The following is a 57671-nucleotide window of genomic DNA, read 5'->3' as shown; positions in this document are numbered from 1 at the left end:
CCGGTCATCCGCAGCACCTCACCGGAAAGCGGTGCTCCGACCGCTATCGCATCGGCGTCGAGCGCAAGTGCGAGATCGAAACCCGGATAGAGCGTGCTTGAGCGCACGAACCTAAGGGCGCCGCATTGCCCGGCAGAGACGGTTTTGGCCTCGACCGGCAACGGTGCACCGATATCGCGCGCCAGAGCTTCGAGAAAGGCTCCGGCCGCTGCACGAGTACCTGCGAAAGCCGTCAGAGCGACAATGCCGTCTCCCGGACGTTCCGGCAGCACGGCAAAGCAGTCGCCGCCATCATAGCCGGCAAGATAATCGTCGAGCGCGTCGAGCCCGGCGACGGCCTCGATGTCCGGAGACAGGGGAGTGAGCGTGACACCACTGGCGCTGAGCGCCGCCGTCACCGCCACCTGGGCTGCGCCCGTCGGAGCAATGCTTCCGTTCCCTATCGCCTGCGTGCTGAGAATTGGAACAGGTTGGACGCCCCCATCGGCTGGGCTCCCAACTCCTGCCGGCACAGCCGCCGCCACCGCGGCCGGGAGCCTCGGGGCCTGCGCACCAACCACCGGCGCGATTGCCGGTGCGATCGACACCGTTGGCGCGATCCCGGCCACATTTGCCGTGACCGTCGCCGTCGCGGTCTCCGTTACGACGAGAGGGCCGGCCGCGCTCGTTATCGGCAGGGCGGTACCGGTGACTGGTTGCGGGCTTCCGGCCTGCGCTTCTGTCCTCGCGGTCGCGCCCATCGGGGCGATTGCTGAAGCGATCGGAACGGTAGCCGAGGTCCCGGTCGCGCCTGCCACCGCGGCGGTTACAGGCGCGGTCATCGTTACCCCTGAGGCGACCTCTGCCACATCTGCCGTAACCGTCGCCGTCAGAGTCTGCGCTGCGATGAGGGGGCCGGTGGCGCTGGCGGTCGGCAAGGCGGCACTGGCGGCCGGTTGGGGGTGGCCGGCCTGCGCCTCTGCCCTCGCCGTCGCACTCATCGAGGCGAGTGACGCGGTCGTAACGATTGCCGAGTTGTCCGTCGCGCCCGCAGCCGCCGTGGTTGTGACCGGAAGGGGAGCGCCGGCGGCCGGCTCGAGTCTGCCCGCTTGCTCTTGCGGTTCGGTGATAGCGGCTTGGCCGGTAACTGCGACCGTGGCAGCCGTCGAAACCGTGGCGGGCGTTGCCGGCAACGCTTGCACCTGAGGGATCGATGCCGCGGCGGCCTCGACGCGCGTCGCCTGCAACCTGTCGGGCGCTATCGCCTGCGCGCCGGCGATGGCCGGTTCGGTGGCCATGGCGACGGCAGGTGCCACCGCGTTCGCCGTCAGGGCTTCGACCTCGACCTGCGCGGGCGCCTCCAGCGAAGCGAGGACGAACTGTGTAGGGGCGGACGGCGTCTCGATCGGCGGCAGGACGGCGATGAGGACGGCGACGGCGCCTACGTGAACGCCCGCCGAAACGAGGGCGGAAAACAGCCACGCACCGGCCTGCCGCGCATCGCTCATGGGGCACCACCGGCGGCGGCGGATCGCTCGTCGAGCGAAACGATCCTGACGCCTATGCCTGCGGCGCCGAGCTCGGCGGCAACGTCCAGAAGCGTATCGGCGGCCATGGACCGCGGCGCCAGGATATTGACGGTTTGGGAGCCCGGTGCGCCGTTCAAACCGGTTTGAATACCGGCGGCGAGATTGCCGCGCTCGAGTGGCCGCCCGTCAATGAGGACGGTCTGCGTATCGACGATCACCAGCAGTGGACGGGGCAGCCGCTCGGGCGGATAGCTTTGCGTCAGCGGCGGCACGATCGCCAGCTCGTCGCGCTGGGTGATGGTGCCGGCGACGAGGAAGTAGAGCATCATCAGGAAAATGACATTGATCATTGGTAGAGCGAAGTCGGGCCCGTCGCGGCGGCGGCGCGGCAGCGAGACGCTGACGGATCGCCTGCTCATGGTGCCACCCCCGCTTCCCGCACCAGCCGCGTACGGGCGAACCGGGCACTCTCGAAGGCTTCAAGCACCGAGACCACATCCTGGACGCTCGCTGCCGTGGTCGTCAGCAGCACGGCGTGCTCGTATCCTGCCGACCTCAGGGCCGAAAGCGCTCCAGGCAGGGCATTGGTTGCGATCGATCGTCCGCCGATGCGGACCGCGCCCGGCCCGATCGTAACCACCAACTCTGCCCCCGCCGGATCGGCAACCGCCGGAACCGCCGCGGCCGCATCTGTCTCGGCCCGTGCGGGCGGGACGATGGACAACAGACCGTAGCGGCCGGTCTGCGAGGACAGCATGAAGAAGATCAGCACCAGGAACATCACGTCGACGAGCGGCGTCAGCATGAAGGTGCGCCGCTTGCGCACCGGCACCCGCGTCATCGGCGCGAGGAGACCTCCGGACCCAGCCGGCGGCCTATGCGGGGCGGACGCGGGCAAGGGTCACCTCGCTGATCGCCAGTTCGAGAGCCGTTCGCTCGGCATCGAGGCGACCTTCGAGCCAGACGGAGATGAAATAGAAGGGAATGGCGACGATCAGCCCCAGTGCCGTCGTCGTCAGGGCCACCCAGATGCCGCCGGCAAGTGCCGAGGGATCGGCCGCTCCGCCGCCGGCGGCAACGTTGGCGAAGGCATCGATCATGCCGATGACGGTGCCCAAGAGCCCCAGCATCGGGGCGGCCTGGACAATGGACTCGATGGCGCGCAGGTACCGCGAAAGGGTGGCAAGGAACCGCTGCGCCTCCTGGGCGGCGACCTGCTCGGCATGCGCCACGTCCCCCGGGTTGCTGATGAGTGCGGTCATCCCCGCCGCGATCACCCTGCTGATCGCGGCTCGATCGGCACCGGCGATGTCGAGAGCGCCGCGCGCGTCGCCCGTTGTCCACGCCGCCAGGGCGCGACGCGAGCCGCCGTGGCGGCCGACGCCGAGCCTGGCGAATTGCAGGGCCTTGTAGATCGCGGCAGTGAGCCCAAGGAGCGACATGGCAATCAGCAGGACGAGGATCGGCCCGCCGAGCGAGAAGAGCTGGCCAATGATGACCTCGAGCATCGGTACCTCCCGCCCGGCCTGGAATTCGGGCCGGCTCTAGATTCCGCAGTCCTCGCGTTTGCGCCAGACCAGGACAGTTGCGTTGGCCAACGTCGAACGCGCTAGAGTCTCATCAGAGCGCCGGCACTGGTTCTTAGTTGTCGCAACGCTTCTTGCGAAAAGCCGGCATTCACCTTTTCGCACGTTGCTCTAGAAATCCACCTCGAGGTCCCAAGGAAACGCAACGTCTACCCTCGAGGACTGGCGCAAATCCGCAGCGCAGAGCTCCGATTTTCCCGCCGGTGTTTCGCACGTCACCACTTCATTGACGAGCAGTCCGGAGAGCGCTTCGCAGCTCTGACCGGCCAGCGCAAACTGCTGCACCTTCGTATCACCCGCCGGCAGCGGCAGGAACTCGAAGGTGATGAGGGTCGAAACCTGTCCGTCCACATCGATGATCGCCATGTTATAGGCGCTGCGGGTGATGGTCTCGCCCGTCTGGTTGCGCATCACGAAGGTCAGCTGGCAATCGGCACCGACCGTCTGGACATTGTTGAGCTGAACGTAAAGGGCGCCGGCCGGAGACTCCGCATCCTGCGCCCTCGCCGGCACCCCAAGGCACGCCAGTAATGCTCCAGCGGCTGCCAACGCTCGGATCGTCCGCATGCCCTTGCCTCCCTTGCTGCCCTTCGGCAAGCAGAGCATTCTAGGGGCCGAGACTTCAAGAGGGAAAGTGCAGCCGATGGCCCGCCGCCTTCACAACCCTGTTGACGACCGGCTGTTGCTGGGAATTGCCCTTGCCGCAGGCTTCTGGTCATTCGCGCTGCCGGCCCGCGCCGAGTTCGATGTCTGCAATCAGACGCTCGATGTGGTCAACGTCGCTATTGGCCAGAGCGCAGGTGAGGCGTTCCGCACCGAGGGGTGGTGGACGATCGGCTCCAACCAGTGCGCCACCGTGATCCGCGACGAGCTCGTTAACCGCTACATCTATGTCTATGCCATCGACGTCTTCGGCCAGCCGATCCTCGATGGCAATGTCGACATGTGCATCGGTACGCGCCGCTTTGCCATTTTGGGGATCGACTCCTGCTGGCAACGCGGCCACAGTCAGGGCAAATTTCTCGAGGTGGACACCCAGGCGGTCGAGCGTTGGACGCTGTTCCTGACCGACGCGCTTGCCGCCGCGCCCGGTCAGGGACAATGAGCGCGCCGGCCGCCAGAGCTTTTCACGTTCCGATTGCATCGGAACGTGAGCTCTAAATCTTGAAGTGACGCGTTTTCGGACCGCAAAAGTGGTGTCCACTTTTGCTGAAAACGCTCTAGGTCGGGAGGAGCCCGTGATGGCCGAAGTCGTCGATGCCGCCCCTTTCGCCTACGACGCCATCCAATATCCGAGCGGGGTCAACGCGCTGCAAACCCCGGACCGCATCCGCGCGGCCGGGCTGCTGCACGGCTGGCGCGGGCCGGACCCGGCAACCGCTTCCATCCTCGAGATCGGCTGCGGGGACGGCTACAACCTCATGGGCATTGCCGCGGTCAGTCCGCAAGCATGCTGCGTCGGCTTCGACCTCTCGCGCGCCGCCATCGCGCGCGGCCGCGATGTGCTCGCTCTGTCGGGCCTCGCCAATGTCGAGCTGGCGGTCGGCGATGTTGCCACCTACCCGCTCGCCGGCGAGGGTTTCGATTACATCATCTGCCACGGGGTCTACACTTGGATCCCCTATTTCGTACGCCAGCCGCTCCTCGATCTCATCGGCGCGCGGCTGAAGCCAGGCGGCGTTGCCTATATCAGCTTTGACGCACTGCCCGCCGCCGCGCCCAAGGCGGCGATCAACCGCTTCCTCGTCAAGCGCGTTGCCGATATTGCCGGGCTCGAAGCCCGTGTCGATGCTGCCGTGCGGCTGCTGGCGATCCTTGCACGCAACCAGCACTCCCAGTCCCGCCTCAAGGTCCAGCTCGACCAATTAATGAACGACCTGCCCCGTTACATGCAGGGCTATTTCGTCCACGACTGGCTGGCTGAGCACTACGCGCCCATCACCCTTGCTGACTTTCGCGCCGCAGCGGGTACCGCGGGATTGCGCTGCGCCGGGGACGCGAGCCTTTTCGACCTCTATACCGGTGACCTCGATGACGAGGCCAAAGCGCTGTTGGCGCAAGCGAGCGACGATCCGGCCGAGCGCAGCAACATCATGGAGATATTGCGCGGTGCCCACCAGTTCCGTCGCGAGCTCCTCGTGCGTGTCGATGCGCCCCCGCCCCCGGCGCCGAACGGTCTCGATGAGCTCTCGTTCGGCTACATGGGCGAGCGGATCGAAAGCCGGGATGAGGAGGGCGAGGCGATCATCGCCTATACGGACGGGGCCGCTCACGTGGTGGCGCGCACGCCACTTGTTTGCGCGGTGATGGACGAACTGCTCACTGTGTCTCCAAACGAACTGACGCTTGCCGATCTCGCCGAGCGCATCGGGGGCGACCGCGTGATCCTCGCCGGCGAAGTTCGGCGCTTGGCGATCCGCACCCTCGTGACCGCGCACGGCACCCCGCAAAACTTCACCACGAGCCCCGGCGAGCGCCCGCGCACCCCGGGGCTCGTACGGGCAATGATGAGCCTCGGGCCCGACACGATCACCCTGAGGCACAGCAAGCTCTCCCTGGAGCATAATGCCGACCAGGAGCTGACGCGGACATTCCTCACCCTATGCGACGGCAGCCGCAGCCGCGCCGACATCGCCCAAGCGCTCACGGCTCAATCCGGCCAAGAGATCACGCCCCAAAAGGTCGATGACGCGGTGACCCGCTTTGCCGCAGCGCGGCTCTTCGAGCCCTAGAGCTTTTTTTGAACCGGATCGGGAGATCCAAATCATTGAATTATCGCGTTTTCGAGCCGCAAAAACGTCAGCGAGCGCCGCACGCCTGGAGGCAGGCCTGCATATGGCCGCGCGCCTCGGCGGCGATCACGGCGCATTGCTCGACCGAATGGTCCTTGGCACCGATCACCTCGAGATCGAGCGGCCCGGTATAGCCGGCCTCGTGGAGTGTGCGGATATAGCCGACGAGGTCGATGTCGCCGCGCCCGTTCGCCTGTTCTTCCGGCTTGCCCGGTCCGGTCAGGCCCTTGAGGCAGTCGCGGATGTGGACGTGCTTGACGCGGGAAACGACCGCGGCGATCGCCTCGACCGGGTTCTCGCCTGAGCGGAAGATGTGCGAGGGATCCATGTCAATGCCGAAAGCCGGGGATGAAATCGCCTCCATGACCTTGAGCGTCGTCGGGGTGTCGTGCACCGAATGGCCGATATGGGCCTTGACGCAAAGGGTCACGCCATAGCGCTCGGCCATCTGCGCAAGCTTGCCCAGGGCATCGATCGATTCTGTAAGGCTCGCCTCGTCGCCTGTCTTGCCGCCCGGCCCGCAATTGATGATGGGGATGCCGATCTCGACGGCGGCTTGCATCGCCTCCTCCATCACCTGCGGGTCGCGCGAAGGTTGCTCCATGGCGAGGAGCTCGAGATCATAGTCGGCCGCCAGGCGCTTCACCTGCGGCGCGATCTCGCGCCAGCGCTCGATGACGAGGTGCTCGCTCATGCCATTGATGGCTGAGACCTCGACCCCGTCATACCCGGCCATGGCCAGATACTTGAAGGCCGTCTCCATGTCGTGTCCGCCAAAGAGGACGGTGTTGGCGCCGAGCTTCATTGCTCTCTCCCAGTTTTACCTTCCGGTTCCCGACCGCTCAGGCGGCCGGCTCGATCGCGACGTGACTTGACTGAGTCAAGCCACGCGCTTCTCTACTTCTTGTTGTAGCGGGATTGTCGCGAAAAACCGGTTCCCACTTTTTCGCATCCCGCTTCAGATATCGTAGCGATAGGCTTTGAGGGCCGGCTCGAAGAAGTCGAACGACACGTCTTTCCCGGGCCTGCTCCGCCAGCGCCCGACCGCGTCCGGCCGCACGATGATGCGCGCCAGGTCGTAGCCGAGGAATCTCTCGAGCCGTTCGAGCGTCGCTTCCTGGTCGTCCACGAAGTCTTCGAAGCGCACTTCCAGCCAGTGCGCAGGTTTCGGGGTCGCCTGCACCAGGTCGTACTGATATTTCCAGGAGATCGCCCGCCGGCGCAGGACGTCGTCGGACCTTGGATAGTCGATACCGAAATCGGCCATATCGTCGGTCTTGTGGGTCGCCAGGATTGAATCGCGCGGATCGCGAATCCAGAAGACATACCGGGCCTCGGGGAACATGCGCTGGATCCAGGGATAGACCAGCGTCGTTTCCGGGATCTTCCAGCCGCGGTGCTCGGCTTTGCTGGTGAGTACTGCGGCGAGATACTTTTCGATCAGCTGCCTGAACTCGGCAGGGATCTCGGCGCTCAGGGCGCGGCTGAAGTCCCATTCGAGGCCGCCGGTCCAATCGACGTAGCGCGCGAAGATCCGGCAGGCCTCGTACATCGCTTCGGGCGGCACCAGGTCGCCGGAGGCGTTGAGGGTCTGGCCCATATAGACGCCGCTCGCATAGAGCGTGTGGGAGATGGCGCGCGTGCCGCCGTGGCCGCGGCCGATGATGGTGACGAGCGACATCTAGAGCGTGACCACCGTATCGGTTTCCCAGGACTTGATCGCCGCCTCGATGATGCGCTGCACCTTGAGCCCGTCCTCGCCGGAGGCGTCGATCGCCTCGGGCGCGGCACCCTCCAGGTTCTGCTCGATCCAGCGCGTGATGCGGCTCTTGAAGGTCTCCGGGAACTTTTGCATGCCGCCGAGACACGAATAGCGTTCGATCTCGGGCGAGCGTCGCGGATAGAACTCCAGTTCCTCGCAGGCGTCGCGCAGTACCGCACGCGCGTTGGAGCCCATCAGGTCGAGCGTTTCGAGCCCATAGCCGGGACCGGCGTCGTAGGAGCCGGTGAGGCTGCCGATGAGGCCGCTCTCGAACATGAGGTTGACCTGGACGTTCGACCAGATCTGACGGCCCTCGCCCTTCTTGAAGAAGGCCTGCACCTTGGCAACGTCCCCGCAGAAGTAGCGCATGACGTCGAGCGAATGCGGGTGGAGCGCGCGCATGTGGAAATAGGGGGCGCTCTCGTTGGGATTGTTGATCCACATGGTCATGCGCGCGATGTTCAGCGGGCCGAGCCGTCCGCTATCGATCCACTCCTTCAGGCGCAGGGCCGCCGGCGTGAAGCGATGATTGAGGTTGATGCCGTAGCGCAGGCCCTTGGACTTGGCGAGCGCCACCATCTTCTCGGCTTCGTCGATCCTGTTGGAGATGGGCTTCTCACCGAGCACGGGGATACCGGCTTCCAGCAGCGCCATGGTCGGCTCGTAGTGGTGCCCGCCATTCTCCTCGCCGGCCGTCGCAACGCTGGCAATGTCTATATCGAGCCCCGCTTCGACCATGTCCTTGACCGAGGTGAAGGCGCGGCACTTGTAGCGCTCGCCTCCCTCCTTGGCCTTCTCCTCGATGGCGTCGCAGACCGCGACGATGGTCGTTTGCGGGTGCTCGTCGTAGACGCGGGCGTGGGTGTTGCCGATATTGCCGAGACCGACGATCGCAACGTTAAGGGACATGAGTCCTGCCTCTTGGGGATGGTCGTAGGGGTGGGATGCGGGGCCGGGGACCGGCCCCACCGACTTTATTTGCGGGACTCGGCCTGCAGGCGTGCGGCCTGCTTCGGATCGCCGATGTGGAGGGTGTCGTAGGCCTGCTGGGAGGTCTTGAACGCCCCCACCCCGGCCTGGCCGTGCCAGTCGCCCTGCTCGTAGATCGGGTTGGGCATGCTTGTTTCCTTCTCGCGCTTTTCGATCCAGGCCTGCATGCGGGCCTTGAGATCGGCGACGACCTCCGGGCGCTCGCCAGCGAGGTTGTTGTTTTCTTGCGGGTCGTCCTTGAGGTTGTAGAGCTCGACCTCCGGCTTGAAATGGAAGTCGGGCTCGAGCGCCACGATCAGCTTCCACTCGGGCGTACGCCAGCCGTGCTTGTGCATCCAGGTGCACTCGGTGATGTAGAATTCCTGATCGTAGTGCTCGACCTCGCCGGCAATCATCGGCATGAGGCTGCGGCCCTCGTGCGGGTCCTCGAAAGGGATTTCCGCCAGTTCGAGGATCGTCGGCATCAGGTCCTTGTGCTGATTGAAACCGGCAAGGCGCTTGCCGGCCGGAATCCTCTGGGGATAGCGGATGACAAGCGGCACGTGCAGGACGTTGTCGTAGGTGCCGTGGTGATCGAACCAGCACTCGTGCTCGTAGAGGGTCTCGCCATGGTCGCCGTTGATGACGACGATGGTGTCGTCGAGCACGCCGCGGGCTTCGAGGGCAGTGAAGATGGTGGCGAGCGCCGTGTCCATATAGGCGATGGCTCCGTCGTATTGGGCAACCACATAGTCCTTGTCCGAGATGCCGGGCGGCATCCAGGCGCGGAAGAAATCGGCGAACGGCTTGAAGGCCATCACCGGCTCCATCGATCTGTTGGCGGGATCCGTCTCGTTGCCGTGGTAGAACATGCGCTCGAAGGGTTCAGGCGGCAGGTAAGGCGCGTGCGGATCCATGTGGCGCAGGAACAGGAAAAACGGCTTGTCGTCCTCAACCAGCCGGTCGAGCTCGGGCATGGTGACCGCGTTGAGGTTCTGCGCCTTGGGGCTGCGCCCCTCGTTCCAGCTGCCCCAGCCGGCATAATCGAGGTACTTCTCGAAGCCCCTGGAGCTCGGGTTGCCGGTAAAACCGACGCAGGTGGTGTTGTAGCCCTCGGCGCCCAGGACCTCGGCGAGCGTGCGGATGTCGGGGCGCAGGCCCCCCTTGTGGCGGAGCGCCACGACCTGTGTGCCGAAGCAGTCCCGGCCGGTCAGCATCGAGGCATAGGCGCTGGTCGTCGGGATGTGCGGGCTGAACGTGTTCTCGAAGACCACGCCGCCCTTGGCGAACTCGGCGATATGGGGCGTCGTCAGACGTGGATAGCCATAAAGGCTCATGTGATCGGCCCGCAGCGAGTCGATGCCGATCAGCAGGATGTTTGGCTTCTTCTGCCCGTTCATTGGACCGACCTTCGGGCTGATCCCGGACCACCGGTTCCGTAAACCGTTGCACGTTGCGCCCTCGACAGGGCGCAATCGCGCGCGGACCATTTGATCCCTGCAGACACTCGCTCCTCCTTCGCCAGCTGCCCGGCAGCCGGCTTAGCCCTACGTTTTCTCTCGTGATTTTCGCCCTCTCCTCCCAGAGAGTAGCGAGAACATGAACGACCCGCGCGAAATCTTGGCGGCACCCTCCCAGGCAGGGACAATCTTGCACCGTCTCCTGGCGCTGTCAATCACAAGCGATCAACTTCGAGCACAGAACCTACTGAACTGGTCATGCCCTCCAATCTGGTTGGTCGAATTGATTGATTTTGATTGACACTGGCAGAAGCCGAGTGCTTACTTCGATGGGTTTCACTGCGGCGCAGGCCGATGGACTGCGCAGCGGCGGCCCTCGGTCGCGAACATTCGGCAGGCGTGCGAGGGACGCACGGACAGCCGGAATGAACGCTGCGGACACGGCAAGTTGCACCAGCGCGAGCCGTGACTGGTGCTATAAAAAGAGGAGGCCGAGGACCGGCAACAGGACGGCGGTGAACGAAGCGGAACGGAGGCCGCTCACCTGCCTGTCATAGTCCGACTACAGAAACCGCCGGAGGGGCGGTGCTCAGCTTCAGGGAGGAGAGCGACTATGTTTTCACGCCTAGTCTTAGCAGGACTTTTGACCGCGGCCATTGGCCTGCCGGTCGGCGGCGCCATGGCGCAGCCGTCAGGGTTGCCGGTCGATGTCCCACGCGAGCAACTGTTCGTTTCCGATCAGATCCTGCGCTACAACGTGGTGGGCAACTACAACTTCTGGGTCCTCGGGCCGCAGAACCCCACCCGGCACGCCATGTTCCTCGAGACGCTCTGGATCCGCGACCAGGAAACGGGCGCACTGGTGAATGATGCGGCGAGCGCTCCGCCGCAATACAACGACGACTACACGCAGATGAGCGTCGAGTTGCGCGACAACATCTTCTGGAGCGACGGCGTCCAATTCACCGCCGACGACCTCGTTTATACCATCGAGACGCTCAAGAGCACGCCCGAGCTCGGTGCCAATGGCTGGCACGCCCAGCTCAACCAATTCGTCGAAAGCGTGGAGAAGACCGGCGACCACTCGGTCACCTTCACGCTCACCGAACCGAACGCCCGGTTCCACTCGCTGTTCGAAGCGCGCTGGAACGGCATCTACATGATGCCCAAGCACGTGTTCGAGGAGGTCGAAGACCTCGCCACCTTCACCAACAACCCGCCGGTGGTGCTCGGCACCTACATTCCGGTGCAGGCTGACCCGAACGGGTTCTGGGAGCTCTACGAGCGCCGCGAGGACTGGGAGCGGTCGCCGGCGGGTGTCGAGACGAACAATCCAGGGCCGGAGAATATCCTTTCCATCTTCTACGGCGACAGCACCCGCAAGGCCATCGCCATGTCGCGCGGCGAGCTCGATGTCTATTTCGACGCCGATTTCGAGGCGTTCCAGGAGACGCTCGACACCACGCCGACCGCCCGCTCCTGGTACCAGGAGTTCCCCTGGGCCTACCCCAACGAAGTCAGCTCGCGCCAGTTCGTCTTCAACCAGGAGAACGATCCCGTCTTCGCTAACAAGGACGTGCGCTGGGCTCTGGCGCTCGCCCTAGACATCGTCGAGCTGCAGACCGAATATATAGGGGGCGTGGTCAAGGTGACGCCGATCCCGGTGCCGCCGACCGGCGAGCTCGTCTCGCTCTACCACGAGCCGCTCGAAGAATGGCTCATCGACCTCGAGATCGATCTCGGCAATGGCGAGATGTACAAGCCCTACGATCCGACCGTGCCCGATCGCATCGCCGAATGGGCCGAGGGTCAGGGATATGACGTGCCCGGTACGCCGCGCGAGGTGTTCGGGAGCGGCTGGTGGAAGTTCGACCCCGAGGCGGCCGAAGCGCTCCTCGTCAAGAACGGCTTCAGCCGCGACGGCTCGGGCCAGTGGCTGAAGCCCGATGGAGAGCCCTGGGTGCTGAGCCTCCAATCCCCTCCGGACGAGAACGACGCCTTCCGCATGGCCAATGCCGCGTCCGACATGTGGACCGATTTCGGCATCCAGGTCGACCTGCAGGGGCCGGAGCGCAGCGTCTGGGATCAGAACCACATCGAGGGCCAGTTCCAGGTCTCGACCCCGTGGTACAGCTTCGCGCTCGCCTCGGGGGACGCCTGGCCCGAGATCCGCGGCTGGCATCCTGATTTCTATGTGCCGGTCGGCGAGGACTACCGGTCCCTCGGCGGCAACAACTTCCAGCGCATCAACGATCCCCGGGTCGGCGAATTGATTGATGCGATGGCTGCCGTCGAGCCAGGGAGCGAAGAGAACCACGAACTGGTGACAGACTTCCTCAAGCACTGGACCGAGGAGATGTATTTCATCACCACGATCAGCTTCAAGAAGTTCGTCACCTGGGATGAGCGCTACTGGACCGGGTTCCCGACCGCCGAGAATCCGGAACGCATGCCGCTCTACTGGTTCCAGGGAGGCAAGTACACCTTCCAGAGTCTGCGGCCGGTCGCCGAATAGCAAGCCGGCAGGTGGGAAGGGCGGCAACCGCCCTTCCCCGCTCCGAGACCCCTATTCAGACCGCATTCGGGACGCCGCCATTCATGACGCTCTTAAAGGAATACATCGTCCCACGGCTCATCCAGTGGGCCATCGTCATCTTCATCGGCGTATCCCTGACATTCCTCATCCCGCGCATGTCGCCGATCAATCCGATCGATCAGGCGATGGGGCGCCTTACCGCCTTCCAGACGCTTTCGCCCGAAGCAACGCTTGCGCTGCGCCAGTCGCTGATGGATCTCTATGGCCTGGAAGGGAACCTTCTCACCCAGTACCTCAACTTCTGGGGGCGGGTGCTGCGCGGTGATCTCGGCCCGTCCTTCAGCGCCTTTCCGACGACCGTCGCCGATATGATCGGCTCGGGCATCTGGTGGACGATCGGGCTCCTGGGACTCTCGACGATCATAGCCTGGACGCTAGGGCTCGTGCTTGGCGGACTTGCCGGCTATTTCCCCGACCGGTGGTGGTCGAAGGCGGTCGAGAACACACTCGTCTCGATCTATCCGATCCCCTACTACATCGTCGCCTTCATCCTGTTGATGCTCTTTACCTATTACCTGCCGATCTTCCCGCTGGTGGGCGGCAGCCGCGGCACGGCGAGCTTCAGCTGGAGCTATATCGGCTCGCTCGTCTATTATGGGTTCCTGCCGGCGCTCTCGCTGGTGATCGGGGCGACGGCGTTCCGCTTCATCATGTCGAAGGCCCTGGCCAGCACCGAGCGCTCCTCGGACTATGTGCGCTTTGCCGAGATCGCGGCGCTCCCCAAGCGCAGGATCGTCTTCCGCTACGTCATCCGCAACACCATGCTGCCGCAGGTCACCGACCTTGCGCTGTCGCTGGCGGCGATCTTCGAGGGCGCGCTGATCACCGAGGTCGTCTTCGGTTATCCCGGTCTCGGCTATCTGCTGCTCAATGCCATCAATGCGAGCGACTACAACATGATCATGGGCATCACGCTGCTCTCGATCGTTGGCATCGCCACCGCTTCCCTGCTGGTCGATCTCTGCTACCCGCTGATCGACCCGCGCGTGCGCTACCGGTGAGGGCGGAACCATGCTGACCACGATCAGGGACCTCTTCCGCTACAATTCCGCCTTCCGCTACGGGTCGCTCATTCTGGTGGTGGTCTTCATCCTGGCGGGTCTCTCGTTTTTCTCGCCCTATGCGCCCGAGGCACGGCGGGTAGTCCCCCGCGCCGCTCCGCCCTCGCTCGAGCACTGGTTCGGCACCACCTCGCAGGGCCAGGACGTCTTCTGGATGCTGACCTTTGCGGTGCGCAACACCCTCATCGTTGCCGGTCTTGCCGTCATCATCGGCCGGGGCATCGGGGTGATGATCGGCATGATCTCCGGGTATCTGGGCGGCCGCTGGGACCGGTTCCTGTCGGGGCTCGTCGATTCCTTCATTGTCATTCCGCGCCTGCCGCTGCTCATCCTCATCGCCGCCATGCTGCGCGGCCACATGACGCTCGTCGCGCTCGGCGTGATGATCGGGCTTCTGGACTGGGCCATCCCCTCCAAGCGCTACCGGTCGCAAGTCCTGAGCCTGCGTGAACGCGAGTTCACCAACACCGCCGTCTTTTCGGGGATGCGCTCGGTCAAGGTGGTGGTGCGGGAGCACCTGCCGTTCCTCATCCCCTTTCTTCTGGCCGATGTCGTCAGCGGGTTCCTGTTTGCCATCGGCCTCGAGGTGACGCTCTCGGTGCTGGGGCTCGGCGACATGAATGCCCAGAGCCTGGGCACCATGATCTACTGGGGCAACTACTACCAGTCGCTGCTCGCCAACCGCGTCTGGGTGCTGGCGGCGCCGATTGCCGCGGCGGTGCTGATCGTCGTCGGCTTCTATCTCGCCTCGGTAGGGCTCACCGCTTATCTCGATCCGCGCACCCGGTTGGCGCGCCTGCAAGCGAAAGGTTAGCCTCTTGGCCCAGCCACCAATTCTCGAAGCACGGGACCTCAAGGCCTATTACATCACCGAGGCGTTCGGAGTGAGACGTACGGTCAAGGCGGTGGATGGGGTTTCGCTCTCCATCCAGCCCGGCGAGATCTACGGCATTGCCGGCGAATCCGGCTGCGGCAAGTCCACGCTCCTCAAGATGCTGCTCGGGGAGTTCGAGCCGCCGCTGACGCCGGTCGAGGGTACAGTCGCCTACGACTTCGGCGAAGGTCCGTCCGATGCGCTCGGCATGGACGAGGCGGAAGTCGCCTCCATTCGCTGGTCCAGGGTCTCCTACGTGCCGCAGGGCTCGATGCATGTGCTCAACCCCGTGCGCCGGATCGGCGACACCTTCCACGATTTCATCTCGACGCACCGGCCGATGCCGCGGCGCCAGACCAACGAGATGGTCAAGGCGTACCTTGCCGAATTCGGGCTGCGTGAAGGGGTTCTCCAATCCTTCCCCCACCAGCTCTCGGGCGGCATGCGCCAGCGCGTCACCATCGCGCTTGCCACCATCCTCTCACCCAAGCTGATCTTTGCCGACGAGCCGACCACCGCGCTCGACGTCGTCGTGCAGCGCAGCGTCATCCAGCTGTTGAAGCGCATCCAGCGCGACCATGGCAGCACCCTGGTGCTCATCACCCACGACATGGGCGTGCAGGCAAACCTGGCCGATCGCATTGCTGTGCTCTATGCCGGCAAGCTGGTCGAGGAGGCCGATACACGCACCATCTTCAAGGCGCCGCGTCACCCCTATACGCAGCACCTCATCGGGTCGCTGCCGACGCTCGAGGACAAAGTGGCGCGCCAGAGCCTTCCCGGCCGCCCACCGGCACTCGACGACCCGCCCACGGGCTGCCGTTTCCATCCGCGGTGCCCCTACGCCATGGACATCTGCAAGAGCGTCGAGCCCCCGCTCGTTACCCTCGAAGACGGCCACCGGGCCGCATGTCACCTGATTACCGACGAGGCCGATCATGCAGCACACTCTCGACCAGCCCTTGCTTGAGATCGACCACCTGACGCGGGTCTTTCTCAGCCGGCAGGGCCTGTCGGTGACGCGGCTCGAGGCGGTTGACGACGCGTCTCTGACCCTCACTGCCGGAAAGCCGGAGATCTACGCGCTCGCCGGCGAGAGCGGCAGCGGCAAGACAACGCTGGCGCGGATGGTCCTCGGGCTCGAGCGGCCGAGCGAGGGCACGCTCAACTACAAGGGCCGATCTGTCGGCGAGCTGTCGGCGCGCGACAAACGGACCTGGTTCTATAAGGAGGTGCAGCCGGTCTTCCAGGACCCGTTCGCGACCTTCAGCCCGATGAAGCGTATCGACAGCTATCTCTATGAGACGGCGCGGAACTACCAGGTGGCCAAGGGTGCCGACGTCGACAAGCGCATCGACGAGGCGCTGCGGGTCGTCGGTCTGACTCTGGCCGAGGTGCGGGGGCGCTATCCCAACGAGCTCTCGGGCGGTCAGGCGCAACGCGTCTCGATCGCACGGGCGCTGATCACCCGGCCCTCGCTGCTGGTTGCCGACGAGCCGGTCTCCATGCTCGATGCATCGCTGCGGATGTCGATCCTCAACCTGTTCAAGGACCTGCGCGACAAGGAAGGCGTGGCCGTCCTCTATATCACGCACGACCTCGCCACCGCTTATTATACAGCCGACAGGATCGGCGTGATGCTGCGGGGCTGGATCGTCGAGACGGGGCCGGTCGAGCGGGTGCTCGGCAGCCCGCTCCACCCCTATACCCAGCTCCTCAAGAGCTCGGTGCCGCAGGCGGATCCCGACAAGGCCTGGTCGGCCGAGCCGACGCTCGCACCGCGCCCAGTCACATTTCCCGTCAGCGGCGGCTGCAAGTTCGCCGCCCGCTGCCCAAAGGTCATGGACCGCTGCCGCGTCGAAATCCCCGCCTCCTACGAGGCTGAAGGACGCAGCGTGAAGTGTTTTCTTTATGCGTGACTGGCGCGCTTTTGGCCGCCTGTAACGGGGCTGAAGAAAGTCCTGCGGGAAGGCCCCCTCACCCGCCGCTTTGCGGCGACCTCTCCCCCCGGGGAGAGGTGAAGAGGGGCACTGTGCTTGCCACCGCGACACCTCTCCTTTGGGGGAGAGGTCGACGGCGAAGCCGGCGGGTGAGGGGGCCTTCCTCATTTTCGCAAACCCTGAACACATTGGCAGGTATGCGGAGGAACCCTACCCACCTGAACTTTGCCGCAAGACGAGTTCGCCGCGGACGGAGATGGTGCGATCACCGGAGGGTGTGCCGGCAGCAAGGTACTGGATGGCGCGCTCAGCCATCTCGACATGCGGCAAGGTCACACTGGTGAGGGTCGGCTCGAGGCTCTTGGCAAACTCGCGGTCATCATAGCCGATAACGGCAACGTCCGCCGGCACCGAGCGGCCATGCGCGCGCAAGGCTGCGAGTGCACCGCGCGCCATGATGTCGTTCTGACAGAAAATCGCATCGGGCGGATCAGGCAACTCGAGCAATTGTTTGGTCGCGGCAAAGCCGCTCTCGTGGCCCCAATCCCCAATCGCTTCGAACGCTCCATCGCGTGGCAGGCCAGCGCGAGCAAGGGCGCGATGATAGCCTTCCAGCCGCTCCTTGGCCGCGAGTTGCCAGGGGTCGCCGGTAATCGTTGCGATGCGCTTTCGCCCGCGCCCGATGAGATGGTCGGTCGCGAGCGTTCCGCCGCTGCGTTCGGCCGGCAGCACCGCAACCCCCACACCGTCAGCGCGCCGGCAATTGAGAAAAACGTGGCGAAAGGCATCGAGCCTGGCAGGCGGTTCGACGATCGCGGTGAAGGTCCTGGCATAGATCACGCCGTCGACGCCGAAGCGCGCGAAGTTCTCGAGCGCGGCCGCTTCATGGTCCAGAATGCCGCCGGTTACCTGGATGACGATCTGCACCCCCTGGGCGTCCGCCCAGATCTGCATGCCCTCGATCAGGTTGATCGGGTATGCCGCCGATATCTCGTTGATCAGAACACCGTAGAGGCGCTTGCGATCGGGATCGATCTGGTGAAGGGCCGGACCCGGCTCGTAGCCGAGCTCGCGCGCCACGCGCAGCACGCGCTGGCGCGTGTCTTCCGCGATGCGCACGCCAGGTATCTGATTGAGAACCAGGGAAACGGTCGTTTTCGACACGTGCGCGGCGCGCGCGACATCGACCATCTTGACCCGTCTCTTCATTGCGGTCCCTCCTTCAGCGGTAACCTGCTTGACAAGCGCGGGCAGGTCAATCAAGGTGCTAAACAAATTTAGCATACCGGTCGAAAGAGAACCGGTATCGATGTGAACCCCTTCCAGGCGGGCTATTCAACGCCGCGAGCCACAGGCTTGGCGGTGGGTGGATACGTGTGCCGATCGGGGTGGAGGAGAGACTTGATGACGACTTCCGCGCGCGATGCGGCGGCCATGCTCGCCCCCAATCCGCAGTTCCGGCGTGAGCGCTGGTACGATCTGTGCGGTGCCTGGGGTTTTGCCCATGACGATGCCGATAGAGGGGCCGGCGAAAACTGGGCGGAAAAGCCGGATGTCTTCACCCGAACGATCAACGTGCCTTTCCCACCCGAGTCCACGGCCTCGGGCATAGCCGCGTCTGGATACCATCCGGTCGTCTGGTACCGACGCAGTTTTGAGGCGCCGGTGATCGCGGCCGGCGAACGGCTGCAGCTTCATTTCGGCGCCGTCGACTATGCGGCGACGGTCTGGGTCAACGGGCAGTGCGTTGCAAGCCACGAGGGCGGGCATGTCCCCTTCCATGCCGACATCACGCACGCACTCGTCGAGGGCGACGAGCAAATCGTCGTAGTGCGGGCCGAAGACCAGCCGCTCGACGTACGTTTTCCGCGCGGCAAGCAGGACTGGCTCGAGAGCCCGCACAATATCTGGTATCACCGCACGACCGGCATCTGGCAGCCGGTGTGGCTCGCCGTCGTGCCCGATCTCCACGTCACGGACCTCCACTTCGTCCCCGACATCACGCAGTCGCGGGTGCGCTGCGAGGTGCGGCTCAACACGGTTCCGTCCCGGCCGGTGTTGCTGTCGCTGCGGCTTTCGGCAGAAGGCAAGACGCTCGCGGAACAGGCCATCAAGATAAGCGACAGCGAGATCGCCTTCGATATCTCGATTGCCGCCCTCCAGCACGGAACCTACCGCGACCATCTGACGTGGACGCCCGAGCGACCCAATCTCATCGATGCCGAACTGGTGCTCGATGGCGAGACGCCCGACCGGATCGAAAGTTATCTCGGACTTCGTAGCGTCGAGGTGGGTGAGGGGCACTTCCTCCTCAACGGGTTGCCCTACTATCTTCGCCTCGTCCTTGGTCAGAACTACTGGCCGGAGACGCATCTGGCGGCGCCCAGCCCCGAGGCGTTGCGCAAGGAAGCCGAGCACATCAAGGCGATGGGCTTCAATGGCGTTCGCATCCACCAGAAGATCGAGGACCCGCGCTTCCTCTATTGGTGCGACGTGCTTGGGCTCCTCGTCTGGGAGGAAATGCCGAGCGCCTATGCCTTTTCGAATTCCGCCGTCGAGCGTCTGTCGCGCGAATGGATGGAGGCGATCCGGCGCGACAAGAGCCACCCTTCGATCGTCGCCTGGGTGCCGCTCAATGAAAGCTGGGGCGTGCACCAGATCGCCGCGCGTGCCGACCAGGCTCACTATGCGAGCGCGCTCTACCATTTGACCAAGGCGCTCGACCCGAGCCGCCCCGTCATCTCCAACGACGGCTGGGAACTCGTCGAGAGCGACATCTGGTCGATCCACGACTATGCCCCGGACGGAGCGGGCCTGCGCACCCGCTTCCACAGCGCTCAGGACCTCGAGGCCATGCTCCAGGGCATGGGCCCCGCACGGCGCCGGATCATGCTCGGCGGGCGCGAGCGCGCCGGCCAGCCGGTGATGCTGACCGAATTCGGGGGCTTGAGCTTTACGCCCAGGCTTGGCGAAGCCTGGCACGGCTATTCGACGGTGGCGGATGCCGAGGAATTCGAGGCACGCCTGCGCGACATCTTCGGCACGATCGCCGAGAGCCCGTTCCTTGCCGGTTATTGCTACACCCAGCTCACCGATACCGAGCAGGAAACCAACGGCCTGTTGACAGCATCGCGCGAACCCAAGCTCCCGGTCGAGGTCATCCGCGAGATCATCACCCTGCCCGCCGCCTCGGTGCCGCATGAGCGCATCGACAGGGCAAGGCAGGTCGGGCGCAAGGCCGCCGGGGCCTGATCCTATTCCGGCCGAGGCGAAGCAATGGCGCAAGACACGGTTGAGGCAGTGATCACGGGAAAGCAGGCGACAAGAGACGCGACCGCCGCCTCCCGGCGCGGAGAAGCGTGGGCGGCACTCGTCTTTTTGACGCCCTGGATCCTGGGAATCGTGCTGCTGACGGCGTTGCCGATGATCGGCTCGTTCGTCCTCTCGTTCAGCAATTACGATCTGCTCTCGGCGCCGCGTTGGGTCGGCACCGCAAATTACGAGCGTCTCCTCTTCAGCGATCCGCGCTACCTCAAGTCCCTCGAAGTCACGACCGTCTATGTGCTCGTCTCGGTGCCGCTGGCAGTTGCGGTGGCGTTGATCATCGCGGTCACCCTGTCGGAAGCGACACGCTCGGCCAATTTCTTCCGCGGCGTCTATTATCTGCCGTCCCTGCTCGGCGGAAGCGTCGCCATCGGCGTACTCTGGCGCCAGATCTTCGGCAGCTCGGGCCTCGTCAACATCAGCCTGTCGGGCCTGGGCTTCCAGACGACGAGCTGGATCGGCGATCCGCGCTACGCGCTTTGGACGCTGATCATCCTCAACGTCTGGCAGTTCGGCGCACCGATGGTGATCTTCCTGGCGGGCGTCCGACAGATTCCCAAGGAAGTGGTCGAAGCAACGATCATGGACGGGGCCAATCCGGTCCAGCGCTTCTTTCGCATCACCCTACCCCTCCTCAGCCCGCTCATCCTCTTCAACCTGGTGATGCAGACGATCACCGCATTCCAGGCGTTCGTGCCGGCCTATGTGGTCAGCGACGGGTCGGGCGGACCGATCGATTCGACGCTCTTTTATACCCTCTACCTCTACCTCGAAGGATTCCGAAACTTCCGCATGGGCTACGCCATGTCCATGGCATGGGTGCTGCTCGTCATCATCGCGGTGTTCACAGCGCTCTCCTTCTACGCCTCCCGCTTCTGGGTCCATTACGAGAGCTGACCGGAATGAGCGAGGCCCCCACCCAAGCAACGAACCCCGCCCGTCGCGCCGGTCGCATGCTGCTGCTCATCGCTGTCGCCGTCTTGATGAGCTATCCGCTGCTCTGGCTGATCGCCAGCTCCTTCAAGCCGGAGTCGCTGATCTTTTCCGACCCGGGCCTGATCCCGGCGCAGTTCACCCTGGCCAACTATCTCGAAGGCTGGAACCGGCTGGGCGTGCCCTTCGGCATCTTCATGCTCAATTCCGCGGTGATCTGCGTGCTGGCGATCGTCGGGAACCTGTTCTCTTGTTCGGTTGCCGCCTATGCGTTTGCGCGGTTGGAATTCCCGTTCTCCAAGCTGGCGTTCGGGCTGATGCTCCTCACGCTGATGCTGCCGTTCCACGTGACGGTGCTGCCCCAATACATCGTCTTCCAGAACCTTGGGGCAGTGAACACCATCATCCCCCTGGTCCTGCCCAAATTCTTCGCGGTCGATGCCTTCTTCATCTTCCTTCTGGTCCAGTTCATCCGCGGCATTCCGCGCGATCTCGACCAGGCGGCGGAGATGGACGGGTGCAACAAGTACCAGATCTTCTGGCACATCATCTTTCCCATCTGCCGACCGGCGCTGGTCCTGGTGGCGATCTTTACGTTCCTTTGGACCTGGAGCGACTTCTTCTCGCAGCTGATCTATCTCAACCAGGTCGAGAAATACACCGCGCCCCTCGCCCTCAACCTCTTCATCGACGCCACCAGCGGGGAATCGGCCTGGGGCATGCTGTTTGCGATGTCGGTCATCACCCTTCTGCCGCTCTTTATCCTGTTCGTCCTGTTCCAGCGCCAGATCGCCGAGGGCATCGCCACTACCGGGCTCAAGGGATAGCCCAATGAAAAAACTTTCAGGAGGAGAAAGACCATGACGACATTTCCGAGGGGTCCGCGTCTCGACCGGCGCGGCGCACTCAAGCTCAGCATCGGCGGGGCGGCCGCGCTCTGGCTCGGGTCGGCCACGCAGGGCTTCGCCCAGGCCACCCAGATCAAGGCGAGCTGGTATGGCGGCCAGGATACCCATGACCGCATGCAGCAGGCCTTGGCACTCTTTAGCGAGAAGAACCCGGACATCCAGGTCGGCGTCGAGTTCGCACCCTTTGCCGACTTCTACGATCGCCTGCCGGTACAGTATTCGGGTGGTGGGGCTCCGGACGTGCACCGACACTCGATGACCTATCTCTTCGACTATATCGAGCGCGGGCTGCTCGCCGACCTCACCCAGCATATCGGTTCAACCATCGACATTTCGGGGCTTTATCCGGGGGTCGTCGAGATCGGGACGGCGGGTGAACAGACTCAGGCGATCGGAAACAACCAGATCGCGGTCGCGCTCTTCTACAACCAGGAAAAGCTCGATGCAGCCGGAGTCACCGGCGCCCTCGACAATCTGACATGGGACGCCTTCCGCGATATGGCCATCGAACTCGGCCAGGCCGGCGGCGACCAGCACTACGGCACCAACGACGCGGGCGGCTTCATTGCCCTTTTCGAGTTGTTCGTCACCCAGCGCGGCAAGGGGCTCTATTCGGACGGCGCACTCGGCTTCGACCGTCAGGACCTCGCCGACTGGTTCACATTCTGGCACTCGATGCGGGCCGAACGCGGCGCGCCGCCGCCTTCGGTGACAGCGGAAAGCGCGGGATTCCAGAACTCTCCCATGGTGCGCAACCTCGCGGCCATGCAGACAGGCTGGTGCCAGCAGCTCGTCTTCTTTCAGGCATTGATGACGCAGGAGCTCGGCATTCATGCCTGCCCGAGCCCGGAGGGCGCCTCCGACAACGGCCACCTCATCCGCGCCCTCGACTTCTGGGTCGCACCGGCCCGCTCGGCCCATGTCGAGCAGTCGGCCCGGCTCATCGATTTCCTGCTCAATGACGAAGAGGCAATCCAAACCCTCGGGCTGACTCTCGGCGGCCCGGCCTCGGACAAGGCCTCTGCGATACTTGCCGAAACCGCCGACGCGCCGAGTGCCAAGATCCTCAATTATCTCGAGGAGCTTCGGCCCCTCGCCTCGCCCCAGACGCCGCACTGGATCAGCGGCCATGGCGAACTGGAATCGCTCCTCAACCGGCTCAATGCCTCGGTCGGCTTCGAGCAGACGACGCCGGAAGCGGCTGCCGAGAACTTCTTCTCGGAAGCGGACCGCATCCTCGGCTGATCTTTCCGGGGCGGCGGCATCCGCCGCCCGGACACTTTCCCAGAGCTTTTCCCGTCGGAACGGGAGCTCTAAGTCTTTGAATTGGCGCGTTTTTGAACCGTAAAAGTGGTGTCCACTTTTGCTGAAAACGCTCTAGAGGGAGCCAGGGCTTGAACACGGACAATCCCAATATCGTCCTGATCATGACCGATCAGCAGCGGGCGGACTTCTTCGCCTCAGAGGGCTTTCCGGTCGATACCATGCCCACGGTCGAGCGCTTGGGCGCAACCGGCACGCGCTTCAAACGCGCTTACACGCCGATGCCGACCTGCACACCTGCGCGCACGAGCCTGATGACGGGGCGCTTTCCCAAGGCCACGCGGGTCAAGCAGAACTGGTCGCCGGAAAAGAGTGTGACGTTCTCAGAGGACTTGCCGCAGGTGCTGCGCGCCCGCGGCTATACGGTCAACCTCGCCGGCAAGAACCACAGCTATCTCGGGCGAGACGCCTTCGATTTCTATGGCGCGCCTTATAGCCATACGCACGGGCCTGCCGATCGCGCCAACGACATGGAACGCCAGGCGGACGAGTGGCTTTTGGAGCTCAACCACCACGTGGCCGCCGAGCCGACGCCATTTCCGCTCGAGACCCAGCTCTGCGCCCGTATCGTCGACGATGCAATCACCTGCGTCGACCAGAACAAGGAAAACCCGTTCTTCCTCTGGCTTTCGCTTCCCGAGCCCCACAATCCCTACCAGGCGCCCGAGCCCTATTTTTCGCTGTTCAGCCCCGAGGACATGCCGGAGCGGGTCGGCACGCCTGAGGACACCAGAAAGCGGGGCGGGCATTGGCAGTGGCTCGCCGAGCTCTTCGAGGAGAAGCGCCCGGGCTACGATGCCGACTGGCGGCGCTACCGGGCGGTCTATGCGGGCATGCTGCGGATGATCGACGACCAGGTCGCGCGGTTCCTTGCCCATCTCGACCAGAGCGGGCTGCGCGACAACACCATTCTCATTTTTCTCTCCGACCATGGGGATTATGTCGGCGACCACGGATTACAGCGCAAAGGCGCCGGGCTTCCCGAATGCCTGGTACGCGTGCCGCTGATCTTTGCCGGCCCCTCGATCGTGCCGGCGCTCAACGGGGAGGATTTCGTTTCGCTCGTCGATATCTTCCCGACGATCTGCGAGGCGATCGGCGCCGAGATTCCGGCCGGCGTCCAGGGCCGCAGCCTCTGGCCGATGCTGACCGGGAGGGCCTATCCCAAGCGCGAGTTCGACAGCATCTATGCCGAATTAGGCATAGGCGAACTTCCCTACGAGCCCGGGGAGCGGCCAGAGCTGCATTTTCCATACGAGGGGCGAGTCATCGACGAGCTCAATTCCGTCACCCAGAGCGGCAACCTCAAGATGGTGCGCAAGGGAGACTTCAAGCTGCTCTTCGACGTCCTGGGGCGCGCGGCGTTGTTCGATCTCTCCAATGATCCGGGCGAGCTCGACAACCTCTATGTCGATCCTGCCCACGCGCATACGCGCACCCAAATGCTGGAGACGCTGCTCGCCTGGTCGATCCGCACCGAGGACAGCCTGCCGCGCGCAAAATACCTGCCCAAGGTCGCCCCACACGGCTGGTACCGGACATGACCTTATCCACTGGAGTTTCGAAATGACGGCGATCAGCCTGCGGGACGTTCGCAAATCCTATGGAGGACTGGAAGTGATCAGCGATGTCGATCTCGATATCGAGACCGGCGAGTTCGTGGTGTTCGTCGGTCCTTCCGGATGCGGAAAATCGACGCTGCTGCGCATGATCGCGGGCCTCGAGGGCATCAATGCAGGCGAACTGCTGATCGACGGCAAGTTCGCCAACGACGTGCCACCGGCCAGGCGCGGCATCGCCATGGTGTTCCAGTCCTATGCGCTTTATCCGCACATGAACGTCTTCGAGAACCTCGCCTTCAGCCTCAAGATCGCCCATGTCGGCAAACCCGAGATCGAGCGGCGCGTGCAGGCGGCCGCCGACATGCTGCAGCTGACGCCCTATCTCAAGCGCCGTCCGCGCCAGCTCTCGGGCGGCCAGCGCCAGCGCGTCGCCATCGGCCGGGCGATCGTGCGCGAAGCCAAGGTGTTCCTGTTCGACGAGCCGCTTTCCAACCTCGATGCGGCGCTCCGCGTTGCGACCCGCATCGAGATCGCGCGCCTCAAGGAGCGGCTCGCGGACACGACCATGGTTTATGTAACGCACGACCAGGTTGAGGCGATGACGCTGGCCGACCGCATCGTCGTGCTCAATGCCGGCCGCATCGAGCAGGTCGGCCGCCCCGTCGATCTCTACGACAATCCACGCAACCTCTTCGTTGCCGGATTCATCGGCTCACCTGCAATGAATTTCCTCCCCGCGACCCTCACCTTCGAGAACGGTTCGACCCGGATCGAGCGAAACGGCAAGCCCCTCGTTACCACCGGATTCACGAGCGGTGGGCGCGCGGGCGTGCAGAACGGCACGCTCGGCGTCAGGCCCGAGCATCTCGATCTGGCCTCGCCGGAAGCGGCGCTTTTCTCGGGCACCGTCGATCTCGTCGAGCATCTGGGGGAAGTCACGATCGCCTATATGCGGCTCGATGACGGCACCCCGATGCTTGCCAAGTTCGACCGAACCCGGGAACTCGAGAAGGGGGAAATCTTGCATCTCAAGGCCGAGCCGTCGGACCTGCACTGCTTCGACGCCGACGGCATGGCCCTGCCGCGCCGGTAGCTAAAAAACCCGCCGCGCCTCGCTTAATCTGACGTCGAGCCTGGCGCAGATTTCGTTGTAGATCTCGTAATCCAGCGCATTCAGTTTGGCGAATATCTCCACGTCTTCCGGATCAGGACATACGGGGCGTTCCGTTGCGTTCTCGTGTGGGATCTCCGGCAAGGGCTTGCCGAGGGTGTCTGCCACATAGGCAAGGGACTCCTCGAGCCGCTCCATGGTGCCGATGAACCAGTATCGGTCGATGGTCTTTCGCCAGGTCTTCTCGCTGCAGCCGAAGTGCAGACAGAACGCCGACTGTCCTTTTCTGCGCAAGTGACGAGACAGCGTCGTCGGCTTGAAGGTCGGATCGTCGGCGCGGCGCTTGTGGGCGAAGAAATAGTTCGACAGCGCCAGTTCCAAAGGATCGCGGACAATTGAGAACAAGCGCCACTCGGGGCCCGACCAGATTTCCGGATAGCGCCGCCTGAGGCGGAGCTGAGGCAGCTCGAAGTGGCCCATTATGAGATCGTCCGGCCCTACGTCGGAAAGGTCCAACCGATCGGGCAATGGACCAGCAATCCAGCCCTTGCGATAGTCATTGTGAACCCATCTGAACCAAGCCTGGAACACCTGGCGGGTGCTGGTTCCCGCTGTCTTTGGCATGTGATGAAACAGGTAGCGGTAGGTGATGGGTTTGGTAGGATCGTCACAGATCGGCTCACCACCGTCCACGGCGATTAGGGCGTCACCGAACCGCTTGCCGGCGGCGGCTAGGTCGTGGTGAGGCTTGGCTGCCCTTGAGATAGCCTCGCGGTTGTCGAGCCGCAGCGCTGCATCCCTACCCAATCGTATAGCGCGGCGCTCGTAGTCCGGAACGGAGCGGGCGATAGTCTTACCCAGCCCCAATGCTCGAAGCCAGCCTGCACCTTGCCTGCCGCGCTGATGCGACCCTTCAAAGGTGACGACCGGCAGACCGACATCAAGGGCTTCGGTGACAGTTGTGGCGCCGGCATAGGGAAAGCTGTCGAGATAGACATCGCATGCAGAGAGAAGCCGCGCCACCTCGGCCTGGCTTAAATTGGTGCGAATGATAAGTCGGGACGGCGAAACGCCCTGCTGTTCCAGGATCTGTTCGGCCCATTCGCGGAACGCGACCGGAGCGTAGTCGATCTGCCAGTTCGGTGCGAATGGGTAGAGCACTAGGATCGAACCCGGCACGCGGGCCAGGCATCTGGCCCAGGTCGACATGAGCTCAGTACCGATCTTGTGCATCATCGCTCCGCTGACGAACGCGACGGTGTCGAGCGGCAAATCCAATCGCCTGCGCACCAGACTGACGGGTTCTTCGGGCAAATCCGGAATCGGGCGGTCGAACGCCTGGATTTGGCCGGCGGCCAAGCGGAGTGGCTCAGCGTAGTCCGCGCTGTCGGGTTGATCAACAAGGGGAGACGAGATGATTGCATCGAAGCTTGAGAGGCCTGTGGTCACCGGAGAAATGGCGGTCGTTGCCACCTGAACCGGCGCCAATTTGTGGGCAACAATTGCTGATAGGTGATCAAGACCGACGACGAACGAACCCAAAACCAGAACGTCGAACTCGGCATTGCGGATCAGGGTTACGCACGCATCGATCGTGCGATCACCGAGAAAGATGGTCCTGCAGCCAAACGCCATCCTGTCATGCCCGGGCTCCTGTTCCAGCACGATCAGAACCGGCTCGAACTGGTTTGGGTCCAATCCCTTGATCATCGCCGAGGCGATAATGGCTTCCGGACCAGTCCTATCATTCCGCAAGAACAGACCTACACGGCGCCGTCGCTTTCCGGTTCTCTCTGGGAAGCGGCGAGCCAGGGTTCGGCCTGACTGCACTAGGTACCGTTCCATTGTCCGTCCAAGCTGTTTCAGCACCTCCCGGCAGGTACCTGATCCAAAGAGCAGGTAATTCGGCCGAAGCGCTTTGAGCACTGACTCGGCGAGGCCGCGGTAAGGATGGTTCGGCGGCTGACAAAGACCAGCGTCGATGCTGGCAATCAGGGTCCTGATGAAGGTCTCGTAACCGGAGCTATCGATAGTAGTATCGACCAGCAAGGCCGGATCCTCGCCGAGATACGCCGCGATCGCATCGGGATTCCAGAGGAGCGGCGCAGGCATTGCGGCAAGATCAGCCAGCGCCGGCACGGCCGAGGCCGGCAGGGTCAACAGCGCCAACAGGACCAGTTGCAAGGATCCTTCGCGGTCACCGGGAAGGGTGGAGGTGGCGGAAAGACGTGCCGCGACGACGCTAGCTTTGTTGTCTCCGCGCGGCGGCCCGATACTGCGGCCGATACGCGCAAGTGTCGGGATCGTGTCCTCGTCCCCGAGGAGGGAAAGCATCGCACGAAGGTCAGCTCCGCTAATCGCAGTGACGAGGTCAGCCCGCACGGTTTCAAGGCGTGCCGTGTCCATATTGCCGTCGACGGCAAACGCCTTGCGCGCGATCTGAAGCAACCGATCCATGCTACCGCTGGCGGGCTCCGGCAAGACTGGATTGGGCACAACGGGCCGTTGCCCGTCGATAGTGATGGCGCTGAGGATGAGCGGCGCCGGTCGAAGGAAGGCGTTATCGGAGGGCCGCGCGAGTTCGGCGTGGCTCAGATAGACCGACAACAGTTCGAGCTCGATGAGATCCGTTTCGATTATCGACGGGTCAAGGGGAACCGACAACTGGGTAGTGCCGGTGAGCCCAACCTGCGCCAGGATCTGCCCCTTTGAGATCACCGTCACCAACTGTACGAGGTCAGAGGGCGGTGGAAAGGCCTGTTCGATATCGAGACCGACCGAGACGTCCGTCGTGCCGTCGGCGATCCGCAGAGAGATCTTTCCCCTCGCCGTCAATGTTGCCCACCCACCTTCATCCACCACGAAATCCGGGCCGAGCGCCCGTACGCCGTCACCATTGCCGAAGAAAGTTAGCTGTTGGCCGGCATTAACGATCGGTTCGGGTCCACGGTTGTGGGGGTAACGGACCGGATTGGCATTTTCCAGGCGGAACGCGATGCCTTCGAACCGTGGGCCTGTCGATTCGAGCGGGTCGTTGGCGGCGAAACGAAACTGCAGGGCAGTTTGCCAATAGCGCTCGTCATCGTTGAACGGCACCGTCAGCGTCAGGCTGCCGGGCTTTCCCCATTTGCCTTCATAGAGCGGGAGTTCCCCAGCCAGAATTCGCATCCAGCCCGCCGGCTGTGTCGGTGCGGGAAACAGGACGACGGTCCGCCGGCGGCCTTGGTCAGCGCCAGTGAACCCGAACTCGGCAGCCGTGCCAGCCATCTCGATGGAGCCGTCGTCGTGCCGGTACCAATCTGCGGCGCCTGCGGGAACGAAGTCAGCGGCGTGCAGTGACCGATCCGGGAGGAACGCCGGGGGATCGGCCACAAAGTCCGCCGGTTTCACGCAGACGGATTCGACAGCGAGGCGTGGCGGGACCTCGAGCCAGAACCTCGGGTGCCAGAAGGGCCAGGCGGATTGTGTCTTGCCTATTGCGAGGTCAACACAAATGGGACCACCCCAGGCAACGGCGGCTCGTGGAAGGGAAACTTGGATTGTACGATGACGAGAAACGATTGCTCGCTCGATGAGATCCTCACCGATGGAAGCCTCGACTGCGATGCCGATAGCTTCACCCTCGGTAGGTGCAACGCCGATTTCGATCGTCAGGGCGTGGGGGGTCGGAGCAAGTTCGAGCTCGATCGATCCTCCCGGTTCGAACAAATGAGGGTGGCCGTCATAGTGTGGCCTACGCAGCCTTCTTCCCATCGCCTCGTCGGCCGCCGCGTCGACGTCTGTCCGCAACGTCTCACTCATCGGCGTTGCGCCACGCCAACGAGGTCGCCTGTCCGGCCGATCGCCGCTCCAAATGCTATCGTGCCCGGCAAGATCAACCAAAGCGCTAACCCATCTAGGTCGATCGCGTCTTCGCTGCAACCACAGGGCGATGCTGCGGTTTCGCCAGAGGCTCAGGCTGGCGAGGAATAGCGTGATGCTCGTAAGGAGGCGCGACCGTAGCGACGCTGGACGGGAAACCACCATGCGAGCCAGGCGGCGCAGATCCCGCCCCAGATCTGCGGAGCGGTCGCCCATCCCATAAAGACCGGCGCAAAAGCGAAGCGCTGCCGTCTGGAGGGCGAATTGCTCTGCGCTACTCAGTCCGATCCGCCCGGCGATGGCCTTGTCGCCCGCGAGATAGCGGGCGAGGTCGACAATGTCGCGAACCGCGCGGCGGTTGGTCCAGAGCTTGGACGCACCGACGCGATAGTAGTTGTTCGCTTCGTGCACGCGATACTGCGCCAGCACCTGCGAGAGCGGCATCATGCGGCCAGTAAGGGCGGCAATGCGCAACAGGTAGGCATCGGCGCTGATTTTCCAGCGCGTTTCGGGAAAGGGGCAGGCGGCCTCTATGACGCGGCGGGCGAAGGCGTTACCACTCGTCGGCATGAAAGTAAAGGTCCCGAGTTCGGTCTGCAGCGGCCGGTGGTCGACGTCCCGCAGTTCTATCGGGAGCAGCCCGCAGGGCTTTCCCTTGCGGTCGATCACCTCCATGCCGAAACAGACGCCGGCCAGTTCCGGATGCCAGACGGCCGTGATCGTTTCCACCGCCTCGGGCTTCAGGACATCGTCGGCATCGAGGAACATGATGATCGAGCCTGTCGCGTGCTCGATGCCGGAATTGAACGCGGCCGCCTGGCCGCCCTGGGACCTGAAGACCGGGACGATCTTCTCACCGTAGGACTCGATGATCGCCCGCGACCCGTCAGTCGATCCGTCGTCGACGACGATGCACTGATGAACCGGCGCGGTCTGGGTGAGGACGCTGTCGATGGCCGCCGGCAGATAGGGCGCGTAGTTCCAGTTGGTGATGATGACCGAGACTGTGGGTTGGTCTGCGATCATGATCAACGCCGTGTTCTACTCGCCGACGCGCCTGTAGCGAAGCGGCAAACCCATGAAGCCTCAACCTAATACTGACTGGCGTTGGTTGGCGCTCGCTGCGTCGGAACACTGCGCGGTTCGTCGTATCGAGCGCTGATACCCAGTTGCTCGAGCACCACTCTTGGGATTTTGCGCAATTGCGCATGCGGGAGCGTGGCCACGACCTGCGGCGAAATCCGGGAGAGGTTTTCGGCCGGCAACGACGCCAGCAGCAGCGGAACGCACGGATGGTCGGCGTAATTGACGATGACGCGCTCGATCACGGCGGGACTGCGCAGGTTGAGGAACGCTTCACAGGCCTCCTCCAACGATGCATTTTGACCAAGACTGACGGAGGGCGTGCCGACCATGGTCAGCACGGCAAGCGAGGGGCCTAAAACCAATGAGCGCATAGACGTTGCGCGCCGATCAAACGACTGCGTAGCCATGCCTGCCTCCGTAAGCGCAAGTAAACCATTCGGTTTTGCTTCTGTCAATGTTGATAAAACATTGGTGTCCGAGAGTGCGCCGGCCCAGTCAGAACTAGTCGAGGCACTGTTTGCCTGCTAGACTTCTTGCAGCGGTGAAGTTGTCGCCTGCCGCGCATCGCCTGCCTGGTGGCAATGGATCGGAGGTGTCCATTGACAGCGTATATCAAGAGGCTGGGCAGCATATGCCTGCTTTGGATCGTGCTGGTCGGCGCGGTCGCAGAGGCGCAGGCCCGTCAGGTGGCGCTCGTCATCGGCAACGCCGCCTATGAGGCAGTGCCGGCGCTCGCCAACCCGCTGAACGATGCACGCGCCGTCGCCGACAGCCTCATTGAGCTCGGTTTCGAAACGCGGGTTAAGCTCGACCTCGATCTTGCCGGAATGCGGAGCGCTCTCGAAGAGTTCGCCGTCGAAGCGAGGGGTGCGGAGTACGCCGCTCTCTATTACGCCGGACACGGCATCGAACTCGAGGGGGTCAACTATCTCATCCCCGTCGACGCCGATCTCAACCGTGACATCGACATCGAGACGGAAGCGCTGCCGCTGGGAGAGGTGCTTGATGCCAGCAAGGGTGCGCGGCAACTCCAGCTGATCATGCTCGATGCCTGCCGCAACAACCCGTTCCTGCTCGATATCGAAAGGACCCTGGGCGCGAACAGTGTCGGCAAGGGGTTGGCGCGTGTCGAACCCGTCGGATCAACACTCATCTCATTTGCAGCGACCGCCGGACGCACGGCCTATGACGGGGCGGAGGATCACAGCCCCTATACGCAGGCCCTGCTGCGGCACCTGGCGACCCCTGGCCTCGAGGTCAACTATGTCTTCCGGCGGGTGAACGCTGAGGTGCGCACGATGACGGCTGGCGCGCAGGAGCCGGTTTACTATGGCACGTTGCCCGATCGGGAGATCTTCCTGCGTGAAGCGCCAGGCGGTTCGGTCCCGCAGTCGCAGGAAAATCTCGTGCGGGTTGCTTATGAGCACGCGCTCGACGTCGATACGGAAGACGGCTACCGGTCCTTCCTTTCCGAGTTCAACGACGACTTCTATGTTTCTCTGGCCCGAGAACGGATTGCTCACATCCGTCAGATCGCGCAGGAGCGCGCCCTCGAAACTGCACCGCTCGACGAGATCTATTGGCGCACGATCAGTGGCAGCAAGCACGCCGCGGACTTTGAGGCGTATCTACGCCAGTATCCCAATGGCAGCTTTGCCGATCTCGCCCGGGCACGTATCGAGGCGCTGCAGCGGGCGGGCGAGGTCGTCGAAGAACTGGTGGGAGAAGGTTCAGCCGACGAGGCCAGCCTTCGCCGCGCCGCGATCGCGCAGCTCGATCGCATCCCTTTCAACATGATCCAGTATGGCCTGGATTCGCTCGGCTTCAGCATCGACAGCATCAACGGCGTCCTTGATAGCCCGACACGCGCTGCCGTTCGGGCTTATCAGGCCAGCATCGAGGCGCCGCAGACGGGGCGGCTGACCGACCAGCAGACGGTGGATCTGTTGCTGGCCGCAGCTGCGGTCGGCAGCGACTACGCCCAGATGACCGTCGGCGTCATGCTGGCCGACGGCATCTTCTGGCAGAAGAACTATCAGTTCGCGCGCATGTGGCTGACCCGCTCTGCCAACCAGGACAATCCGCATGCGATGACCAACCTGGCGGTGATCTATCGAGACGGACTTGGCACGCCGCCGGACGAGGATCGGGCGCGCATCCTGCTCGAACGAGCCATCAACCTCGGGTCGGACGATGCGCGGGAGATCCTGCGCGGCATGGATCTGACATGACATCCACGCGCCTGAACCTGTCTGGGCTTGCTGGCTTGATGGTGTTCTGCCTGCTGTTTCCGGCCGCCGTCCAGGCACAAGGTTTCAGCCTGCCGCGCGCCGAGATCCAGGTCAGCCGCGATTGCGAACAGTGTCCCGAGATGGTCACGCTGCCCAGCGGGCTGCGCATGAGCAAGCACCACGTCACGCGCGCGCAGTTTGCAGCCTTTGCCCAGGAAACCGGCTTTCGCCGCAACGGCTGGGGCTGCGCCTGGAACTATCCTGGAGCCATCGAACAGGCCGACGACCACCCGGCCGTCTGCATCGCCTATGCGGACGCAATCGCCTATCTCGAATGGCTGAGCGCGCGCACCGGCAAGACTTACAGGCTGCCGACCGTCGAGGAGTATCGACAGGCGGCAAGTTCGGGTGCCCCCACCAATTACTGGTGGGGCGAGGACATCGGCGAGAACAGGGCGAACTGCATCGCCTGCGGATCTCCCTATGACGGCAAGGGCACGTCACCGGTCGGCAGTTTTGCCGCCAACCCCTATGGCATTGCCGACGCGCTCGGCAATGCCTGGCAGTGGACGAGCGACTGTCAGGATTCCGGGTGCCAGCGGCATGCCTTGATCGGCGGCAGCTGGTCCAGCCCTCCGGCAGACCTGCGCTTGAGCAAGGTGATCTGGAACGACCCGAACGTACCCTTCTATACCTATGGCTTACGTGTGGTGACCGAGAGCGAGCCGTGATGCGTGGATACCCCCTCCCAACCTCCCCCACAAGGGGGGAGGTGTCGGTCCGGTGGACATGGCAAAGTTGTGCCACGGACACGACTGATCCGCCTTTGCAGCGTTGAATCGGACGGCTGTGGCACGATCTCGCCGAACGCTCAGGAGTCCACCTCCCCCTTGATGGGGGAGGCAGGAGGGGGTGACGCGTTGGCATCACTTGCATAACGTCCGGTGGCAATAGCCCTAGTCCCGAAGGACCCGAAACCCGATCACCGTGTTGCGGAGCACGACCCGGTCACCGAATGTGCCATCGAGGGCGAAGTATTTCGGATTGGGGACCGTCCACCCGCCGCCACGGAAGACCGCGTTGGCGCAGTCGCCGGCAAGGCAGCTGTTGGTCCACTGCCAGACATTGCCGATGGCATCATGGACCCCGAGGGCGTTGGGCGGGAACGCGTCGACCGGTGACGTATAGGTGTAGCCGTCATCGCAAGTGGGGATCTGCCGCGGATCGTCGGGGAAGGCTGCTTTGAAGTTAACATCGGCAACATTGGCGTACCGACAAACCTGCGACACGTCCTCGCCCCAGAAATACGTCGCCTGACTTCCCGCTGCCGCCGCCTCCTGCGATTCCTCGATGGTCGGGAGGCGGAACGGCTCGCCCGTCGTGTCGCTCAGCCAATCCACATAGGCCGTAGCGTCGAGCCAGCTGACGCACACCACCGGGTGGTTGCCCTCCTGCTGAAAGCCGGGATCGCGCCAGTTGCCGAAATGCTCCATCGGTGAGGTGGTGATCTGGGTACACCGGTCATCGGTCTCGTGCCCGGTGGCCTCGACGAACGCAGCAAACTCGTCGACCGTCACCAGGTATTTTCCGATGTATGGGCCGCTCGGCAGGGGGACCAGCTCGGGACAACCCGTACAGCCAGCCGCATTCTCCGACTGCGCCAGGCCTTCCGTCGGCGGTACTGCAAAGGCCAGCAGCAGGGCGCAGAGACCGACGGCCGCCCGCCCGCCAAACAACGCCTGCCTTGAAACAGAGATGAACATCGTTTGCCCGCTGCTCTTCAATCTGCCAGCTCCGCCGGTTCACGATCCCACCGATCGGCCCCCGCCGCCAGGATGTCGGCAAGAATATCCTCGATCGTCCAGTTTATGCGGAACGACGGATAGTCGTCCATGAACCGGCTCATGTCGCTGATCCACCAGCGGTGGTCTCCAATTCGCTCGTCGGGCACGTAACTGTAGTTCAGTTTACGCCCGCAAAGATTCTCGCATATGGCGATCGCCTCGAGCATCGAGCAGTTGGCGAAGCGCCCCCCGCCGATGTTGTAGACCCTGGCGACGGAGGGATTCTGCAGGAACGACCATATCGCCAGGACGAAATCGCTGGCATGGATGTTGTCGCGGACCTGCTTGCCCCCGTGCCCGTAAATTCTATAGGGACGCCCGGTGCAGGTGCATTTCATGAGATAGGCCAGAAAGCCGTGGAGCTCGGTGGCGGAATGCCCACCACCGGTCAGGCATCCTCCGCGGAAGCACACGGTCTTGATGCCGAAGTAACGGCCATATTCCTGCACCATCAGGTCGGCCGAGGCTTTCGATACGCCGAAGATCGAGTGCAGGGATTGATCGATGGCCATGCTCTCATCGATCCCGCGGGCGCTGTACGGGTTGTCGGCGGGCAACTCCCAACGGGTTTCGAGCTCCACAACGGGCAATCGATTTGGCAGGTCGCCATAGACCTTGTTGGTCGAGGTATAGATCACGGCCGCGTCGGGTGCGAAGCGGCGGGTTGCCTCCAGGATGTTGAGTGTTCCAACGGCATTGACAGAAAAGTCGGTGGCCGGATCGGCGGCGGCCCAATCGTGGGAAGGCTGGGCGGCAGCATGGACCACTGCGGAAATGGCGGCGCCAAAACGGGCAAAGCACGCATCGATCGCTGCTACGTCACGTATGTCGATGTCGATGTGGAAAAAGTGCGGATTGCTCGACAGCTGGTTCAACCGCCAACGGGTGGAGGCCTCTGCGCCGAAGAAGTGCGCTCGCATGTCATTGTCAATTCCCACCACATCGTAGCCCCGATCCAGTAGAAACCTGGCCGTCTCCGACCCGATCAACCCCCCAGCGCCAGTGACAACAGCAACGCTCATGCGTGCGTCTCCAACAAGAGACCGTCACTCTAGCACAATCGAATAGAGCAGACTGCACCTGCTTGGTGGCACCACCGCAGCGATAGTCATGTCGCGCGCAAGCGACCCGGCCGACCAGTCAGAGCGCAGGAAACTGCTCGATAGTGCCGATGAAGTTGCGGCCGCGCGGTCCGTCGAAAGCATCGGCCACAATCGCCCGCCACTCCTTGGCCGCCACGCCGAATTCAAGCGGGGAGCCGGCAACTCCAAGACTGGAAAGAAAAGTACGGAGCTTGGCTGGCGCTACGGCCAGGTCTGCGAAGATTTCGGTGAGCGCCGCGTCACACTCGGTTGAAACACCGCGTGCGGCGAGCATCACCTCTGGGAGGCAGAAGGAGCAGGCGATGCCGTGCGGCACGCCATGGCCGAGCGTAATGGCATAGGAGATGTTGTGGGCGAGTGCAGTCTGCGTGTTGGAGAACGCCAGACCTGCCCGTGCGGCGCCCAGTGCCAGCAGGCGGCGAGCGTCTTTATCGTCGAGATCAGCCTGGAGCCTGGGCAAGCCGGTGAGAATATCGCGCGCCGCTTGCACCGCATAACCACGTGTTACCGGATTGGCATTGCGGTTCCAGATGCTTTCCAGCGCATGCGAAAAGGCGTCCAGACCCGTCGCCAGTGTCAGGCTCCAGGGCAGGCTTGCCGTCAAGCGAGGATCAACCAGCGCCGCCTCCGCATAAAGGTCGTCGCGGTCGAGCGAAAGCTTGCGGCCCCTCACCGGGTCCCAGATAGTCGCCCACTTGGTGAGGTCGCTGCCGGTGCCCGAGGTCGTCGGAACAGCGATGAGTGGAAGGGAGGGTGTGCCCGTCGGCGTTCCCTCCTCGAGGTAAGCGACGACAGACGCATACGCGCAATGTCCAGCCGCCAGGAATTTGGCGCTGTCGATCACCGAGCCACCACCCAATGCGATGATCAGCTCGGGCTTGATGCGGGCTTCGCCGATGCGGGCGCAGATATGTTCGAGCAGCTGCAGCGACGGGTTCGGCTCGATATCGTCGACGACCACCAGCGGGGTGCCGGCACGTTCGATCACGCGGTTGCGCCAAACCTGCAGCGCGCCTTCCGGATGAGTCACGAGAAGATAGGGGCGACCAGCGGCGAGCGCGCCGATGTCATCCAACGCACCTTCGCCGAAGCGGAGCTTGACCGGATTGGCGTACGTCCAGATGCTCATGGACGCTCCCCCCGGGCCAGACGCCGGTTTATCTCATCGACGACAGGCAGAAGATCGGCCACGGTGTCGATGACGAAGTTCGCGCCCGAGGCCTTGAGCCTGGCGACGGCAGGCAAGCGACGTTGCTCCTGTTCTCCGGCCGAAAGTGCAGTCCAGGCGTCGCGCGGCAGGCCGACTTCATTGCCGCTCGCTGCGATGCCGACCGCCCACATGCCGGCAGCGCGACCGGCCAGGAGGCCGCTGGGGCTATCGTCCACCACAAGGCAGGCTCGAACGTCGGGCACCTCGAGAGCAAGGGCATTGTCGAGGATCATGTCCGGCCACGGACGACCGCGCCTGACCTCGCTGACCGTGGTGCAGTGATCCGGCTCATAGCCCTGTGCCTTGGCGAGCGGCATCAGCCCATCCATGACGCTGCGCGGATAACCGGTGGTGCTGCCGATGCGAATACCGCGAGCACGCAGCTCGGCGATGGTTTCGAGCGCGCCCGGAATCATGTCGCTGTACCTGGCACAGTTGACGGCATCGATACGCAGGAACGCGGCGTAGATGCTGTCTATGTCTTCGTTCGTCGACGCTGCCTGCCTGGCCCTTGCCCAGCGCCGCTGCACGTCCGGCTGCCCCAGGATCATCTCGATATGCTCGCGTTTGGCGGCGCCCATGGGTGCCCGGGCTTCGGCTTCGGTGATGTCGAGCCCATGTTCAACGAATGCCTCACGGAAAGCGGCGACCGGTGCCATGCAACCGAAATCGAGTACGGTGCCGGCCCAGTCGAAGATCACCGCGGCGACCGGACCGGGACTCTTTTCCCCTTCGGGAGTGAACGTGACGTTGGCCATTTGAGAACTCCCTCTGAAGGGTCAGAACCACATCGGATTGGACCAGGCGCAACGGCCCTCGGCGTCGAGAACCATGAGACGCCCCCATTTGCCCTTGAAGCTCGAAAGCGGCAGGCGCGCCTCGGTGATCCCGAAACCGGAATGGTTGACGGTCAGCGAGTTGCGGCCGGCAAGGATGACCTGGTTTGCCGGCGAGGTCCTGACCGCCAGCTCCTCACCCTCGATGGCCATGTCGAGAATATCGGGGCCCTGGGTCGAGTAGTAGTGGCCAGCCTTGAGCGCGGCGAGCAGCGCCTCAGGTTCGTTGGCTTGCGTCTTGACCATCACCCAGCCGCCAAACGCATCGCGCTCGTCATCGCCCGGAAGCTTGAAGTGCGCATCGTCCACGGCGAGCGCATCTATCCTGCGGCCCGCCATGAGCATGGCATCGAGGAAATAGCCGCCACCGCCACGCGAGCAGGTGACCTGGCTCGTATGGTTATAGACTTCGACGGCGTGGGCGCAGGCGATCTTTCCGGCGTCCTCAAGTGTCAAGCCATACCACTCGGGATGGGCGATGACGACGAAGGCGCCGGCAGAAGCCGCCCGATCGGCCATTTCAGGGCCGGTCTCGCCGTCCCTCTTGGGCGCGAATTCGAGTGGCAGGCCGACAGCCAGAATATGCCAGTCCTGTCCGCCATTGATTGCCGGGGCGTGCAGCTCCGCACCCAGAATGGTGGTGAAGCCTTGCGTGCGATATGGCGTCGTGTCGGTGAGCGGGTATCGGTACTTTTCGAGGAAGTGATCCGAGAGGCACAGGAAGTCGTAGCCCTTGCGGCGATAGCGATTGCACACTTCCTCAGGCGACAGGGCCCCATCGGAAATATCGGAATGGGTATGGATATTGCCCTTGCAGAATGAGCCGGGGGCGGCAAAAGCCTCGAGCGACACAGCAGAAGTCCTCTCATTGTGACTGTGATCAGCTCTATGCCAGCCTTTCAACGCCGTCTCGAAATGCGGGCGAAACCGAGCCTATTTCATAGAGACAGCGGCGCCAAATCGCCGATTTGGTGTTATAATGGCGTGATGGACGCCACGCATGAAAACCTCGCCGGGCAGATTGCCGATCGCATCCGGCAGGATTGGCTGGGTTCCGGTACGCGCCTGCCGACCCAGCAATCGCTCGCACTGGAATACGGCGTGAACCGGCATGCCATAAGGCAGGCGCTGGACCTGCTGGAGCGGCGCGGCGTGATCGAGAGCCGGCAGGGCAGTGGCAGCTACGTGCGCGGCAGCGTGATCGACTATTACGTCAACACACGCACCCGGTATAACGACAATGTGCGGCGGTTGGACGAGGCTTCATCCATCGAGCTTCTCAAGCTTCAGCAGATGCGATGCGATAGTGACCTTGCCCGTGCTCTTGCTCTGCCACCCGACAGTCCAACCTTTCAAATCCACATCCGCCGATGGACGCGCGGCGAAGCGTTGTGTCTTGCCCAGCACTTCTTCTCGGCCGCGCGTTACCCGGACTTGCCGGAGCACTTTGCCGGCATCACGCGCATCAGCGACCTTCTGGAACGATTGGGCCGCTCGGACTATCGCCGCAGCAACACGCAGGTCACCGCCCGGCAGGCCACACGCGAGGAAGCCAAACTCCTCAACCTTGCTGCCAACGCGCCGGTGATCGTACTGGAAGGGCGGAATGTCGACCGCGCCGGCATCCCCATCGAGATCAGCCGCTCCACGTGGCCGGCCAATCGCCTGCGGGTGCATGTGTAAGCAGGAACGTGATCCAGGCAGACTGGTCGTAGCTAGCTGAAAAGGCTGGCGTGCCGGGTCTCAAGCTCGGGCAGATCGTCGAGGATACTGCCCAAATGCTCGGCCATGGCGTTCTTGGCACCTTCTACATCGTGCGCGTCGATGGCGGCCATGATCGCCTGATGCTCGCGCACGCGGCGCTGCATGTCGGCCTCGCTCTGCAACGTCATATTGCAGACCCTATCCATGTGCGTCTTCATGTCGGCGATGGCGGCCCAGGCAATGCCGACGCCGGCGCCGGTAGCGATAGCGATGTGAAATGCCTCATCGTGATCGCGGAAGCCGGCATGGTCGAGCTTGCCTGCCGCCTCTTCCTGCTTGAGCAACAGGCTTGCAACGCGCTTTCGCTGCCAGGCGTCGAAAGCCTCTGCGGCCTTGGCCACGACGGCAATCTCCACCGACTGGCGCACGAACAGGGCTTCGATCATTTCCTTGGCGGAGATCAGGGCGACGACGGTGCCGCGGTGCGGGCGGATTTCGATGAGGCGCGAATTGGCGAGGCGGATCAGCGCCTCGCGTACCGGCTGGCGTGACACGCCCAGGCGTGTGGCGATCTCCTGCTCGGAAAGTCGCGCTCCGGGGAGCAACTCAAGCTCGATGATGGCGCGGCGCAAATCCTTTTCGATCGATGCCGCGGCGCTTTCGCCGCTCTCTGCCAGCTGCATTTCCAAGGTCACGTCACACCTCTCGCCCGCGGCATTGACAGCGCCCTCGGCGCACCATACGGTACCATACAATTCCATACAGGACGCGTTCGACCGGGTCCAGCAGTTCTCGGGGAGGTGGGCTCAGCCCGCCATTGCAATGGTCATCCAGACACGCTTTCAGGACAATTTCGTCGAGCCGAACCTTAGTGACCCGCGACTTGCGAGTAAACGCGCCTATCGCATGGTGATCGACGGGAAATCGCGCGATGCGGAGTCGGGGAAGACCATCGAACGTGAGAGTCCCGGCCATCGCGGCAGGGTGATCGGCGAGTGGCCGGCGGGCAGTGCCGCCGATGCGGGGCTTGCCATCGCCGCGGCGCGCCGGGCCTTCGACGATGGCCCGTGGCCGCAGATGAGCGGGGCTGAGCGCTCGACAATTCTCCATGCCGTGGCGGCCGCGATCCTTGCCCACGTCGAAGAGTTGGCGCTGATCGAATGCCTCGAGACCGGCAAGCCGCTGAGCCAGGCGCAGGGGGAGATCGGTTACTGTGCGGACCTGTGGACCTATGCTGCAGGGCAGGCGCGAGGCCTGGAGGGGGAGACGCACAACGCCATCGGCGCCAACCGGCTGGGCCTGGTGCTGCGCGAGCCGGCGGGCGTGGTCGGCATCATCACGCCGTGGAACTTTCCCTTCATCATCGTCTCCGAGCGTGTGCCGTGGGCATTGGGTGCTGGATGTACGGTGGTGGTCAAGCCCAGCGAATTCACCTCGGGCACGACGATCCGGCTGGCGGAACTCGCCCTGGAGGCAGGCCTGCCGGCCGGTGTTTTCAATGTCATCACGGGCCACGGTCCCGAAGCTGGGCAAGTGCTGGCGGAAGACCCGCGCGTCGATGTGCTGGCCTTTACCGGCTCTGTGCGCGTCGGCAGGCAACTCGCCGGGATTGCCGCCAGCAACGTGAAGCGGGTCGGGCTGGAGCTGGGCGGCAAGGGACCGCAGATCGTCTTCGCAGATGCGGACCTCGAAGCGGCGGCCGACGGCATCGCCTATGGGGTCTATCACAATGCGGGGCAGTGCTGCATTTCAGGCAGCCGGCTTATCGTCGCCAATGCCATTCGACCGGCGCTGCTCGAACGCCTGCTCGACATTTCACGGCGCCTGCCTTTCGGCGACCCGCTCAGCGCAACCGCCCGCTTCGGTGCCATGGTATCGCAGCCGCACACGCAAAAGGTCGCGAGCTACGTGGCGGCGGGTCTCGAGGATGGCGCCGAACTGTTGCTCGGCGGCTCTACAGTGGCGGACGACACCGGCAATTTCTTTGCCCCCACCGTCTTCGACCAGGTGCGGCCGGACATGCGCGTCGCGCAGGAGGAGATATTCGGGCCCGTGCTGGCGACGATCGGATTCGATACGCCGCAAGAAGCCGTGGCGCTCGCCAACGGTACTGCGTTCGGGCTTTCGGCCAGTGTCTGGTCGCGTGATCTCGAGACCGCCATCCAGACGACGCGCAAGCTGCGCGCCGGCCGATGCTGGATCAATTCGGTGATCGACGGCACGCCCGAGCTGCCCATCGGCGGCTACAAGATGAGCGGCGTCGGACGCGAGCTCGGCCGCTACGGCTTTGATGAATATTCCCAGTTCAAGGGTCTGCACATGACCCTGGGGCGGGGAGAGCCCTGGTTCCAGCATTAGGAGGCGCTGGAACCAGAGCGAGGATTGGGCGGCGCAAATCTTGGTCGGAGCGCGCCGCCCGAAGCGGGATCTTTGAGGGACCCGCAGCTATCCAAAGGGAGGATTAAGCGATGAAATTGACCAAGTCAAAAGCCGCCTTGCTGGCGGGCTGCGCCCTGCTGGCGAGTGCCGGCGGCGTGGTTGGCCAGGACCAGGAAACGGTCTCGGCGACCATGATCATCTATCTCGATCCCAGCGTGCAGTTCTTCAATCCAGTTGTGAAAGGCGCACAAGACGCAGCGGCCGCCTTTGACGTCGACCTCGACGTCCAATACGCCAACAACGATCCCGTCAGGCAGAACGACCTGATCGAAAGCGCCGTTGCCACCGGCGTCGACGGCATTGCCGTGGCCATTTCGAGCTCTGACGCGTTCGATGAGAGCATCTGTGCCGCGGTCGAGGCAGGCGTCATCGTCATCGGCTTCAACAATGACGATCTCGAAGGCGCCGACGGCAATTGCCGGCAGGCCTATGTGGGCATGAACGAGTTCGCCTCTGGCTATGAGCTCGGGCTGCGCATGATCGAGGCCTTCGACCTTAGGGAAGGCGACACCGTCTTCAATCCACGCGAAATTCCCGAGGCGAGCTTTGCAGTGGCGCGCGGCGGCGGCATCGAGAAGGTGATGGAGGAGCACGGCATCAAGGTCGAAACCGTGCGCGCCGGGCTCGATCCGGCCGAGGCGCAGAACATCATGGCCCAGGTGCTGATCGCCAATCCGGACATCAAGGCGTTGTTCGGCACCGGCTCGGTGACTTCGACTGTCGGGGCGGGTGCGATTCGCGATGCGGAGGTCGATATTCCTTTTGGTGGCTTCGACCTCGCGGTCGAGATCGCAAATGCGGTCGAATCGGGCGCCATGTTCGCCACCATGGACCAGCAGCCCTATCTTCAGGGCTATTACCCGATCGCGCAGATTGCCATGGCCGCGCGCTATGGCCTGACGCCCACCGATGTCGACACCGGCCAGGGTGCCTTCCTCGACCAGACGCGCATCGGGGCCGTCACGCCGCTCATCGGCACCTATCGCTGATCGACCGCTCCGGCCCCCGGGCCGGAGCCAACTCACACCTGGATGAGACCCGTGACCGACATGACCCATGATCGCGCCGGCCCGCACCAGCGGCCGGCTGCGAGGTGGCTCCATAGCCTCCTCAGCATGCCGGCGGGCGCCATTTTGCTGGTGTTCGTTACGGTGCAGCTCTTCTGCATCGTCGCCGGGCTGATCTTTCCCGACGACTTCCGCTACCTCTCGCCACAGAACATGGGCATTCTCATGCGCTCGGTGCCTGTCCTCGGCTGTCTGGCGCTGGGTGCAGGCCTGTTGATGATCGCGGGCGAGTTCGATCTCTCCATCGGTTCGGTCTACACCTTCACAGCCGTGGTCATGGCCATGCTGGTCGGCAGCGGCGTCGATGCCTTCCTTGCTGCGCCGGCGGGGCTCCTCGTCGGCGCAGCGATCGGCCTCTCCAATGGCATACTGACGCTGCGGTTCAACCTGCCGTCCTTCATCGTGACGTTGGGCGGCCTGCTGTTCTGGCGCGGCGCGGTGCTGCTCATCAATGGCGCCGTGCAAGTCCGGTTCGACCCCGGCCCGGCGTTCGACGCACTCTTTTCCGGTACCGTGATAGGCATCAATGCCGCCTTCATCTGGTTCGTCGGCCTCAGCCTCGCCTTCTGGGCGCTGCTGCACCGGCACCGCTTCGGTAATCATGTCTTTGCCACCGGCGGCGACCGCTCGGCCGCGACGGCTATCGGGGTCAACACAGCGCGCATCAAGCTCGCCGCCTTTGCCATCGCCGGTGCCATGGCGGCCTTTGCCGGCATCCTGGCCACGACCCGCGTCGGCAGCGTCCAGCCGGGGCAAGGGGCAGGGCTGGAGCTGCAAGCTATCGCCGCCTGCGTCATCGGAGGCCTGTCGTTGCGCGGCGGGCGCGGCTCGATCCTTGGCATCTTCCTCGGCGTGATGCTGATTTTCACCATCACCGACGTGCTGCTGCTCCTCAGGGCACCCGGGTTTTATCTCGACATGTTCATCGCCACGCTGATCGTGGTGGCCTCGATCTTCAACCACGGCCTCGACCGCCGGGGAGCCGCCGCATGAGCCTGCTCGCGCTGCACAACATCAACAAGACGTTCGGCCCCCTGCGCGCTCTGACCGATCTCAGCTTCGAAGTCGGGCACAGCGAAGTCGTGGGCCTGCTCGGCGACAACGGGGCGGGCAAGTCGACGACGGTCAACCTGATCTCCGGCATTCACCAGCCGAGTTCAGGTCATCTTTCCATCGACGGCGAACGGCGCGATTTCACCTGCCGGCGCGACTCCGCCGAGGCGGGAATCGAGACCATCTACCAGAACACCGCTCTGGTCGATTGCCTCTCCATCTCGCGCAACATCTTTCTCGGCCGCGAACTGACCGACCGGTTCGGCTTTCTCGACCTCAAGACCATGCGCGAGATCGCTATGCAGGTCCTCGACAGCGCGGTGCATATTTCCGGCATCGACTCGCCCGACAAACTGGTGGGCGACCTGTCCGGCGGACAAAAGCAGGCGGTCGCCATCGCCCGCGCGGTCTTCTTCAAACGGCGGGTATTGCTGCTCGACGAGCCGACCTCAGCCCTTTCGGTACGCGAGACAGAAGCGCTGCTCAACCAGGTGCTGAGGCTCAAGCAGGAGGGTGTGTCGAGCGTGCTGGTGACGCACAATCTCTACCACGCCTACCAGGTCTGCGACCGCTTCGTCATCATGAGCCACGGCACCAAAGTGTTCGATGTCGCCAAAGCCGAGACGACGATCGGGGAACTGACCCAGCACGTGGTGCTGACGTAGTCTGGCGCGAGGAGGCAGACGCAGGCTGCACCTGCGACGGCCTCAAACCTTCAGCGTGAACTCGGCATAGCCCATGTCCGAGCCGTTGATGCGTAAGGACAGCGCCTGCATGCCTTCATGGTATCGGCGCGCGTCACCGGACGAATGGGATGAGCGCGCTGGAGCGTACGGACTCGCCGGCGGCGAGGGTCAGCGTCTTCCATTTCACGACCGTCTGGTGCGCGAGGCGAGGTTCGGGAGACATGCCCCGAACGACGAAGGAGACAGGTTCATGTCGCCGACTTCAGGAGCCAGGCATCATGGTACCGAAGGAAGCTCTTGAGACGGCCAGGATAGTCTGACACCACCGCCTCCTTCACACTTGGTCTTTCAGCCAGCGCCTTGCGCCATGCGGCAACACCCATCAGGCCGTCGAACACGCCGGTCGGGGCGATGGTGTCGAAGACGTCGAAATACCGGAAGATCGGTGCAAAGACCGCATCCACGAGGCTGAACCGTTCACCGGCAAAAAGGGGGCCTTCTGCCAACTGCTCCTCGAGGCGACCGAATTTGTCGATCAGCGCCCCGCGCTTGGCCTCATGGGTTCCGGCGTCCTTGGCCGTTTCAAAGCCCCAGAGGTCGGAGAGGATCGAGGAACCGAACTCGATCCAGCCGCGATGCCGGGCGCGCGTCAGCGGGTCAGTGGGATGGAGAGGAACACCGGGCTGCGTTTCTTCAAGATATTCGCAGATCACGGCGCTCTCAAACAGAACGGTTTCCGTGCCGTCGTCCTGCCTGACAATCAGCAGCGGCACCTTGCCGAGCGGCGAAAGGGAGAGGAACCAATCGGGCTTGGCCGCGAGATCGACATAGCGGCGCTCGAAGGGCACGCCCTTCTCGGCCAACGCTATGGCCGCTCGCTGGACGTAGGGGCAGAGGTGATGGCTGACGAGGGTCAGCTTGGCATGGGACATGATAGAAATCTCCCGCTCCTGGGTCATGAAAGAGTACCGGGTTCGATATAGATGCAACTGCATTTATATCAGCTTGCCTTGTCCGTCAATCTGAATGTAATTGCATCTATGTCCGATCGCTCAACCGATGCCACTGCCAAGCCTTCCCCGTCGGCAACCCGAGCGTGGATCCGCCTCATGCGCGCGCAACGCGTGGTCCTCGCCGCCATCGAGCAGGATCTCAAGGCGGCCGGTCTTCCACCCCTCGGCTGGTATGATGTGTTGCTGGAGCTCGTGCGTGCCCAAAACGGAAAGCTGCGTCCCTACGAGATCGAGGAACGCACGTTGCTTGCCCAACACAACCTCTCGCGGCTCATCGACCGCATGGAGAAGGACGATCTGGTGCGGCGTGAGGCTTTCGCGGAGGACGGTCGCGGTCGGTGGGTAACCGTCACCGAGACCGGCCGTGCCATGCAATCGCGCATGTGGTCGGTCTATGGCGCTGCGATCCAGACGCACCTCGGGGAAAAACTGGACGATGCCCGCGCCGACCAACTTGCAGAGCTGCTGGCTGTTCTTTCCAGGACGCCGTCATCCTCGCATACTTGAGTATTGCGGACGCCGGAAAGCGTTCGCGGTGGTTCAGCACAGGGACTATGCCGTTTCGGCAGTTGGTCGATCAACAGCTACCGCACCAAACCCGGTGCATGTTGCACGCTCGGGGTGCAGCTGTGCTCGGAGAGTTGAGTGCGGTAGCTGGTGCGCGCCGTGTTGGCGAACCGCCACGCATCCCACCTGACTAAACCCACTTTACATATAATAGTACTTTATATAGCGTCCCTTCACCGCCTAGAAGCGAACGCGCCGGGCGGCATTTGGGAGGATTTCATCGTGAGCATCATTACCAAGCTTGCCCTCGCGGCAGGCCTCGCTACCGCCTTGTCTTCGGCAGTCCTGGCTCAGGACGTTTCGGGCAAAGTCATCGGCTTTTCGCAGATCGGCTCGGAGTCCGGCTGGCGCGCCGCCGAGACCGCCGTCACCCGTCAGCAGGCAGAGGAACGCGGCGTCGACCTCAAGTTCGCCGATGCCCAGCAGAAGCAGGAAAACCAGATCAAGGCCATTCGCGGCTTCATCGCACAAGGGGTCGATGCGATCCTGGTCGCACCGGTCGTTGCCACCGGTTGGGATGACGTGCTGGCCGAGGCCAAGGAAGCCGAGATCCCGGTCGTGCTGCTCGATCGCGGGGTCGACGCCCCTGAGGACCTCTACCTGACGTCGGTTGCGTCCGATCAGGTCAAGGAAGGCCGCGTCGCGGGAGAGTGGCTGGTCGAGGCGGTGGGCGACGAGGATTGCAACGTCGTCGAGTTGCAGGGCACGGTCGGCTCGACCCCTGCCATCAACCGCAAGGCAGGCTTCGAGGAAGCCATCGCCGGTCACGACAACATCACCATTTCCCAGAGCCAGACCGGCGACTTCACCCGCTCCAAGGGCAAGGAAGTGATGGAAGCCTTCATCAAGGCGTCCAACAATGCGGCCGATATCTGCGCCGTCTATGCCCATAATGACGACATGGCAGTCGGCGCCATCCAGGCGATCAAGGACGCCGGCCTCAAGCCCGGCGAGGACATCCTGGTCGTCTCGATCGACGCGGTGCCCGACATCTTCTCGGCCATCGCCGCCGGTGAGGCCAATGCTACCGTCGAGTTGACGCCTAATATGGCCGGCCCCGCCTTCGATGCCCTCGCCGCCTACTGGGCCGATGGCACCGAGCCCGAGAAGTTCATCATCACCGAGTCCAAGCTCTATACCGCCGACAGCGATCCGCAGGGCGAGTACGAGCGTCGCAAAGACCTCGGTTATTGATAGACTGATCCCATAGAAGGCGAATCCCCGCCGATCCGGCGGGGATTCGCATAGATGGCTATCCCGCAAGGATGGCAGGGAGGGGCGATGGGCGGAACCGGCTATGCTCTGGAGGCGCGCGGCGTCGTCAAGATTTTCGGCAATCACGTGGCGCTCGACGCCGTCGATTTCGGCCTCCGGGCCGGCGAGGTGCACGCGCTCCTGGGCGAAAACGGTGCCGGCAAGTCGACGCTGATCAAGATCCTCACCGGTGCCTACCAGCCCGATGGCGGAGAGGTTCTTGTCGACGGGCAACCTGTGAGCCTCGATACGCCCCAACAGGCTCAGGCGCTGGGCATCGGCACTGTCTATCAAGAAGTCAATCTACTGCCCAACCGTTCGGTGGCGGAAAACCTGTTCCTGGGGCACCAGCCGACCTGGTTCGGGCTGACAGACCGCCGCAAAATGGAGCGGGACTCGCGCGCCATCCTCAAACGCTATGGCCTCGACATCGATCCGGCGAGCGAGCTCGGCGCCCATTCCGTTGCAGTGCAGCAGATCGTGGCCATCGCCCGGGCGGTGGAGCTTTCGGGCAAGGTCCTGATCCTCGACGAGCCGACCGCGAGCCTTGATCGCAACGAAGTCGAGCGCCTCTTCGAGATCATCCGCGACCTCAAGGCACATGGCCTTGCCATCGTCTTCATCACCCACTTTCTCGAACAGGTCTTTGCGGTATCGGACTATGTGACGGTCCTGCGCAATGGCCGGTTGATCGACACCCGCAAGCTCGATGACGTGACCCGCACCGATGTCGTGCGGCTGATGCTGGGCAAGGATATCGCCTTTTCGGGCGCGACGGGTCTCGCGGACGCCCGACCGACCGGCGAAGTCCTGCTGGACTTCACCAATTTCGGCCGCAAACGCAGCGTGCATCCGTTCAATCTGACCATCCACAAGGGAGAGGTCATCGGTGTCGCCGGCCTTCTGGGTTCGGGGCGCACCGAAATGGCGCGCATCATGTTCGGCGCGGACGCCGCCGACGAGGGCGAGGTGAAAATCGCCGGCAAGCCAACCAGCATTTCCCGACCGACCGATGCGATCGCACATGGCTTCGGCTTTTGCCCTGAAGACCGCAAGGCCGAAGGCATTTTCGGCGATCTGTCGGTGCGCGAGAACATCATCATCGCCCTGCAGGGCAAGCTCGGCTGGTTCAGCGCGCTGACCAGGGACGAGCAGATGGAGATTGCCGGCAAGTTCGGCGAAGCCATGGATATCCGCGCCGCTTCGCTCGACATGCCGGTGAAGCTCCTTTCGGGCGGCAACCAGCAGAAGGTGATCCTGTCGCGGTGGCTGGCCACCGACCCGGCCTTCCTCATTCTCGACGAGCCGACACGTGGCATCGACGTCGGGGCGCATGCCGAGATCGTGCGCACCATAAACCGGCTGCGCGATGAAGGCCTGGCGCTCGTCGTCATCTCCTCAGAAATCGACGAGGTCGTTGCTTACTCGTCGCGGATCGTGGTGATGCGCGACCGCGAGCTGGTGGCAGAGCTCAGCGGCGAGAACATCAGCCCGGGCGTGATCGTCCAGGCCATTGCCAATCATCGGGAGGGGACCCCGACATGACGATGCGTCGCGCTTTGTCCAGGATGGCCAATCCGCAATTGCTGGCGCTTGTCGGCGTGCTGCTGATCAACTGGATCCTGTTTCCGAATTTCTTCCGGATCACCTGGCAGGACGGGCGTTTGTTCGGCAGCGTGATCGACGTGCTCAACCGCGGGGCGCCGGTGGCGATCCTCGCCATCGGCATGGTCGGTGTCATCGCCACGAAGGGGGTCGACCTATCGGTCGGCGCAGTCATGGCGGTAGCGGGCGCGGTTGCGGCAACGCTGGTGGTCGCCGGTTATCCGGCGCCTGTCGCCGTCGTCGCCGCGCTTCTCGTTGGGCTTCTCTGCGGCCTCTGGAACGGCTTCCTGGTGGCCGTGCTCGACATCCAGCCCATCGTTGCGACACTGGTGCTGATGGTGGCCGGGCGCGGCATCGCCCAACTCATCACCGAAGGCTTCATCGTCACCTTCAACGATCCGCTGCTGGTCTTCATCGGCACCGGTTCATTGCTGGGCCTGCCGATGGCCACCGTCATCGCCATCGCGATGCTGGTGCTCGTTACGCTCCTGGTGCGCAAAACAGCGATAGGCCTTTTCATCGAGGCGGTGGGCGTCAATCGTGCTGCCGCCACGCTTGCCGGCATCCGCAGCCGCATGCTCCTGATGCTCGTCTATGGCCTTTCGGGTCTCTGTGCGGCCGTCGCCGGGCTTATCGTTGCCGGAGACATCCGCGGTGCCGACGCCAACAACGCCGGCCTCTGGCTCGAGCTCGACGCGATTCTCGCGGTCGTCATCGGCGGCACCTCCCTTCTGGGTGGACGCTTCTCGGTGCCTCTGGCGGTGGTGGGCGCCCTCATCATCCAGGCCATGAACACCGGCATACTGGTGTCGGGCTTTCCGCCCGAGTTCAACCTCATCGTCAAGGCGGCGCTGATCTTTCTCGTCCTCATCATCCAATCGCCACTGGCGACACGCGTCGTCGTGGTGAAAAGGCCCGTCCGGGAGGCCGGCAAATGAACCGTAGCCTGCGTCCGCTCGTCGCCACCGCCGTCATCTTCGCCATCGCCTACGCGCTCAGCATCCTTCAGTTCCCCGGTTTGTTCTCGACGCGAGTCCTCGGCAACTTCCTCACCGACAATGCCTTCCTCGGTATCGCGGCCGTCGGGATGACCTTCGTGATCCTGTCCGGCGGCATCGATCTTTCCGTCGGCGCCGTGATCGGGTTCACCGGCGTGCTGGTCGCGGTCCTCATCTCCTGGGCCGGCTGGCATCCGCTCGCCGCCTTCGCCATGGCCTTGGCCTCGGCGGCTGCCTTCGGTGGCCTCATGGGGCTGGCCGTACACTATCTGCAGGTGCCGGCTTTCATCGTCACCTTGGCCGGCATGTTCCTGGCGCGGGGCGGCGCGTCGGTCATCACCCGGGATTCGATACCGGTAAGCCATGAGTTCTACGACTGGATTTCCAGCCTCATCATCCGCCTGCCCGGCGGCGGGCGCCTCAGCTTCATCGGTCTCTTGATGGTCGCCATATTCGTCGTCGGAGCGCTGGTGGCGCATCGAACCAAGTTCGGTTCCTATGTCTATGCGCTCGGCGGCAACAGCGTCTCCGCCTCGCTGATGGGCGTGCCGGTGGCCCGCACGACCGTCGGCGTCTACATGCTTTCGAGCATGCTGGCCGCCTTGGCGGGAATCGTGTTTTCGCTCTATACTTCAGCGGGCTACCCGCTGGCGGCGGTGGGCGTCGAGCTCGACGCCATCAGCGCGGTGGTCATCGGGGGGACACTGCTCACCGGCGGCTATGGTTTCGTGCTTGGCACGTTCATCGGGGTGATGCTGCTGGGGCTGGTGCAGACCTACATCATCTTCGACGGAACATTGTCGAGCTGGTGGACCAAGATCGTCATAGGGGCCCTCCTGTTCCTCTTCATCGTCCTGCAGCGGCTGATCTTTGCGGCCTCGGTGCGGGGAGAGAAAGCGTCGTAGATGTGGGTTGCGCGTTCGGCCAAGTTGGCTAGCGTCCCTGCTGCAGGAGCTCGGAAAGAGCGGGCATGATCGAGACAGGCAGCCTTATCCGCTCGCTCTCCGGGCGGCCTGCTGCGCGCAACTTCCACACCTTCGTCATCAATGAGATCGGCCAGTCCATCGTCACCGGCAAGTTTCCGGTCGGGTCGGTCCTCGCCAGCGACGCGGTGATGATGGAGACCTACGGCGTCTCGCGCACGGTGCTGCGCGAAGCGCTCAAGACCCTCGAAGCCAAGGGCCTGGTCGAAGCCCGCCCCAAGGTCGGCACCCGCGTTTCCCCCCGCAGCCGCTGGAACTTCCTCGATCCGCAGGTGCTGGCCTGGTTCTTCGACGCGCCACCCGATACCGCATTCTACGAGAGCCTGTTTCGGGTTCGGGCAGCGCTCGAAACCCCGATCATTGAACTGTCGGCCCGCCGGCGGACGGCCGAGCATGTACGGCTGATGAAATACTGGTGCCACCAGATGGAGATAGCCGGCGAGAGCCTCGAACAGTTCGGGCTCGCGTGCCTCGAGGTGCACGGAGTCCTCGCCGAAAGCGCCCAGGACCCGCTGCTGCGCTCGGTCATCGGCGTGGTGGAACTGACCCTGGCACTTGCCCTCACCCGTGACCGGGCGATGCCCGCGGAGGACTACAGAGCGCAGTCGGCTGCCCTCTTCGTGCGCCTGACCTCGGCTGTCGAGAACGGAGAGGCCGAGGAAGCCCTGCGGATTTTCGCGGCGTGCCGGGAGCTCGATCGCGGCCAGACGATGTGAGCGTCTTCGCGAGGCGTTGGCTGACCGACGTCATCCGAACGCGAGGCACCCTTGCTGGTGATTCACCGCAGGGTGATAGATGATGAAGCTGTCGCCGAAGTCGGCCAGTCTTTCGGCATCAGATCTCGGAAGCCACGCCGTCCGGATAATCGGGGCGTACGGATCGCCCGCCACGGCGGTCGTTACCACACATACGAATTCAATCTCTCCGGGAACCAGAAGATCGGGTTGATAAAGCCTCTTCATGTGCCCCGGAGGTATGTGATGACCCGGCTTGTGGTGCGCAAGGCTGGGAGTGACGCCAAGAAGCAGGGCAAGGATAACGGCAGCAAACCGCAAAGGTTCTCTCCTTTGTTATGGCCCCGAGCCAGCAGGGCTAACCGCTGGCACGATGGGAGGTTCCCTTGCTTGGCCGAGATAAGTGGCCGTTCTGTGAGGGCCGCTGCGACCGGCGCAACACCCCGGGTTCAGCGACGAGCCCGCCCAAACTCTTGGTCGTCGCGCCGGATTCATCGGTCAGACTTGTTTCCGCGATCCGCCAAGATCAGCCGAGCATGATGTGGCGGATCTGGGTGTAGTCGATCAGCGACTGCATCGAGAGATCGGAACCATAGCCGGAGTTCTTCATGCCGCCATGGGGCATTTCAGTGGCCATGACCCCATGGGTATTGATCCAGGTGACGCCATATTCCAGCGCGTTGGCGATGGCCATGGCCTGCTCCGTCTGGCGGGACCAGACCGAAGATCCGAGCCCATATTCCGAGGCATTGGCCCAGTCCAGCGCTGTCCGGACGTCGGCGAACGGGGTGATGCTGAGCACCGGTCCGAAGACTTCCTTCTGCACGATCTCCGCTTCAATCGGTGCCGCCACCAATGTTGGCGAAAAGAAATAGCCATCCGATTCGGCCGGCGCCCCCTGCATCACGTCGCAACCGCCGGCGCGCGCTCGCGATACGAAGCCATCGACACGCTCCAACTGGCGGGCGCTGATGACGGGGCCGAATTCGACATCGTCCCGCTCCGGGCGGCCGTAGACCAGTGAGCCGATCATGGCTTTCAGCTTGTCGGTCAGGGCCTGGACAACGTTGCGATGCGCAAAGATGCGGCAGGCCGCCGTGCAGTCCTGCCCGGCATTGTAGAAGCTGGCCTCGCGCAGGGTCTCGACCAGTTTATCGAGATCGGCATCCTCGCACACGATTACCGGCGCCTTTCCGCCCAGTTCGAGGTGGGTGCGCTTGATCATCGGCCCGGCCGCTGCCTGCAGCACAGCCCGGCCCGTCCGCACATCGCCGGTCAGCGAAATCATCCGCACCAGATCGTGGGAGATCAGCGCCTGGCCCACATCGGGTCCACTGCCGCACACCACATTGACGACACCCGCCGGCAGGATTTCCGCAAATACCTCGCTGAGCGCCAGAAGGCTGAGCGGCGTCAACTCGGAGGGCTTGATGACCACGGCATTGCCTGCGGCAATGGCCGGCGCGATCTTCCAGGCGGCCATCAACAGGGGATAGTTCCACGGCGCGATCTGGGCGATGACGCCGATGGGATCGCGGCGAACGAGGCTGGTCAAAACCGACGACCGGTAGTTGCCCGCAGCCGGCGCCGGCATGTTGCGCACCGCCGTGCCGAAATAGCGGAACACGTCGGCCACATTGGCCAATTCCCCGGCTTTGACGAAACGCAGCGGCTTTCCGGCATTGCGCGATTCAACCTCTGCGAGGGTAACCGCGCGGGCTTCGACGGCCGCTGCAATGGCCAGCAACGCCGCACTGCGCTCACGCGGGGTCCGCTGTGACCAATCCCGACAGGCGCCACTGGCGGCCTTCACGGCCTGGTCGATCTGCCCTTTACTGGCCGAGGCCACCTCGGCCATCGGCTTTCTCAGCGCGGGCTCGTAGACGGTCTCCACCCGCCCCTCGCCGGCGACGAACTCGCCGTTGATGAACAGGCTGGTCCCGAACGCACTCATGCGGTCATCTCCGATGTTGGGATGTATTGGGAACGTGCCACTTCCCCCAGATAACGCCAGAAGGCCATGTCGTGCGGCCGGCCCTCGGGCCGCCACTCAGGATGCCATTGCACTGCAAAGACCGGCGCGGGCGTATGCGAGGCCCAGACTGCTTCGATGATCCCATCCGGACCCGTGGCATTGACCACCAGCCCTTCGCCCAGACGGTCGATTGCCTGAAAGTGAACACTGTTGACCGCAAGCCGGGCGTTGTCGGCAAAGCGGTAGAGCGTACTGTTGGCGACCACGTCGATCTCGTGCTCGAAAGCAAACGTCTCCTCGAGCGAGGCATCGGACGGAGCATGATGCAGCCCGGCCAGACCGCTTTCGCGCAGGTCGCGCAGCGTGCCGCCCAACGCCACGTTGATCTCCTGCAGGCCTCGGCAGATGCCGAAGACCGGTTTTGCCGCCATGATCGCCGCACGAATGAGTGCCTGGCTCACGTCATCGCGCCCTTCGTCTATCGGCGTCCGACCAGCCCGGTCCGAGCCATAGCGATCGGGAGCGATATTGGAATTACTGCCTGTCAGCATAACGGCATCGAGGCGCGCCACGATTTCCGTGACGTTAGCCGGGGACTGGTTCGACGGCACGATGAGGGGAATGGCCTCAGCAAACTGTTCGACGGCCTCCAGATAGCGCCGCTTGACCGTTTGGGCCGGTTCACCTTCCACCTCGCGATTACACGCGATGACGCCAACGATCGGCCGGGGCTGGAGCATGTTCGCATCCGATTCCGCATTCCACCGCACCGCCTCCCGAAACGCGGCGGCACCTGCTAGGCTGATGCTATCACATACGAAAAAGGCGACGGACAGGCATGAGTTCCGAAACGATCGCAAACGAAGACATCGTCTCCTGGCTTGCGGACAACCCGCAGATCGAAGTTCTTCATACAGCCGTATGCGACCTCAACGGCATCCTGCGCGGCAAGCGCATCCCCATAGACCAGGCGCGGCGCGTCGCCGAGAACGGCATTCGCATGCCGCTATCGACTGTCAGCCTCGATGTGTGGGGCGAGGATATCATGGGCAATCCCATGGTTTTTTCCAGCGGCGACACGGACGGCATCTGCAGCCCCACCGGCCGCGGCGCGCTGCCCATCAACTGGACGACGCGCCCCAGCGCCATGATCCCCCTCTGGCTGTTCCAGGACGCACAGACCCCTTTCCTCGGGGATCCGCGCCAGGCGCTCGCCCAGGTGCTGCGGCGCTATGCCGAGCATGGCCTGAAACCGGTTGTGGCCACCGAACTCGAATTCTATCTGGTCGATCCTGACGCCGACCATGCCAGACCCCCCATCTCGCCCTATACCGGGAAGCGCCTGGATTCGGACGCCCTGCTGTCCCTCGACGAGCTCGAGGATTTCGGCGAGTTCTTCCGCGACGTCTATCTGCAATGCGAACAGCAGAACGTCCCCGCCGATACCGCGGTCGCCGAGAACGGCATCGGACAGTTCGAGATCAACCTGCTGCACACTTCCGATGGTCTCAAGGCCGCCGACGATGCCGTGCTGTTCAAGCGCATCGTCAAGGGCGTGGCCCGTAAGCACAATCTGGTCGCGACCTTCATGGCCAAGCCCTATGGCGCGCGTTCAGGCAATGGCTTCCACGTGCACTTCAGCCTCAACGACGCGGCCGGCAACAATGTCTTTGACGACGGCACCGAGACCGGGTCGGAATTGATGATGCATGCCGTGGGCGGGCTGCTCTCGGGCATGGCGGAGACGACGCTGCTTTTTGCCCCGCATTTCAACTCCTATCGGCGCCTTCGCCCCGACACCCATGCGCCCAGCGCTGTCTCCTGGGGCTATGAGAACCGCACGACAGCCGTGCGCATTCCCGGCGGCAGTCATGAGTTCCGCCGCATTGAACATCGCGTCGCCGGCGCCGATGCCAATCCCTATTTGGTGCTGGCCGGTATTCTGGGGGCTGCGCTCGTCGGCATCGAGGACCAGATCAAGCCGCCCAGACCGTTCAAGGGCCGCGCCTATTCGGAACGGCTCCCCAAGCTGCCGGCCGACTGGGCCTCGGCCGTCAACGCCTTCGAGGATGGCAGCATGGTTCCCCGCATTTTCGATTCCTCCCTGCATTCCATGTTTGTCGCCTGCAAGCGGCAGGAGATCGCCGGCTTTGCCACCCAGGTCACCGATCTGGAGTTCAGCGCCTATCTCGAGGTCGTGTGATGACTTCGGCATCCTATCCGGGCGACGGGTCCTACCCGCCCAGCTATTACGCGGCCTCGCGCAACATCACCCGCCAACCCCGGATGCTCGAAGGCGAGGTGGAGGCGGATATCTGTGTGGTCGGTGCCGGCTATTCCGGCCTGTCCGCAGCCCTGCACCTGGCACAGAACGGGTTCAAAGTCGTGGTGGTCGAAGGCGCAGCCGTCGGCTGGGGGGCCTCGGGCCGCAATGGCGGCCAGATCGTCAACGGCCTCAACGCAAGCCTCGAGACCATCACTCGCCGTTACGGCCAAAAGGCCGGCGATTTTATCGGTGGCCTGCTCCAGGAAGGCGCCGGCATCATCTATGACTGGGTGGAGCGCTATGCCATCCAATGCGACCTCAAGCGCGGCAACATCTATGCCGCCTATACCGCCAAACATATGCAGGAGCTGGAGGCCAAGCAGGCGCTATGGCGCCAGCACGGCATGGACGACCACGAACTGCTCGACAGGGAGGCGATCCGGCAGCACATCGGCAGCACCGTCTATGCAGGCGGCATGATCGACCATTCCGGCGGGCATATGCACCCCCTCAATCTGGTGCTGGGCGAAGCCGCCGCCCTTGAAAGCCTGGGCGGAACGATTTTCGAGCACTCGCCCGCGACGGCGGTCAAGCAGAACGCATCGGGCGCCAGCGTTCGGACCCACCACGGGAGGGTCTCCGCCAAGGCGGTCCTGGTATGCGGCAATGCCTATCTCGGCGATGTGGTGCCCGAGCTCGCCTCTCGGGTCATGCCCGTCTCCACACAAGTGATGGCCACCGAACCGCTCAGCGCCGAGCGGGCCAAGGCGCTCCTGCCCAGCGACATGTGCGTGGAGGACGTGCGCTACATCCTCGACTATTTCCGCCTCAGCGCCGATCATCGCCTGATCTTCGGTGGCGGCGTGGTCTATGGCGGCACCGATCCGGCTGATATCGTCGCCAAGTTGCGACCGAACATGAACAAGGTCTTCCCCCAGCTCGGGGATGTCCGCATCGACTATGCCTGGAGCGGCAATTTCGCCCTGTCTTTCTCGCGCGTGCCGCAAATGGGAAGGCTCGGCGGCAGGGTCTATTTCGCTCATGGCTATTCCGGCCACGGCGTCACCGGCTCACACCTCTTCGGCCGCATCCTTTCGGAAGCCGTGCGCGGCGACATGACGCGCTTCGACACCTTCGCCAGCCTCCCCTGGATTCCATTCCCCGGCGGCCGCATGTTCCGGGCTCAGTACTCGACCCTTGGCTCCTGGTGGTACGCGCTCAAGGACCGGCTCGGTATATGAGGGCGGACGGGTGGTGCTGGGGGCGGCCGATGCAGATTGGTCAACTCTAAACGGACGCGGTGTAAGTCCAAGCTCCGGTCGACCCGCAGCGGCGGGTGAGAAAGAAGGCCGGGAGGCGCTCGACCGGAGACTGTCCGCTTTGCGCCGGTGAGTTCAACCGGTCATCGCAACACCTCTAATCTGAGAGGATGGGGAGGTGTCGCATG

The 57671-nt window shown here is 63.6% G+C and carries 50 protein-coding genes (1 of these 50 running past the window's edge); 28 read left to right on the top strand and 22 right to left on the bottom strand.

What is annotated here, in order from left to right:
- The 5 genes from QQK18_RS26470 to QQK18_RS26450 all read right to left on the bottom strand — a co-directional run.
- Nucleotides 1-1487 carry the 5' portion of a ribonuclease E domain-containing protein gene (locus QQK18_RS26470; RefSeq protein WP_284343418.1) on the bottom strand. 286 nt of this gene lie to the left of the window's left edge, so only the first 1487 of its 1773 coding nucleotides appear in the window; the start codon lies at nt 1485-1487; the stop codon falls past the left edge of the window.
- Nucleotides 1484-1927, bottom strand: coding sequence for an ExbD/TolR family protein (locus QQK18_RS26465; protein WP_284343417.1), 444 nt, complete (start codon nt 1925-1927; stop codon nt 1484-1486). Before QQK18_RS26465 ends, QQK18_RS26470 begins: the two co-directional genes overlap by 4 nt.
- Nucleotides 1924-2349, bottom strand: a complete 426-nt coding sequence (locus QQK18_RS26460; RefSeq protein WP_284343416.1) for an ExbD/TolR family protein — start codon at nt 2347-2349, stop codon at nt 1924-1926. Before QQK18_RS26460 ends, QQK18_RS26465 begins: the two co-directional genes overlap by 4 nt.
- Nucleotides 2350-2383: 34 nt before the next feature.
- A complete protein-coding gene (locus QQK18_RS26455; protein WP_284343415.1) occupies nt 2384-3016 on the bottom strand; it encodes a MotA/TolQ/ExbB proton channel family protein in 633 nt (210 codons plus the stop codon).
- A 189-nt stretch (nt 3017-3205) separates the two neighbouring features.
- Nucleotides 3206-3661: a hypothetical protein gene (locus QQK18_RS26450; protein WP_284343414.1), complete on the bottom strand. Its 456-nt coding sequence runs from the start codon at nt 3659-3661 to the stop codon at nt 3206-3208.
- Nucleotides 3662-3737: 76 nt separating this feature from the next.
- On the opposite strand from QQK18_RS26450, the gene QQK18_RS26445 reads away from it, so the two are divergent.
- Together QQK18_RS26445 and QQK18_RS26440 are read left to right on the top strand one after the other, a co-directional pair.
- Nucleotides 3738-4199 carry a DUF1036 domain-containing protein gene (locus QQK18_RS26445; RefSeq protein ID WP_284343413.1) on the top strand — a complete coding sequence of 154 codons (462 nt, stop codon included), beginning with the start codon at nt 3738-3740 and terminating at the stop codon, nt 4197-4199.
- Between the two features lie 136 nt (nt 4200-4335).
- On the top strand, nt 4336-5826 hold the full coding sequence (locus tag QQK18_RS26440; protein WP_284343412.1) for a class I SAM-dependent methyltransferase: 1491 nt from the start codon (nt 4336-4338) through the stop codon (nt 5824-5826).
- Between the two features lie 67 nt (nt 5827-5893).
- Here the strand turns inward: QQK18_RS26440 and QQK18_RS26435 are convergent, their stop codons facing one another.
- From QQK18_RS26435 to QQK18_RS26420, 4 genes are all read right to left on the bottom strand, one after another.
- Nucleotides 5894-6691: a sugar phosphate isomerase/epimerase family protein gene (locus QQK18_RS26435; RefSeq protein WP_284343411.1), complete on the bottom strand. Its 798-nt coding sequence runs from the start codon at nt 6689-6691 to the stop codon at nt 5894-5896.
- A gap of 153 nt (nt 6692-6844) precedes the next feature.
- Nucleotides 6845-7567 (bottom strand): sulfotransferase family protein, encoded by a 723-nt coding sequence (locus QQK18_RS26430; protein WP_284343410.1) that lies wholly within the window; start codon nt 7565-7567, stop codon nt 6845-6847.
- Entirely contained in the window at nt 7568-8557 is a 990-nt protein-coding gene (locus tag QQK18_RS26425; RefSeq protein ID WP_284343409.1) for a Gfo/Idh/MocA family protein, read from the bottom strand. It abuts the gene before it with no gap.
- Nucleotides 8558-8622: 65 nt separating this feature from the next.
- Nucleotides 8623-10017, bottom strand: coding sequence for a sulfatase family protein (locus QQK18_RS26420; protein ID WP_284343408.1), 1395 nt, complete (start codon nt 10015-10017; stop codon nt 8623-8625).
- A gap of 673 nt (nt 10018-10690) precedes the next feature.
- Here QQK18_RS26420 and QQK18_RS26415 point away from each other — a divergent pair.
- The 5 genes from QQK18_RS26415 to QQK18_RS26395 all read left to right on the top strand — a co-directional run bounded on the left by QQK18_RS26415 (nt 10691) and on the right by QQK18_RS26395 (nt 16527).
- Nucleotides 10691-12592 (top strand): ABC transporter substrate-binding protein, encoded by a 1902-nt coding sequence (locus tag QQK18_RS26415; RefSeq protein WP_284343407.1) that lies wholly within the window; start codon nt 10691-10693, stop codon nt 12590-12592.
- 83 nt (nt 12593-12675) lie between these two features.
- Nucleotides 12676-13674 carry an ABC transporter permease gene (locus QQK18_RS26410; RefSeq protein ID WP_284343406.1) on the top strand — a complete coding sequence of 333 codons (999 nt, stop codon included), beginning with the start codon at nt 12676-12678 and terminating at the stop codon, nt 13672-13674.
- Between the two features lie 10 nt (nt 13675-13684).
- Nucleotides 13685-14548 carry an ABC transporter permease gene (locus QQK18_RS26405; protein ID WP_284343405.1) on the top strand — a complete coding sequence of 288 codons (864 nt, stop codon included), beginning with the start codon at nt 13685-13687 and terminating at the stop codon, nt 14546-14548.
- Nucleotides 14549-14552: 4 nt separating this feature from the next.
- Nucleotides 14553-15578, top strand: coding sequence for an ABC transporter ATP-binding protein (locus QQK18_RS26400; protein ID WP_284343404.1), 1026 nt, complete (start codon nt 14553-14555; stop codon nt 15576-15578).
- Complete coding sequence (locus QQK18_RS26395; protein WP_284343403.1) at nt 15547-16527, top strand: ABC transporter ATP-binding protein; 981 nt, start codon at nt 15547-15549, stop codon at nt 16525-16527. Before QQK18_RS26400 ends, QQK18_RS26395 begins: the two co-directional genes overlap by 32 nt.
- A 231-nt stretch (nt 16528-16758) precedes the next feature.
- On the opposite strand, the gene QQK18_RS26390 is transcribed toward QQK18_RS26395, so the two are convergent.
- Nucleotides 16759-17757: a LacI family DNA-binding transcriptional regulator gene (locus QQK18_RS26390; protein WP_284343402.1), complete on the bottom strand. Its 999-nt coding sequence runs from the start codon at nt 17755-17757 to the stop codon at nt 16759-16761.
- Nucleotides 17758-17952: 195 nt separating this feature from the next.
- Between QQK18_RS26390 and QQK18_RS26385 the strand changes: the two genes are divergently transcribed.
- The 6 genes from QQK18_RS26385 (at nt 17953) to QQK18_RS26360 (ending at nt 25691) form a co-directional block, all read left to right on the top strand.
- On the top strand, nt 17953-19800 hold the full coding sequence (locus QQK18_RS26385) for a glycoside hydrolase family 2 protein (protein ID WP_284343401.1): 1848 nt from the start codon (nt 17953-17955) through the stop codon (nt 19798-19800).
- Nucleotides 19801-19824: 24 nt separating this feature from the next.
- Nucleotides 19825-20769, top strand: coding sequence for a carbohydrate ABC transporter permease (locus QQK18_RS26380; protein WP_284343400.1), 945 nt, complete (start codon nt 19825-19827; stop codon nt 20767-20769).
- A 5-nt stretch (nt 20770-20774) separates the two neighbouring features.
- Nucleotides 20775-21632: a carbohydrate ABC transporter permease gene (locus QQK18_RS26375; protein ID WP_284343399.1), complete on the top strand. Its 858-nt coding sequence runs from the start codon at nt 20775-20777 to the stop codon at nt 21630-21632.
- Nucleotides 21633-21665: 33 nt separating this feature from the next.
- Nucleotides 21666-22958, top strand: coding sequence for an ABC transporter substrate-binding protein (locus QQK18_RS26370; RefSeq protein WP_284343398.1), 1293 nt, complete (start codon nt 21666-21668; stop codon nt 22956-22958).
- Nucleotides 22959-23107: 149 nt separating this feature from the next.
- Nucleotides 23108-24580: a sulfatase family protein gene (locus QQK18_RS26365; protein WP_284343397.1), complete on the top strand. Its 1473-nt coding sequence runs from the start codon at nt 23108-23110 to the stop codon at nt 24578-24580.
- A 22-nt stretch (nt 24581-24602) separates the two neighbouring features.
- The gene (locus QQK18_RS26360; RefSeq protein ID WP_284343396.1) at nt 24603-25691 is read left to right on the top strand and encodes an ABC transporter ATP-binding protein; all 1089 of its coding nucleotides are present in this window, start codon (nt 24603-24605) and stop codon (nt 25689-25691) included.
- Here the strand turns inward: QQK18_RS26360 and QQK18_RS26355 are convergent, their stop codons facing one another.
- Together QQK18_RS26355 and QQK18_RS26350 are read right to left on the bottom strand one after the other, a co-directional pair.
- A complete protein-coding gene (locus QQK18_RS26355) occupies nt 25692-30596 on the bottom strand; it encodes a glycosyltransferase (protein ID WP_284343395.1) in 4905 nt (1634 codons plus the stop codon).
- Nucleotides 30597-30661: 65 nt separating this feature from the next.
- A complete protein-coding gene (locus QQK18_RS26350) occupies nt 30662-31063 on the bottom strand; it encodes a hypothetical protein (RefSeq protein WP_284343394.1) in 402 nt (133 codons plus the stop codon).
- A gap of 192 nt (nt 31064-31255) precedes the next feature.
- Here QQK18_RS26350 and QQK18_RS26345 point away from each other — a divergent pair, with 192 nt between their 5' ends.
- On the top strand, nt 31256-32887 hold the full coding sequence (locus QQK18_RS26345; protein ID WP_284343393.1) for a caspase family protein: 1632 nt from the start codon (nt 31256-31258) through the stop codon (nt 32885-32887).
- Complete coding sequence (locus QQK18_RS26340) at nt 32884-33618, top strand: formylglycine-generating enzyme family protein (RefSeq protein WP_284343392.1); 735 nt, start codon at nt 32884-32886, stop codon at nt 33616-33618. Before QQK18_RS26345 ends, QQK18_RS26340 begins: the two co-directional genes overlap by 4 nt.
- Nucleotides 33619-33843: 225 nt before the next feature.
- On the opposite strand, the gene QQK18_RS26335 is transcribed toward QQK18_RS26340, so the two are convergent.
- From QQK18_RS26335 to QQK18_RS26315, 5 genes are all read right to left on the bottom strand, one after another.
- Entirely contained in the window at nt 33844-34650 is an 807-nt protein-coding gene (locus QQK18_RS26335) for a formylglycine-generating enzyme family protein (protein WP_284343391.1), read from the bottom strand.
- A gap of 17 nt (nt 34651-34667) precedes the next feature.
- Complete coding sequence (locus QQK18_RS26330; RefSeq protein ID WP_284343390.1) at nt 34668-35753, bottom strand: NAD-dependent epimerase/dehydratase family protein; 1086 nt, start codon at nt 35751-35753, stop codon at nt 34668-34670.
- Nucleotides 35754-35871: 118 nt separating this feature from the next.
- Nucleotides 35872-36963 carry an iron-containing alcohol dehydrogenase PsrA gene (gene psrA / locus QQK18_RS26325; RefSeq protein WP_284343389.1) on the bottom strand — a complete coding sequence of 364 codons (1092 nt, stop codon included), beginning with the start codon at nt 36961-36963 and terminating at the stop codon, nt 35872-35874.
- Nucleotides 36960-37802 carry a phosphonoacetaldehyde hydrolase gene (gene phnX / locus QQK18_RS26320; protein ID WP_284343388.1) on the bottom strand — a complete coding sequence of 281 codons (843 nt, stop codon included), beginning with the start codon at nt 37800-37802 and terminating at the stop codon, nt 36960-36962. The genes psrA and phnX overlap by 4 nt, the downstream gene beginning before the upstream one ends.
- 21 nt (nt 37803-37823) lie before the next feature.
- Entirely contained in the window at nt 37824-38732 is a 909-nt protein-coding gene (locus QQK18_RS26315; protein ID WP_284343387.1) for a CehA/McbA family metallohydrolase, read from the bottom strand.
- A 135-nt stretch (nt 38733-38867) separates the two neighbouring features.
- Between QQK18_RS26315 and phnF the strand changes: the two genes are divergently transcribed.
- Nucleotides 38868-39563, top strand: a complete 696-nt coding sequence (phnF, locus tag QQK18_RS26310; protein ID WP_284343386.1) for a phosphonate metabolism transcriptional regulator PhnF — start codon at nt 38868-38870, stop codon at nt 39561-39563.
- A 32-nt stretch (nt 39564-39595) separates the two neighbouring features.
- Here phnF and QQK18_RS26305 read toward each other — a convergent pair whose 3' ends face one another.
- Complete coding sequence (locus tag QQK18_RS26305) at nt 39596-40267, bottom strand: GntR family transcriptional regulator (RefSeq protein WP_379995438.1); 672 nt, start codon at nt 40265-40267, stop codon at nt 39596-39598.
- A 139-nt stretch (nt 40268-40406) separates the two neighbouring features.
- On the opposite strand from QQK18_RS26305, the gene QQK18_RS26300 reads away from it, so the two are divergent.
- The 4 genes from QQK18_RS26300 to QQK18_RS26285 all read left to right on the top strand — a co-directional run bounded on the left by QQK18_RS26300 (nt 40407) and on the right by QQK18_RS26285 (nt 44808).
- On the top strand, nt 40407-41942 hold the full coding sequence (locus QQK18_RS26300) for an aldehyde dehydrogenase family protein (RefSeq protein ID WP_284343384.1): 1536 nt from the start codon (nt 40407-40409) through the stop codon (nt 41940-41942).
- Between the two features lie 110 nt (nt 41943-42052).
- The gene (locus tag QQK18_RS26295) at nt 42053-43012 is read left to right on the top strand and encodes a sugar ABC transporter substrate-binding protein (RefSeq protein WP_284343383.1); all 960 of its coding nucleotides are present in this window, start codon (nt 42053-42055) and stop codon (nt 43010-43012) included.
- A 126-nt stretch (nt 43013-43138) separates the two neighbouring features.
- Nucleotides 43139-44083, top strand: a complete 945-nt coding sequence (locus tag QQK18_RS26290; RefSeq protein WP_379995435.1) for an ABC transporter permease — start codon at nt 43139-43141, stop codon at nt 44081-44083.
- Entirely contained in the window at nt 44080-44808 is a 729-nt protein-coding gene (locus QQK18_RS26285) for an ATP-binding cassette domain-containing protein (RefSeq protein WP_284343382.1), read from the top strand. Before QQK18_RS26290 ends, QQK18_RS26285 begins: the two co-directional genes overlap by 4 nt.
- A gap of 269 nt (nt 44809-45077) precedes the next feature.
- Here QQK18_RS26285 and QQK18_RS26280 read toward each other — a convergent pair whose 3' ends face one another.
- Nucleotides 45078-45761 carry a glutathione S-transferase family protein gene (locus QQK18_RS26280; RefSeq protein ID WP_284343381.1) on the bottom strand — a complete coding sequence of 228 codons (684 nt, stop codon included), beginning with the start codon at nt 45759-45761 and terminating at the stop codon, nt 45078-45080.
- Between the two features lie 108 nt (nt 45762-45869).
- On the opposite strand from QQK18_RS26280, the gene QQK18_RS26275 reads away from it, so the two are divergent.
- The 6 genes from QQK18_RS26275 to QQK18_RS26250 all read left to right on the top strand — a co-directional run bounded on the left by QQK18_RS26275 (nt 45870) and on the right by QQK18_RS26250 (nt 51965).
- Entirely contained in the window at nt 45870-46349 is a 480-nt protein-coding gene (locus QQK18_RS26275) for a MarR family winged helix-turn-helix transcriptional regulator (RefSeq protein WP_284343380.1), read from the top strand.
- 282 nt (nt 46350-46631) lie between these two features.
- A complete protein-coding gene (ytfQ, locus tag QQK18_RS26270; RefSeq protein WP_348523258.1) occupies nt 46632-47603 on the top strand; it encodes a galactofuranose ABC transporter, galactofuranose-binding protein YtfQ in 972 nt (323 codons plus the stop codon).
- A 54-nt stretch (nt 47604-47657) separates the two neighbouring features.
- The gene (locus tag QQK18_RS26265) at nt 47658-49208 is read left to right on the top strand and encodes a sugar ABC transporter ATP-binding protein (RefSeq protein WP_379995389.1); all 1551 of its coding nucleotides are present in this window, start codon (nt 47658-47660) and stop codon (nt 49206-49208) included.
- 2 nt (nt 49209-49210) lie between these two features.
- Nucleotides 49211-50206: an ABC transporter permease gene (locus QQK18_RS26260; RefSeq protein ID WP_284343445.1), complete on the top strand. Its 996-nt coding sequence runs from the start codon at nt 49211-49213 to the stop codon at nt 50204-50206.
- The gene (yjfF, locus tag QQK18_RS26255; protein WP_284343379.1) at nt 50203-51171 is read left to right on the top strand and encodes a galactofuranose ABC transporter, permease protein YjfF; all 969 of its coding nucleotides are present in this window, start codon (nt 50203-50205) and stop codon (nt 51169-51171) included. The genes QQK18_RS26260 and yjfF overlap by 4 nt, the downstream gene beginning before the upstream one ends.
- 65 nt (nt 51172-51236) lie before the next feature.
- The gene (locus tag QQK18_RS26250) at nt 51237-51965 is read left to right on the top strand and encodes a FadR/GntR family transcriptional regulator (RefSeq protein ID WP_284343378.1); all 729 of its coding nucleotides are present in this window, start codon (nt 51237-51239) and stop codon (nt 51963-51965) included.
- Between the two features lie 30 nt (nt 51966-51995).
- Here the strand turns inward: QQK18_RS26250 and QQK18_RS26245 are convergent, their stop codons facing one another.
- The 3 genes from QQK18_RS26245 to QQK18_RS26235 all read right to left on the bottom strand — a co-directional run bounded on the left by QQK18_RS26245 (nt 51996) and on the right by QQK18_RS26235 (nt 54698).
- Complete coding sequence (locus tag QQK18_RS26245; RefSeq protein ID WP_284343377.1) at nt 51996-52304, bottom strand: hypothetical protein; 309 nt, start codon at nt 52302-52304, stop codon at nt 51996-51998.
- Nucleotides 52305-52509: 205 nt separating this feature from the next.
- A complete protein-coding gene (locus QQK18_RS26240; RefSeq protein ID WP_284343376.1) occupies nt 52510-53937 on the bottom strand; it encodes an aminobutyraldehyde dehydrogenase in 1428 nt (475 codons plus the stop codon).
- Complete coding sequence (locus tag QQK18_RS26235) at nt 53934-54698, bottom strand: gamma-glutamyl-gamma-aminobutyrate hydrolase family protein (RefSeq protein WP_284343375.1); 765 nt, start codon at nt 54696-54698, stop codon at nt 53934-53936. Before QQK18_RS26235 ends, QQK18_RS26240 begins: the two co-directional genes overlap by 4 nt.
- 98 nt (nt 54699-54796) lie before the next feature.
- Between QQK18_RS26235 and QQK18_RS26230 the strand changes: the two genes are divergently transcribed.
- Nucleotides 54797-56161: a glutamine synthetase family protein gene (locus tag QQK18_RS26230; protein ID WP_284343374.1), complete on the top strand. Its 1365-nt coding sequence runs from the start codon at nt 54797-54799 to the stop codon at nt 56159-56161.
- A complete protein-coding gene (locus QQK18_RS26225; protein ID WP_284343373.1) occupies nt 56161-57465 on the top strand; it encodes an NAD(P)/FAD-dependent oxidoreductase in 1305 nt (434 codons plus the stop codon). The genes QQK18_RS26230 and QQK18_RS26225 overlap by 1 nt, the downstream gene beginning before the upstream one ends.
- Nucleotides 57466-57671 lie beyond the last annotated feature (206 nt).

The sequence above is a fragment of the Devosia nitrariae genome (genome assembly GCF_030160115.1).
Classification (GTDB): domain Bacteria; phylum Pseudomonadota; class Alphaproteobacteria; order Rhizobiales; family Devosiaceae; genus Devosia; species Devosia nitrariae.
Note: the sequence above shows the minus strand (reverse complement) of the source record. Positions and strands in the feature narration are given on the sequence as shown.

Coding starts and splice junctions, on each gene's coding strand:
- QQK18_RS26225 (WP_284343373.1), top strand. CDS start 56,161: ATGACTTCGGCATCCTATCCGGGCGACGGGTCCTACCCGCCCAGCTAT.
- QQK18_RS26230 (WP_284343374.1), top strand. CDS start 54,797: ATGAGTTCCGAAACGATCGCAAACGAAGACATCGTCTCCTGGCTTGCG.
- QQK18_RS26420 (WP_284343408.1), bottom strand. CDS start 10,017: ATGAACGGGCAGAAGAAGCCAAACATCCTGCTGATCGGCATCGACTCG.
- phnX (WP_284343388.1), bottom strand. CDS start 37,802: ATGGCCAACGTCACGTTCACTCCCGAAGGGGAAAAGAGTCCCGGTCCG.
- QQK18_RS26280 (WP_284343381.1), bottom strand. CDS start 45,761: ATGTCCCATGCCAAGCTGACCCTCGTCAGCCATCACCTCTGCCCCTAC.
- QQK18_RS26290 (WP_379995435.1), top strand. CDS start 43,139: ATGCCGGCGGGCGCCATTTTGCTGGTGTTCGTTACGGTGCAGCTCTTC.
- QQK18_RS26410 (WP_284343406.1), top strand. CDS start 12,676: ATGACGCTCTTAAAGGAATACATCGTCCCACGGCTCATCCAGTGGGCC.
- QQK18_RS26435 (WP_284343411.1), bottom strand. CDS start 6,691: ATGAAGCTCGGCGCCAACACCGTCCTCTTTGGCGGACACGACATGGAG.
- QQK18_RS26455 (WP_284343415.1), bottom strand. CDS start 3,016: ATGCTCGAGGTCATCATTGGCCAGCTCTTCTCGCTCGGCGGGCCGATC.
- QQK18_RS26425 (WP_284343409.1), bottom strand. CDS start 8,557: ATGTCCCTTAACGTTGCGATCGTCGGTCTCGGCAATATCGGCAACACC.
- phnF (WP_284343386.1), top strand. CDS start 38,868: ATGGACGCCACGCATGAAAACCTCGCCGGGCAGATTGCCGATCGCATC.
- QQK18_RS26330 (WP_284343390.1), bottom strand. CDS start 35,753: ATGAGCGTTGCTGTTGTCACTGGCGCTGGGGGGTTGATCGGGTCGGAG.
- QQK18_RS26370 (WP_284343398.1), top strand. CDS start 21,666: ATGACGACATTTCCGAGGGGTCCGCGTCTCGACCGGCGCGGCGCACTC.
- QQK18_RS26395 (WP_284343403.1), top strand. CDS start 15,547: ATGCAGCACACTCTCGACCAGCCCTTGCTTGAGATCGACCACCTGACG.
- QQK18_RS26445 (WP_284343413.1), top strand. CDS start 3,738: ATGGCCCGCCGCCTTCACAACCCTGTTGACGACCGGCTGTTGCTGGGA.
- QQK18_RS26300 (WP_284343384.1), top strand. CDS start 40,407: ATGGTCATCCAGACACGCTTTCAGGACAATTTCGTCGAGCCGAACCTT.
- QQK18_RS26240 (WP_284343376.1), bottom strand. CDS start 53,937: ATGAGTGCGTTCGGGACCAGCCTGTTCATCAACGGCGAGTTCGTCGCC.
- QQK18_RS26380 (WP_284343400.1), top strand. CDS start 19,825: ATGGCGCAAGACACGGTTGAGGCAGTGATCACGGGAAAGCAGGCGACA.
- QQK18_RS26350 (WP_284343394.1), bottom strand. CDS start 31,063: ATGGCTACGCAGTCGTTTGATCGGCGCGCAACGTCTATGCGCTCATTG.
- QQK18_RS26305 (WP_379995438.1), bottom strand. CDS start 40,267: ATGCAGCTGGCAGAGAGCGGCGAAAGCGCCGCGGCATCGATCGAAAAG.
- QQK18_RS26415 (WP_284343407.1), top strand. CDS start 10,691: ATGTTTTCACGCCTAGTCTTAGCAGGACTTTTGACCGCGGCCATTGGC.
- QQK18_RS26275 (WP_284343380.1), top strand. CDS start 45,870: ATGTCCGATCGCTCAACCGATGCCACTGCCAAGCCTTCCCCGTCGGCA.
- psrA (WP_284343389.1), bottom strand. CDS start 36,963: ATGAGCATCTGGACGTACGCCAATCCGGTCAAGCTCCGCTTCGGCGAA.
- QQK18_RS26385 (WP_284343401.1), top strand. CDS start 17,953: ATGACGACTTCCGCGCGCGATGCGGCGGCCATGCTCGCCCCCAATCCG.
- QQK18_RS26355 (WP_284343395.1), bottom strand. CDS start 30,596: ATGATCGCAGACCAACCCACAGTCTCGGTCATCATCACCAACTGGAAC.
- QQK18_RS26390 (WP_284343402.1), bottom strand. CDS start 17,757: ATGAAGAGACGGGTCAAGATGGTCGATGTCGCGCGCGCCGCGCACGTG.
- QQK18_RS26360 (WP_284343396.1), top strand. CDS start 24,603: ATGACGGCGATCAGCCTGCGGGACGTTCGCAAATCCTATGGAGGACTG.
- QQK18_RS26430 (WP_284343410.1), bottom strand. CDS start 7,567: ATGTCGCTCGTCACCATCATCGGCCGCGGCCACGGCGGCACGCGCGCC.
- QQK18_RS26335 (WP_284343391.1), bottom strand. CDS start 34,650: ATGTTCATCTCTGTTTCAAGGCAGGCGTTGTTTGGCGGGCGGGCGGCC.
- QQK18_RS26440 (WP_284343412.1), top strand. CDS start 4,336: ATGGCCGAAGTCGTCGATGCCGCCCCTTTCGCCTACGACGCCATCCAA.
- QQK18_RS26375 (WP_284343399.1), top strand. CDS start 20,775: ATGAGCGAGGCCCCCACCCAAGCAACGAACCCCGCCCGTCGCGCCGGT.
- QQK18_RS26460 (WP_284343416.1), bottom strand. CDS start 2,349: ATGACGCGGGTGCCGGTGCGCAAGCGGCGCACCTTCATGCTGACGCCG.
- QQK18_RS26260 (WP_284343445.1), top strand. CDS start 49,211: ATGCGTCGCGCTTTGTCCAGGATGGCCAATCCGCAATTGCTGGCGCTT.
- QQK18_RS26465 (WP_284343417.1), bottom strand. CDS start 1,927: ATGAGCAGGCGATCCGTCAGCGTCTCGCTGCCGCGCCGCCGCCGCGAC.
- QQK18_RS26340 (WP_284343392.1), top strand. CDS start 32,884: ATGACATCCACGCGCCTGAACCTGTCTGGGCTTGCTGGCTTGATGGTG.
- QQK18_RS26285 (WP_284343382.1), top strand. CDS start 44,080: ATGAGCCTGCTCGCGCTGCACAACATCAACAAGACGTTCGGCCCCCTG.
- QQK18_RS26450 (WP_284343414.1), bottom strand. CDS start 3,661: ATGCGGACGATCCGAGCGTTGGCAGCCGCTGGAGCATTACTGGCGTGC.
- yjfF (WP_284343379.1), top strand. CDS start 50,203: ATGAACCGTAGCCTGCGTCCGCTCGTCGCCACCGCCGTCATCTTCGCC.
- QQK18_RS26235 (WP_284343375.1), bottom strand. CDS start 54,698: ATGCTCCAGCCCCGGCCGATCGTTGGCGTCATCGCGTGTAATCGCGAG.
- QQK18_RS26250 (WP_284343378.1), top strand. CDS start 51,237: ATGATCGAGACAGGCAGCCTTATCCGCTCGCTCTCCGGGCGGCCTGCT.
- QQK18_RS26405 (WP_284343405.1), top strand. CDS start 13,685: ATGCTGACCACGATCAGGGACCTCTTCCGCTACAATTCCGCCTTCCGC.
- QQK18_RS26265 (WP_379995389.1), top strand. CDS start 47,658: ATGGCTATCCCGCAAGGATGGCAGGGAGGGGCGATGGGCGGAACCGGC.
- QQK18_RS26295 (WP_284343383.1), top strand. CDS start 42,053: ATGAAATTGACCAAGTCAAAAGCCGCCTTGCTGGCGGGCTGCGCCCTG.